Source organism: Helicobacter pylori (assembly GCF_001998165.1).
In the GTDB taxonomy this organism is placed as follows: domain Bacteria; phylum Campylobacterota; class Campylobacteria; order Campylobacterales; family Helicobacteraceae; genus Helicobacter; species Helicobacter pylori_DL.
This window is the reverse complement of sequence record NZ_MTWR01000004.1, coordinates 1-41092: the sequence shown is the minus strand read 5'-3', so window position 1 is coordinate 41092 and position 41092 is coordinate 1. Positions and strand designations below refer to the sequence as shown.

The following is a 41092-nucleotide window of genomic DNA, read 5'->3' as shown; positions in this document are numbered from 1 at the left end:
CCAAGCGCGATATAAAGCTTTTTTTTATTGCGTGAAAGCTGTTTGAAAAACTCTTTAGAGCTTTTGATTTTACTAATCGTCTGCTCTAAAGCCTGCTTCAAAGAGGGGATTTTAGAATGAATGCCCTTTAGGGGGGTTTCTTTTTCGTTCTTATTTTCGCCCCCTTTTTCTTCTAATGAATTTTGCTCTTCATTCAGCACAAACTAGCCTTAAAGGTATTTTTCTAACGCCTTAGGAATATGGATGCTCCCATCCGCTTGCTGGTGGTTTTCCATTAAAGCGACCATCGTCCTTCCTACCGCTAAAGAAGAGCCGTTTAAAGTGTGCACTAACTGGTTTTTTTGATTTTCTTTGAAGCGGATTTTGGCGCGCCTAGCCTGAAAGTCCCTCGTGTTAGACACGGAGCTGATTTCTCTGTAACAATTTTGCCCAGGCAGCCACACTTCAATGTCTATCGTGTTGCTCGCGCTAAAGCCTAAATCCCCACTGCACAATTGCACGAACCGGTGCGGTAATTCCAAAGCCTTTAAAATTTCGCCCGCGCTCTCTAGCATATATTCTTGCATCGCATCGCTTTCTTTGGGGTGCGTGATAGCCACAAGCTCTACTTTATCAAACTGGTGCTGTCTTATCATCCCCCTTGTATCCTTTCCGGCGCTCCCTGCTTCGCTCCTGAAACAAGGCGTGTGCGCGGTCATTTTAATGGGGAGGCTTTCAACGCTAATAATGGTGTCGTTGTATAAATTGGTGAGCGTTACTTCAGCGGTGGGGATCAGATACAAATTTTCATTTTCTATTTTAAAAACATCTTCTTTGAATTTGGGTAATTGCCCGGTCCCAAAAAGCATTTTTTCATTCACTAACGCCGGCGTGTAGATGATTTCAAAGCCGTTTTTTTCATTAAAATCTAACATTAAATGGATGAGCGCGCGATAAATTTTCGCCCCAAAACCCCTAATGACCGAAAAACGGCTTTTGGCGAGTTTCACGCCGCTTTCAAAATCAATCCAGCCGTTTTGTTGGGCGAGTTCAAAATGCTCTTTGGGTTTGAAAGTAAAAACCCTTGGGGTTAAGATTTTTTTAATCTCTATGTTGTCTTCTTCATTCGCGCCTAAAGGGGTTTTTTCATCCACTAAATTAGGGATTATGGAAAGCTTTAAATCCATTTCTTGTTCTGCTTCGCCCACGCTTTTGGAAAGCTCGTTCAATTTGATTTTATTGTTTTCTAGCTCTTTTTTGAGATCGCTTGTATCCATTTTTTGAGCCATTTTAATACCAAATTCTTTAGAAACCTTGTTTTGAAAGGCCTGCAAGCCTTCTAATTCAATGAGTTGCTTTTTATAATGCGTGATGGCTTCGTGCAAACGCTCTAATTCATCGCCCATCGCATGGTTACGCTTTTTTAAAGAAAGAGCCACCTTGTCAAAATCTTGCAACAAAAGTTTTTTATCAATCATTCAACCCTCTTTAATCGTTCTAAAATGCCACAATTTAGCCCATTCGTCTATATCGTTTTTATCTATTTGAGCGCTCAAAGCCCCCATTTTACCCTCTAAAGAATATTCAATAGCGCCATTAGGCAAAGCCACAAAACTATCCCCATAAAATTTCCACAAGAATTCGTTTTTTTGATCTTCTTCTACAAGGATTTGGCGATACGCCCCGATCCTATTAGCCCTAACCACCACGCAAGAAGTGCAAAAAGCGCGCATCTGGCACAAAAGCCGCCACCTTTCATTGGATTCAAAGGTGGCCACGCTGCTTAAAAGCACCACATCCACGCCCTGATTTTTAACCTGAACCCATATTTCATCAAAATGCGCTTCAAAGCCAAACAAAGGGGCGATTCTTAAGCCGTCTCTTTCAAAGACGAACAATTCTTTAAAAGCGCTTTTCTCATTGTCAAAAAAGCTCTCTTCATCCCAGTGAGGATAGGGGATTAGGCGTTGTTGCGTGTAATACTTCACGCTTTCTTTAGAAATGAGGGCGATTTTTTTATAGATTTTAGAACGTTCTTCTAAAAGCACTGGGGCTGAAACGATCAAATCTGATTCTTCGCATTTTTGCGACAAAAACTCCATCGCTCGCGCAGACTGCGCGTTAATTTCATCCAAATCCAATCCCATGTTATGGTGGAAAAAGGGGTTGATCACGTATTCAGGCAACACCACCACGCTTTTCTTGGGTACGGAGTTGAATAGGGATTGCATGAGATTTTCTTCAAAAGACTCTAATTGCAAAGCAAACACTCGCATGCTTTAAGCCTTTTTATCTAGCGTTTGGAGTTTTTCATGCTCTGAATAAGCGTTTTCTAAAAGCTTTTGAGCCAAAAACAACTCTTGCATAGCCATTTTATACAAATCCATCCCGTCTTTTAAAGACAAATTAGGATCATTCAAGCGATCTATGGCTCGCTCTAGGGCATAAACATGCTCTTCAAAGCTTTTTTTAGGGGTATTTTTAGTGTTTTTAGCGTTTTTAGCGTTTTTAGTGTTTTTAGTGTTTTTTGGGGGGGCTTTTTCGGTTTCAAATAATTCATCTTGCATGACATTCCTTTAGCTTTTTCTAACAAGCATGGTCGTTGAAATTTGAGCGATAGAATCTTCAGTCCTTACAATCTCAAACCCTGCGTTTTTTAATTCAAATTTCAAACCCTCCAAACTCAAAAACCCCTCAATGGACTGCGGTAAATAAGAATAAGCACCATAATTTTTACTGATAGCCCCTCCCACTAAAGGCAAAACCTTATTCGTGTAAAACCCTGAGATTTTATCCAGCCATGTGAGGTTGTCTTTTTTTAAAAATTCTAAAATCACTAAAACGCCCCTAGGCTTTAACACCCTAAAAAACTCTTTTAAAGCTTCTTGTCTTTCCACGATGTTACGCAAGCCATACGCAATGGAAAGGATATCCACGCTGTTATTTTCAACGCCTTTCAAATCTTTGGCTTGAGCTTGGATGAAAGAAGCTTTGTTTTCAAGCTCTTCACATTTTTTAATGGCTAATTCAAGCATGTTATTAGAGGGGTCAATCCCCAAACATTCCTTAAACTCTATGCCGCAATTTAAAGCGCTTTTTTGCCAAGCCACAAGCATATCCCCCGTCCCGCATGCCACATCCACAAGCCTTAACGCTTTTTTATTCTCCAAAAACAAAAACGCATGCTCGCAAGCCCTTTGGCGCCATTTAACGTCTAATCCAAAACTCATCAAGCGGTTGGCTTGATCGTAAGAGCTGGCTATATCATCAAACATGTTGATGATTTTTTCTTGCTTGAGGTGCTTTTCTTTTTTCATGACTTTTCTTTTTTCATGGCTTGTCTTTAAAAAGGCTTGACAACCACTAAGATCACAATGAGAATCATTAAAATCGTGGGTATTTCATTAAACACGCGATAAAACCTTGCGTTTCTTCTTGTAGGGTCTTTTTCTAGCTCGCGCATGCATTTCTTGCAATAAAAATGATAGGCTAAAAGTAAGATCACTAAAGCCAATTTAGCATGCAACCAACCCCCACTTTTAAAGAGTGCAGGCTCTATCAACAACATTAAAATCCCTGTGATAAGCGTAAAGCCCATAGCCGGCGAAGCGATAAAGGAATAAAGCTTTTTTTCTTGGATTTGAACCACTCCCACAAACTCTTTTTTATGGGCGTTTTCTGCATGATAGACAAAAAGGCGCGGCAAATAAAATAGTGCCGCCATCCACGAAATGACCGCTATCGCATGGAAAGCCTTAACCCATAAAAAATACCCGCTCAAAAATTCCATACCACTCTCCCTAATTTATCTTATTTTGTTGCAAAAACGCTTGCAAATTTTCTCTTTCGCCGCTGATTTCCACTTCCACGCTTTGGTTTGAAAAATTCTTTTTGCTTAATTGTAAGCTAAATTTCTTAATTTCACGCTGAAGAGCGTCTAATTCTTTGTAAGAATAATGAGCGCTTAAAGTTTCTAACTCCACAAAATCCTTAAAAGCGTTTTCTCTTTGAGCGTTTTCTACGCACAATAATGCGCTCTTAGCATAAGCTTTCATCAAGCCCCCAACCCCTAAAAGCGTGCCTCCAAAATAACGCACGCTCACTAATCCTATATTGATCAAATCCTCTCGCCTTAAAACGCTAAGCACAGGCATGCCTGAACTCCCTTTAGGCTCGCCATCATCGCTAAAACCCTCCGTGATTTTGCCCTCTAAAGAATAGCGGAACGCCGTTACAAAATGCGCAGCTCTAAAATGCTCTTTTTTCAATTGCAAAAGGGTTTTTTCAAAATCATCAAAAGGCATAAGATACCCTAAAAAACGAGACGCTTTAGTTTGGTGCTTGGAGGTGATGAGGTTTTTAAGCGTTTTCACAAGCTTTCTTTAAAGAGCTGATTTTGAACACGCACCCTATAAAACTCACGATAAAAATCGCAATAAGCGCGTAAAAATGGATGGACACATCTATAAATTCCGCATGCATTTGATTCAATCGCCCTAACAAACTGATCCCATGATAAGCAGGCACTATTTGAACGAAAACCTGTAAATAAGAGGGCAAGGATTCAAAAGGCCACACAAAACCCATCATAAAAATCAAGGGCAAAGAAGAAATCAAAACGATTTGAGTGGTGTGGGCTTCATTTTTAATCCATGCGCCTAAAAACGACCCCAAACTCAAGGCCGCAAGCATGAAAATCAAGCTATTCAAAAACACCATTAAAGCGCTCCCATGCCGTTCGATCCCATAAAAAGAAAACAGCGCCCCAAAATACCATAAAATAAAAACGCTAAACGCCCCCATGAACACCAAGAGTCTTGCGCACAGCCTTAAAGCGATTTGTTTCTTGTCTAAAAGGGCTAATTCCAAACGCCTGGAGCTAGTAAACATGCTGCTTGCAATGAGCATCACCTGGTGCAAGATGAAAATAAACACGCTAGAGAGTGCGTAATTCAAATACCCCTCACTAGGGTTATACAAAGCGATAGGCTTAATCTTAATCCCGTCTGTCCCTAATTCAGCTTCTTCTATTTGGGCGTTGCGTTTGAACCTTATTTTATCATTTAAGGCGTTGATGCTCTCCACCACCGCATTCGCTAAGGCGCCATAAATCAAAAAGTAATTGGCGTTCGCATAAAAATCTATCGTTACAGGCACTTGTTTATAAATATTGGCTTCAAAATGAGAGGGAATGTGTAAGATCCCATAAATTTTTTCTTCTTTTAAAAGCTTTTTAGCTTCCAGCATAGAGGGGCTAAAAAAAGCGATTTCTAACTCGTTGGAGCTTTGCGCCATGAAGGCTAATTGCCTAGAAAGAAATGAATTGTCTTCATCGACAAGGGCGATTTTTTGCTGCGTTACGATGTCTTTCAAATAAGGCAAGGGATAAAGCAAGCCATAGATTAAAGGAGCGCCTATAAGGATCAATAAAACGCCCTTATGAGAAACAATGGCTCTTAACTCCATTAAAAGGATTTTAAAAAAATTCATGCACTAGCCTTGTCTTTTTTAAAAGAAAAATAAAAAACCAAAAGCCCTAAGGCTAAAAAGATTAAAAAGAACAAAAGGGGCATTAAAGAATTTAAAGATTCTGTTAAATCCGTCTTATAATAGGCCTCTTGTAAAAAGAATCTCATAAAATGGCTAATGGGCAAGCAATGGCTCCAAAAACTCCCAAAAATTTCCATGTTGTTTTGCGGGTAAGTCACCCCAGCAAACGCAAAGCTTGGAGCGGTATAGACCCCAATCGCACCAGCGGTTTCAATAGCGCTTTTTGAAACGCCATAAACCAACACCACAAACCCGCTCATAATGAGCGTCATCAAGACTACCGCTAAAAAGACCAATGACAAGTGTGCATAATGCCCCTCCATGCCAATGAGATTAAAATAAAACGCCATGCCCATCCCCCAAAAGCTAAACACGCACGCATTCGCTAAAATACTGATTAAAAGCTCTCGCATGTTAGAGATTTTTTGAATGAAATTGAGCATGCCAATCGCAATAAAAATGAGCCACATGCAAGGCAGCATCACGCTTAAAAGGTATTGCGTGTAATTGTTTTCTTCATTGTATAGGGCATGCAATTTCAAAACAATAGGCATTGCTTGGGCTTTAGCGGAAATCAAATTGGAATCTCGCACTAAAGCTTTGGTGGCTAAGGTTTTAGCGTCTAAGGTCAAAGCGGTTTGCAAAAAGGCGTTTTTGAGCGTTTTGCCCACTAAAACGTACTCAGCGTTATAATAAAAGGGCAAATCCACCTTTCGCCCCATTTTGATTTTTTTCTCTAAATCTCTAGGCAAAACTAACGCCCCATACGCTTCAGCGGAATTTAAAAAGCGTTTGGCTTCTGAAAGGCTAGTAACCTGGTATTTGATTTGAAGCGCGCTCGTTGCGCCTAATTCAAACGCCACTTGATGGCTTGTAGTGGTCTTATCCAAATCCACCACCACGATAGGGAGCTGTCTTGGGGTTTCTTGTTTAAAGATTTGCGTGCCTAAAACCCCTAAACAAAAAGGCAATATAAAACACACGATAAACAAGAACTTGTCTTGTAAAACCCATGCGCTTATCAATCTGAACAAAACAATCCTTTTTAAGGTTTAATGGTAACCAACACGCTCATCCCCACCCTAAAGTTTTCCAACTCTTCTAAGGGTATGGCTTCCACTTCATAGCTTTTCATGTCGTAAGTGTTGGAATTATTCGTCGCTTTCCAGGTCGCAAAATCCCCCATCACGCTCAAATATTTGACCCTGAATTTCGCGCTTCTTTTCAACGCTGGGATATAGCCTTCAAATTCCTTACCCACTTTAAACTCGTTCAAATACTTTTCAGGCACGCTGATTTTTAACCAACTATCCTTTAAATCTATCATGAGCACCACAGGAAAGCCCTTAGGGCTAAGCTCGCCACCGCTTAAAAGCACGTTACTCACTTCCCCGTCAATTGGGGCTAGGGCTTTGACATCTTTTAAATAAGACTCCACTTCATTCACTTGCCCTAAAGCCGCGCTCTCTTTAGCCTTAGCGGCAATCTTACTTTCAGAACTAGCCCCCCCTAAAGCCATTTTATACTTTTGGTAAGCCGCGCTCTCGTTGTATTTGGTGCTTTCATAGGCCGCATAGGCTTCATCGCGTTTTTGCAAACTCGCCACGCCGTTATCATACAAATCTTGAACGCGTTTATAAGTCTCTTTAGCCAAGTTCGCTTGGGATTTTGCCGCTTGCCAAATGTCCCTCGCAGAATTGATCGTTTCATCTCTTGAGCCTCTTTTCACTTCATCGCTAAGCGCTTTAGCGGCTTTATGCCCGGCTTCAGCTTGAGCGAGCTTGGCTTCTAATTCAGGGCTAGAAATGCTAAAAACCAAATCGCCCTTTTTAATGTGATCGCCTTTTTTAACAAACACCTTTTCAATGCGCCCAGGGACTTTGGAACTCACGCTGTATTCTCTGGCTTCCAAAAACCCTTGCAACACTTCAGCCTTAGGGCGATAAGCTAAATAAAAAAGCACGATTAGCCCTAATAATAAAGCCCCACCCCCTGTAAGAATCGCTTTATTTTTATCCAACATGCTATTTGACATGATTTTTTCCTTTAATAAACAAATTCATAAAATAAATCAATATGATCGCTTAACGCCATTAAATTCGCTAATGAAACGATGTATTTATAAGCCACGCTTTTTTGCTCCACGATGATAGAAGAAAGCGTGTTCCTCGCATCAATGACTTGAGCGTTCGTGCTTAAGCCTTGCAAAAAAGCCTGCTCTTGGAGTTTTAAATTTTCCTTGGCTAATTCCACGCTAGAAAGCAAGCTTTTGTATTCTTTCAAATAAGAAAGCGTCTCTTTATAAGTCTTATTCACTAATAATTCCATGTTTTTTTTAGCCTGGATTTGCTCGCTACTCACTTGCAACTCCGCTAATTTGCTCGCTTGGTATTTTTGGATACGCCCTGTGGGAGAAAGAATAGGCATGCGCCCGGCCACGCCCACAAACCAACTAGGGATCATGTCTTCAAACACCGAATTGTTTTGCTTCATAATATAAGAGCCAAAAAAACTCACTTGGGGCAAGAATTTAGCGATCTGTAGTTTCGTGTTTTCTTTAGAAATTTGAACCTGATTTTCTAAAGTCTTTAAAACCGGGTAAGAATTGAGCGTGGAAGCAACAAAAAAGCTCAGATCGGGCAGATTTTTCTCGGTGTGGATCTCTAATTTGCTTGAAGGCGCTAAATCGTCCTTGCTAGATAAAATGGAATTGAACGAGAGCTGCGAAACTTCTAACACGTCTTTAGCCTTAACGCTAGCGATATGGGCCTTATCATAAGCCACTTGAGCGCCTAAGGTTTCTACCCTAGCGATTTGCCCTACTTTTTGCATTTTTAAAGCGTTTTGGAAATGCTTATAATGGCCTTTTTCTACCTCTTCTAAAGTTTCAGCCACTTCTGCGTTTAACACCATGCCATAATACACGCTCACAAGCTCTTGAAAAGTGGAGAGCTTTTTCAAGCGATACACTTCGTTAGCGTCTTTTTGCATCAAATCCGCAATGCGCACCATCGTGAATCTTGCCCCACCCATATAAAGGGGATAAATAATGCTCAAAGCCCCAAGCACCACATTTTGATTAGAAAACAATAAGGGGGCTTCTAAAGTGCTGCTCAAAGCCCCAAAACCTTGCATCACCCCTTGCATGCCCGCTTGGATTTGAGGGGTTAATACTTGAGGGGGGATATTTTGCTGGATGTTTTGCAAGCCTTGATGGATCTGGTTGGTGGCTTTTTGCACGCCCGGTTGTTTTTGGCTGGCAAAATCCATTTTAATGGGGTTAGAGAGGTACACGTAAAAAGCGCTCAAATCAATTTGAGGCAAAAAAGAAAGTTTAGCCGCTAATTTCATTTTACTCGCTCTTTTAATGGCGTATTCTTGTGCATGCAAGCCTTCATGGTTAGACAATACCCTATTCCATGCGTTTTTTAAAGAGAGTTTTTGGGCGTTAGGGTGGTTCAAAGGTAGGCTGTCTTCAGCCAACTTCAAAGAAGAAGGCTCGGTTTGAGAAATCCCATCAACAGCGCTTAAAGAGCTATTGAACAATAAGCCCAATACAAAGAGGGTTGTTTTTTTCATGCTTCATTTTCTCCCTGATCTTGTTTAACCGCTTTCAAGCGTTTTATCCTAGCCCCATCCACGCTTAAGACTTCAAAAGCATACCCATGCGAAACGATTGTATCCCCCTCCATAGGCATGCGCTCTAACAAGCTGAAAACATACCCTCCAAGCGTTACCTGCTCGCATTCTTTGTCAAATTGGATATGAAGCACTTCTTCTACGCTCTCTAAATCTAGCATGCCCTCTAATTCAAACACGCCCTCTTCAAGCTTGTTCACGCCCTCTTGTTTCAAGTCGTATTCGTCGCTAATCTCTCCCATGATTTCTTCAATAATATCTTCCATAGTGAGCAACCCGGCCGTGCCGCCGTATTCATCAATCACCAAAGCGGTATGGATTTGCTCTTTTTTCATTTTGATAAGGATTTGAGAAATAGACGCGCTTTCAGGGACGATGATCATTTTCCTAACGATTTGCTTGAAATCATGCATTTTGGGGGTAAAAATAGAGCGAGAAAGCAAGTCCCTAATATGCACCATGCCAATAATATTATCCTTAGAACCCTTACAATAAGGGTAGCGCGTGAAGTGGCTTTTTAAAACAATGTCTATATTTTCTTCATAGCTGTTTTCTTCGTCCAAACACACCATGTCTTTTCGTGGGGTCATGATTTCTTTAGCGCTCGTGTCAGAAAAATCCACCGCGTTTTTAATGATTTCCCCCTCCACTGAATCAATAATGCCCTCTCTTAAACTCTCGCCCACAATGATTTTTAACTCTTCTTCAGAATGCATGCCCTCATGCTCTTTAGGATTGACGCCCATCTTTTTCAAAAAAAAATGAGCGATCACATCAAACAAACGCACCACCGGATAAAACACCACCCAAAACACATGCAAAGGGCGCGCGGCAAAAAGGGTGGCTTTTTCAGATTTGGCGATCGCTAAAGACTTTGGCACAATCTCGCCCAACACGACATGAAAAAAAGTGATGCTCAAAAACGCTATAACCACGCTCATTGAATGGATGAAAATAGAATTATCCTTTAAATCCATAGACTCTAATAGCGCGGCTAACAGCCTTGCGATAGCGGGCTCACCCACCCAACCTAAAGCTAATGAAGAAAGGGTGATGCCTAACTGCGTCGCGCTCAAATAAGTGTCCAATCTTTGACTCATCTCTAAAGCGAGTTTAGCGTTGGAATTACCGATTTTAACCAGCTCTTCTAAGCGGGTTTTACGCACTTTCACAAGGGCAAACTCTGAAAGCACAAAAAAAGCGTTCAACAACACCAACAAAAAAGCAACCATCAACATCAAAATCGATTCAGACGGGTCCAAATAAGCTCCTTGACTCCTCCCCATGACTTTAAACCTAAAACCTAACGATCAATATAAAATAAAGATAAAATCCTAAAATTTTAACATAAAAGATTAAGCCTAACTTTAAATATTTTTAGCGTTTAATCCAGCAAATATTTAAAAAATCAAGCCTTTAAAAACCCTAGAAATACTTTTCTATAAAACCAAGAGCCACAAAAAGAAGTGCCCCTAAAAGCGCAGAAACCGGCACGGTTACCAACCAAGCGGTAACAATCTTTTTCAAAATGGAGCGTTTGATCACTTCTTCTTTATACACTTTTTTAAGCGACTTTTTTTCTTTCTTTTTCAATTCCAAAGCGATGGCGGTGTTCTTGCTTTTTTTCAAGCTCTCTAGCATGAGCGATTTTTCTTTCAAATTGGCTTTATCAAAGCGTTCTAAAAAGCCTTCAATTTCTTCTAAATCTTCCCCAAAGTGCGCCGCTACAATGTTGTCTCTGATTCTAGCAAAACGCCTTCTGGATTGCTCCCTTAAGCGCTCTCTTAAAAAGCCCACCCCAAACACCGCGCCCACCACAATATGCGTAGAGCTTACCGGTAAGCCTAATTGAGAGGCTAAAAGCACGGTAATGACCGCTGAAAGCGCGATGCAAAAAGCTTGCATTTTGTCTAATTCTGTGATTTCAGACCCCACCGTTTTAATGAGCTTTGGCCCATACAAGCTCAAGCCTAAAGCGATCCCAGCTGCCCCTACTACCATAATCCACAACGGCACAGAGTTTAAAGTACTCCCCATAGGGCTGCTCGCATCTTCTAAAGTTTGACTGATAGCGGCTAGTGGGCCAATAGCGTTAGCCACATCATTAGCCCCATGGGCAAAGCTTAAAAGCGCAGCAGCAAAAATCAAAGGGACATTAAAAAGCTCATTAACGCTTTCATGACTATTTTCTAATTGCGGGGCTTTTTTTAACACAAATCTTTTAAAAAGGATAAAAATCAAAAGCGCAAGAATACAACCGCAAGCGAGCTGGATTTCAAAACCCACCGCATAGAGGCGTTTTAAAACCTTCACGATCAAATACCAGCTAAAGGCTAAGCTCATCAACGCCACTAAATAAGGCACGACCTTTAAAGCCGCGCTCTTTTTATCTTCTTTATAAGCGATAGTCTTTTTAATGAGCATTAAAAAAAACATGGCTATCAAAGCCCCCATTAAAGGCGAGATTACCCAACTGGCCACAATGCCGGATAAAAAATGCCAATTGACAGCAGACATTCCAGCCGCTGCCATTCCAGCCCCCATAATCCCCCCCACTACAGAGTGTGAAGTGGAAACGGGAGCGCCTATTAAAGTCGCTACATGCAACCACAACGCCCCACTCAAAAGGCTAGCCAACATGACATTAATGAAAATGTGCGCATCGTTAATAAATTCAGGCGAAACGATACGGCCCTTAATCGTAGAAACCACTTCCCCCCCAGCAATGATCGCTCCTAGCATTTCACAAACCGCAGCGATCAAAATCGCCCCGCCCATGCTAATGGCTTTAGAGCCTACGGCAGGGCCGACATTATTAGACACATCGTTCGCACCAATATTCATCGCCATATAGCCCCCAATCACGGCCGCAAAAATAAGCAACAATCCCTTAGAATTAGCCTGCCCAAAAATGAGAGCGAGCAAAGCGGCGCCAATGAGGAACAAAAGAGCGAGAGCGATCTTTAAAGTGTCTTTTTGGAGTTTTTTGGAAGCTTTTTCAAACTCTTTGATGTTTTTAATTTCCATATCGTCACAAAAACCTTATCCTAATAGTGGCTTCATTCTATCCAATTAGCCCTTGAGCCACTCTTAAAAAGAGTCGTTTGATAAAAATGGCTCATTATATGGTATCTTAAAGTAAAATTTTAAAAATAAGGTTTTTAAAAATGATAGAATTTAGCGATGAAGATTTACAAAAACCGGTGCGTATTGTGATAGAAAAGATCCGCCCTTACTTGCTCAAAGATGGCGGTAATATTGAAGTGCTTGGGGTGAAAAGCATGAAAATTTATGTGGCTTTAGAGGGAGCGTGTAAGACTTGTTCTAGCAGTAAAATCACTCTAAAAAATGTCATTGAAAGGCAGCTTAAAATGGACATTCACCCTAATTTAGAAGTGGTGTGTTTAGAAAACGCTAAGGAGTTTGATAAGCTTTAAGGATGATTAGGCATGCAAAAGTTTGATTATGAATTTAAAAAGCGAGCGTTGATTAAAGAGGGATTTTTAGCGTTCAAGCAAGCCCATTACGCTGAAGCGTTGCGCCTTTTTTCTGAAGTTTTGTTTTTGGATAAAGACAACCAAAAAGCCAAAGTGGGGGCGTTATTAAGCGACATCGCTAAGGATTTCCCTAAAGAAGCCCATAGCTTTTATGAATTGTATCAAAGCCTGATCGCTATGCAAAAACGAAGCTTAAAAAACCAGGCTGAAGAGCAAATCATCAATTTAATCGCTTCTTTTGATGAGGGGTTAAACCAAATGGCTGAAAAGATTGATGCGCAAATTTCTCAAAAAGGCGAGGAATTGAATGGCATTTTGTATGCGGATTTCAAACGCTTGAGCTTGGAGCGCGGCTTTAAGGAAGCGTTTGAAGATTTGATGTTCAGCTCTAGGGTGATTTTTGACAATAAAGAGGATTTTTATGAATTTTTGAAAGAATTGAACCATTATGGCTATTATGAATTAGCAATAAATTACATTGAAAACATGCATGAAGATTCTTTTATTTATGATGAATTTTTGCGTTCTCTTTTAGAAGACGCCCTCAAATCCAATAAGGCTTAAAAAATGAAGCTTAAAAAAACCCTGACTTATCAAAACCGCGCCTATTCTTTTTTAAGCGATAACACGAATGAAGTTTTAGAAAACCCTGAAGAAATCCTTTTTGTCAAAACGCCTTTAAACGAAAAATACGCCCCTTTAATCGCAGAAAAAAACCTGGCTATTTTGGATTTTAACGAGCTTAAAAACTACTTTGATTTTAAGATTAAAATTGTAGGGATTACAGGCACTAATGGTAAAACGACCACAGCGAGCTTGATGTATTCCTTGCTCTTAGATTTGAATAAAAAGACCGCTCTTTTAGGCACAAGAGGGTTTTTTATCAACGATGAACGCATCAAAGAAAAGGGCTTGACCACGCCCACTCTTTTAGAGCTTTATAGCGATTTAGAAGAAGCGATTCGTTTGGGGTGTGAATACTTTATCATGGAAGTGAGCTCCCATGCGATTGCCCAAAAGCGCATCGCCGGGCTTGATTTCGCTCTTAAAATTCTCACTAATATCACAAGCGATCATTTAGATTTCCATCAAAATATAGAAAATTACAGGGACGCTAAAAACAGCTTTTTTAAAGATGAGGGCTTGAAAGTGATTAACAGAGATGAAACAAACGCCCTTTTTAACCCCATTAACGCGCGCACTTACGCGCTGGATAAAAGAGCGCATTTGAATGTTCAAGCCTTTTCGCTCAACCCCTCCATTAGCGCGTCTTTATGCTACCAACACGATTTAAGAGATCCTAATCTTAAAGAAACCGCCCTGATACATTCCCCCCTTTTAGGGCGTTACAACCTTTATAATATTTTAGCGGGCGTTTTGGGGGTCAAACTACTCACTCAATTGCCTTTAGAAACGATCGCACCGCTATTGGAAAACTTTTATGGGGTTAAGGGGCGTTTGGAAATTGTGCATCCTAAACCTTTAGTGGTCGTGGATTTTGCCCACACAACAGACGGCATGCAACAAGTCTTTGAAAGCTTTAAAAACCAAAAAATCACCGCTCTTTTTGGGGCAGGGGGCGATAGGGATAAAACCAAGCGCCCTAAAATGGGAGCGATAGCGAGTTGTTATGCGCATCAAATCATCTTAACTTCAGACAATCCTAGAAGCGAAAACGAAGAAGACATCATTAAGGATATTTTAAAAGGCATCAATAATTCTTCTAAAGTCATTGTAGAAAAAGACCGAAAAAAAGCCATTTTAAACGCTTTAGAAAATTTAAAAGACGATGAGGTGTTGTTGATTTTAGGCAAGGGCGATGAAAATATTCAAATCTTTAAAGACAAAACGATTTTTTTTAGCGACCAAGAAGTCGTTAAAGATTATTATCTCAATTTAAAACAAGGATAAACATGCAAGAATTCAGTTTGTGGTGCGATTTTATAGAAAGGGATTTTTTAGAAAACGATTTTTTAAAGCTCATCAATAAGGGGGCTATTTGCGGGGCGACGAGTAACCCTAGTTTGTTTTGTGAAGCGATCACAAAAAGCGCGTTTTATCAAGATGAAATCGCTAAACTCAAAGGCCAAAAAGCTAAAGAAATTTATGAAACTCTGGCGCTAAAGGATATTTTACAAGCTTCTAGCGCGTTAATGCCTTTGTATGAAAAAGACCCTAATAATGGCTACATTAGCCTAGAAATTGACCCCTTTTTAGAAGATGATGTCATTAAAAGCATTGATGAAGCCAAGCGGTTATTCAAAGCATTAAACCGCCCTAATGTGATGATTAAAGTCCCGGCGAGTGAGAGCGGTCTTGAAGTCATTAGCGCTCTGGCTCAAGCCTCTATCCCCATTAATGTAACTTTAGTCTTTTCGCCTAAAATTGCCGGCGAAATCGCTCAAATCTTAGCCAAAGAGGCGCGAAAAAGAGCGGTTATTAGCGTGTTTGTCTCACGATTTGACAAAGAAATAGACCCACTAGTGCCAAAAAACTTGCAAGCTCAAAGCGGGATCATTAACGCTACCGAGTGCTATCACCAAATCAACCAGCATGCCAATAAACTAATAAGCACCCTTTTTGCATCCACCGGCGTTAAATCCAACGCTTTAGCTAAAGATTACTATATTAAAGCGCTGTGTTTTAAAAACTCTATCAACACAGCCCCCCTAGAGGCTTTAAACGCTTATTTGCTTGACCCAAATACCGAGTGTCAAACCCCTTTAAAGGTTACAGAAATTGAAGCGTTCAAAAAAGAATTGAAAGCGCAAAACATTGATTTAGAAAACACCGCCCAAAAACTCCTTAAAGAAGGCTTGATAGCGTTCAAGCAATCCTTTGAAAAGCTTTTAAGCAGTTTTTGATTTTTAAGGGTTTTTTGGATAGAATAAACCCTTATTTTATTTTAAAGGATTGACATGTTAGAAGGCGTTATTAGAGAGAGTATTACTAAAGCTAACGCTAAAGCTTTAAAAAAAGATGGCTATCTAATCGCAAACGTTTATGGAAAGGGTGTTGAAAACGTGAATGGCGCGTTCAAATTAAACCCTTTCATTAAATACCTTAAGGAAAAAAAACATTTGATTTTCCCGGTGAAATTAGGGGATAAGACTTTTGAAGTCGTGGTTCAAGAATACCAAAAAAACCCTGTTACTAACGAGCTTATCCATGTGGATTTGCTCGCTGTTACTAGAGGCGTGAAGTCTAAGTTTAAAGTCCCCGTTAAACACCAAGGCACTCCAGTGGGCTTGAAGAATAAAGGGATTTTGATGCTCTCTAAAAAGCGTATTAGCGTGGAATGCGCTCCAGAGCATTTGCCCGATCACTATTTAGTGGATGTAGCCCCTTTAGATGTGAATGAGTCTATTTTGGTACGCGATTTAGAAAAACATGAGAATGTTAAGATCTTAGATCATGATTCTATCGCTGTGATCGGTGTGATTAAAGCGAAGTGATTTCAGGCTATGACGCTTTTAGTAGGTTTAGGCAACCCTACTTTGCGTTACGCTCACACCAGACACAACGCTGGTTTTGATATTTTAGATTCACTCGTTAGCGAATTGGATCTTTCTTTCGCTTTTTCTCCCAAACACAACGCTTGTTTGTGCGTTTATAAGGATTTTATCTTACTCAAGCCCCAAACTTACATGAATTTAAGCGGCGAGAGCGTTTTAAGCGTTAAAAATTTTTACAAAACTGAAGAGCTTTTAATTGTCCATGACGACTTGGATCTACCTTTGGGCGTTGTGAGATTTAAAAAGGGTGGGGGGAATGGAGGGCATAATGGCTTAAAATCCATTGATTTGTTGTGTTCTAATTCTTATTACCGCTTGAGGGTGGGGATTTCTAAAGGAATTGGTGTAATTGAGCATGTGCTTTCAAAATTCCACAACAACGAAGAGCCTTTAAAAAACGTTGCGTTTGAACATGCCAAAAACGCCCTAAAATTTTTTATAGAAAGCCATGATTTTAACGCCATGCAAAATCGTTTCACGCTCAAAAAACCTTTAAAAATAGAAAGTTAGGGGTTTAAAGTGCGTTTGTTTAGATTTGTAGGGTGGTATTATTTCAAATACTTTTTAATCGTACTTTTAGCTTTAGAATTGTTCTTTGTGGGCATTGACAGCCTGAAATACGCCGATAAAATGCCCGATTCTGCGAACATGATCATTTTATTTTTCACCTATGACATTTTATTCGCGCTCAATTACACCTTGCCCATTTCCTTGCTTTTGGCGATGGTTTTATTTTATATCGCCTTCATTAAATCCAACCAATACACCGCCCTGCTCTCCATTGGCTTTTCCAAACGCCAGATTTTAAACCCTATTTTTTTGATTAGCTTGTTTTTCACGGCTATTTATGTGGGGTTGAACGCGACTCCTTTTGTGTATATGGAAGAAAAAACGCAAAATTTGATCTACAAAGACAATTCTTTGAGCGTTTCAGAGCATTTGTTAGTGAAATATAACGATGATTACGTGTATTTTGATAAGATTAATCCCTTATTGCAAAAAGCCCAAAATATCAAGGTGTTTCGCTTAAAAGACAGGACTTTAGAATCTTATGCTGAAGCTAAAGAAGCTTTTTTTGAAGACAAGTATTGGATCTTGCATGACACTACTATCTATGAAATGCCCTTGAGTTTTGAACTGGGCAACAACGCTTTAAACACCACGCGTTTAAAAACCTTTAAAACGCTCAAAAATTTCCGCCCTAAAGTTTTGGACACCATTTATCAAAACAAGCCTGCGGTTTCTATCACAGACGCTCTTTTATCCTTGCATGCTTTAGTGCGCCAAAACGCGGACACGAAAAAAGTGCGCTCGTTTTTGTATGTGTTTGCGATCTTGCCCTTTTTTGTGCCGTTTTTAAGCGTTTTAATCGCTTATTTTTCGCCCAGTCTCGCCCGCTATGAAAACCTGGCTCTTTTAGGGCTAAAGTTTATCATTATCACGCTCGTTGTTTGGGGGCTATTCTTTGCTTTAGGGAAGTTCAGCATTTCAGGGATACTCATTCCTGAAATAGGCGTGCTATCGCCCTTTTTCGTATTCTTAGCCCTCAGTCTTTGGTATTTTAAAAAGCTTAATAAGAGGTTGTAGGATTTATAAACCTATAGCAACTCAAGCTCTCATTAGAGATCTAAATTAAAAGACCTACAATGCAACATTAACTTAAGACTTGTAAAATAGCCTAAAAAATTATTAAGGTTTTTGGTGAGTTCTGTTCAAATCCTATCTAATCTCAATTATCCCAAAGTGATTACTGAAGGGCTGAGAAATTCTTTAGACACTCACATTGCAGTTGCTTTTTTAAAATACAGTGGGGTTGAAGTGATTCAAGATGCTTTGATTGATTCTTTAAAAAAGGGGGCAGAATTTGAGATTATTGTAGGACTTGATTTTAAAACAACCGACTCAAAATCCATACGATTTTTGCTAGACTTAAATAAAACTTATAAAAAATTAAGATTTTATTGCTACGGCGACAAAGAAAATAACAAAACAGATATTGTATTCCACCCTAAAATTTATATGTTTGACAACGGAAAAGAAAAAACTTCCATTATAGGCAGCACCAACTTAACCAAAGGGGGGTTGGAGAATAATTTTGAAGTCAATACCATTTTTACAGAAAAGAAACCACTATATTACTCACAACTAAACGCTATCTACAATTCTATAAAATATGCAGATAGTCTGTTCACTCCTAATGAAGAGTATTTAGAAAGCTATGATGAAGTTTTTAGTGCCATTATTAAAAATGAACAAAAAGTCTCAAAAGATAAAAGCATTCAAGAAAAGATTAAAGAGATTGAAAAACAAGAAAAATTGCTTCCTGGAACTATCCCCTCTATTAAGGCAATGATAGTGGAATTTATTTTTTCCTGTGAGGAAAAAGGCGTTAAACAAGTAGCATTACAAGATATTTATCAAGCATTAGAAGAGCGAATAAAAAAAGAAGAGTGGGGATACAAATACAAAAGCGATACTTTTAGGAACACTATCAGGGGCGAACTCAACCACCATCAAAAAGATAGCCATTCAAAACAAGGTTTAGGACTCTTTGAGAGATTGCAAAAAGGTTTTTATGCTCTAACACCAAAAGGGCGTTCGTATAAAGGACGCTAGAGGTATTTATTTTGCGAGACTATCTCTATCAATCAAAATAAAGAATTGAAAGAAAAATTTGACTCCAATGAATATATCTTTAGCGATGAAGAATTAGAACGCATTATAGAAATATCACCACAACAGCATAAGGACTCATTGGCAGTAATGATGATTTTATCAAAAAAGTAGAAAACAGTGCAGAATTATTGCAACTCAATGACGATTTGAAAGCTTAAAGCGTCAAGCTTTCATATCTAAGCCTTGCCTAAAACCCTACCAAACTTAAAAAGTATAAACATAACGCAAATACATAGAATACTGACGGCGTAAGGTTTGGGTTAAGCTGAAATTGGTTTCTGCTCCTGTGATAGTAGTCGGGTTCCCATTCTCTAGCGGGCCTTGTTTTTTCGCTCTTATAGTAGTAGAGCCTTTAAAAAAGTGATTAGGGAGCGTGGGGATTTTGATACCAAACTCAATGCCATGGTGTTCAAAAATATTAGTCCTAATGCCCACATTCACTAAAAACTGGAAAATCGTGTTATTCACTTTAGCGTTTAATTTTCCTGTGGTATAGACGCTATTAGGGTTAATCCCCACATTGCAACTCGCCGGCGTCGTGTCCCCGCAAGTGATTGTGCCATCAGCGTTAGTCATGTAAGCGTCAGCGTCCGTATTGACGCCATAAACATACCCGTCCTTAAAATACCCCACACGATTGTTAGTCCAAGTGTTACCCGCAAAATTCACGCCTAGAAAAAACCCAACCGTGGCTTTAGGCTTGTCTATAATGTTAAAAAGCATGTCTGTGCCAAAACCATAAGTATACATGTCCGCTTTTTGATCGCTCAAATAAAAAGGCGATATAGCGTTAGCGGCTCTGGAGTTAGAGAAATTGGTATGCCCATAATCAAAAAAGCCATAATAACGCAACCCAAACCACCTTTTTTTACCCACAAAATGCTTATACCCTGTCATCACGCCTAGCCCATACATCGGCTGGTTACGGCCAGGAATGTCCTTATTGGTGCTAAGCATGGTGCGCGAAGTCCAATTGACCACGCAGTTAGCTTTAGTATAGCCTGGCGTTCCTGGCGTCCCTGAAGCTGGCTGACAGCCACCAGTCTGCCCGTCAGGGACTTTACCATTATCATTGGCTGAAACATCGCCAAAAGGCACTTGAAATAACTCGCCGTTTTTATAAGCGTTGGTCTTTTGATCAGCCCTACCCACTTCCAGGCTAATCCCCACAAACGCGCCATTCTTTTCATGGGCATTTAAGGGGTTTGTCAGCCATAACGAACTCAAAAGAGCGCCTAAAATTACCGAGCCTTTTTTAGAAATATCTAAAGATTGAGCTATCAAAACAGATTCCTTACGATTAAAATTTTTACAAACCATTTTGCAACCTTGCATTCTATTTTTCTTCTTTGTCATAAAATTGAGCATCACTCTCTAGGGTCTCCGCTTAAGTGTTACTTTTTTAATTATTTTATTATAGCTAATTGCAATCTTAAAAGTCAAACAAAAACCACCCCTAAAATTCCCATAATAGTGGGATACTTGACAATAAAATCCTTTTATAGTAGATTAAAAACTCTTTAATTTTCCCATGAATAAAGGATTTTAAATGGATGCGATTTATCCTTATGTGTTGGTTGTTCATTTATTGTGCGCCATTATTTTTATTGGCTACTTGTTTTTTGATGAGGTAATTTTCCCCAATGTGAAGAAAATGTTTGGCGAAGAGTTTGCCAATAAAGCGAATACAGGAATCACTCAAAGAGCGATCAAAATCATGCCCTTATGCGTTTTAGGGCTTGTTTTAACAGGGGGCATGATGCTTAGTCAATACATGGGGGGCGATAAAGGCTGGTGTGAAACCCCTTTTCAAAAGATACTCATGCTTAAAGTGATCTTAGCGTTAAGCATTTTTCTTTTGGTGCTTTTTTCTTTATTATGTAAGTTTTTGGGCAAGAAAAACCCTATTGGTAAATATATCCACCCTATCGCTCTAACTTTTGGCTTTTTAATCGCCATTTTAGCCAAAACGATGTGGTTTGTTTAAGTTCGCTTCAACCTCAAAGAATTTAAAACCACCAAGAGCGAGCTACCACTCATGCTCAAACTCGCTATTAAAGGGTTGATGTATCCTAGCATAGCGACCGGGATTAAAACAGCGTTATAAATCAAGCTCAAAACAATGTTTTGCAGCACCACTTGATAGACTTTTTGAGCGTTATGAAACGCTTTTTCTAGCAAACTCAAATCCTCTTCTAAAAGCAAAATATCGCATGCGCTTTTACTCAAAGCGCTTTTTTCAAACCCCAAAGAAACGCTCGCTTGTTTTAAGGCTAGCGCGTCATTATTGCCATCGCCTATCATTGCGCACACGCCCTTATAAGAGCTGATGATTTGAGCCTTATCTTCAGGGGTCAAATTAGCATGATACTTAGAAATCCCTAATTTTTTCGCGCACTCCTTAACCGAGCTTTCATTATCCCCGCTTAAAATTTCTAATTCTAATCCTTGATTTTGTAAAGCCTGAATGACTTCTTTAGCGTTAGCTTTCAAACGCTCTTCTAAAATGAATAACGCGCATAAGGTCTTGTTTTTCGCAAAACCTACCATGATATTAGCGCCCTCTTTGACCTTTAAATCAACCCCCATAGCGTTTAAAAATTTCAAACTCCCCACTAGCAAAGTTTCGTTTTGATAGCTCGCTTTTAAGCCATGAGCGAAAAACTCTATCTTTTCTAAATTAACCTCATCGCCATCTAATGATTTAAGAATCGCGCTATGGGCTAAATGCTCCCTGTTTTTTAAAAGGCTCTTCAAAAGCCTTCCATCAAATTCTTCATAAATGATTTTTTCTTTTAAAAGGACTTCTTTTTGCGTGAGGGTGCCGGTTTTGTCTATAAAGATTTTTTTCACTTTAGCCAGAGTTTCTAAAAATAACGCTTCCTTAAACACGATCAAAGGGTTTTTAAACACCCCTATCACTAACGCAATGGGTGTGGCCAAGGCGAATGCGCAAGGGCAGCTGATGACTAACACGCTAATACACACCATTAAGGCTTTTTCAAAATTACCCCCCAAACCAAATTGCCATAATAAAAAGCTTACAAAGGCTAAAAACAACACCGCTTTAGAAAAAATATCCGCAATTTGATTCGCGCTGCTCTCAATTAAGGGCTTTTCTAAAAAACTCTTTTTTAAAGTTTCTAGCAAACTAGAAAGGCGTGAGTTTTGGAAATTAGCGCTCACTTGATAGATAAAAGGCACGCCCACATTCACATAACCCCCTAAAATTGGATCATTAACCCCCAATTCCAAAGGCTTAAACTCCCCACTGATCAAAGACGCATCCACGCTCGCATTACTTAAAAGCACGCCATCTAAAGCGATTTTAGCTCCGCTTGGCACCCAAACAACAGAGCCTATCGCCACATCTTTAGGGTGTTTTTCTATCTGTTTGCCATTTTCTACAACAATCACGCTATGGATTTCATGCGATTCTAGGGCCAAACATTTTTCATTCGCAAACAGCCTGGCTTTTAATTCCAAAAACTTAGAGCCAAAAACAAGCGTTAAAATCGTGCTGCTCGCTTCAAAATAAGTCTCTTGAGACACCAACATCGCATAAATGGAATAAACAAACGCCGATAACGCCCCAAAAGACACGCTCAAATCCATGCCCAAAACGCCATTTTTTAGCCCATAAAACGCCCCCTTAATGAAAAAACGCCCCACCACCACTAACACCAACAAGCTTAAAAAGAGCGATACGAGATCCAAATTCCTTTGCATGAGCTTATCCATACCACCGCCATAACTCGCACCGCCATAACTCGCGCTACCATAACTTGCGTATTTGGCAATGGCAATAAACATCAAATTCATGGTGGCAAAAAACCCCACGCTTAAAGTGAGCAAGTAGGAGCGTTGCTCTTTTTGGGCTTTCAGGGTGTAATTTTTTGCGTTATAAATTTTAGCCCCATAGCCCAAACTCTCAATTTTTTGAATAATCTCTTTAGGGTTTAAGGACTTGTCAAACACGATTTGCAAATGGTGGGTGGTGAAATTCACGCTCACTTTTTTAACCCCCTTTAAGCGCTCTAAAACCTTTTGATTGAGCCACAAGCAAGCGTTACAATGCGTTTTTTCTAGCAAAAGATTAAGGATTAATTCGCCCTTATTGTTTTCTTCAAGGGCCTGTTCTAATTCTAAAATATTCATTGAATCTTGGGGCGTTACGGGGGCTAAAGTGGAATCGTTTAATTTGTCATAAAAGCTCTCTAAATTCAAATCCAATAATAACGCATACACCCTAGCGCACCCCGTGCAGCAAAAATACAATTCTTTATGATTGATCACCTCTTTAAAAAGCTCACTTTCTTTAAACTCCAACTGGCAATGCGAACATTTCATTTTTGAATCCTTAATTTAGAGGCGCTAATTCAGAAGCGCTTTGATAGAATAAGTGTTACAGATTTGATAGATGCTTAAAACTTCTTTGGTGTTGTCGCTTTGGTTTTTGGAATGGTGCGTGATTAAAGGGGGCAAGACTTTTAGGGCGCTTTTGGAATTATTCCTAGCCGCTCCAAGCATCAAATGAGCGTTTTTGTCTTTAAAACTTTGGACAAACCTTAAAGTTTCTAGCGTGAGTTTAGCGCTTTTTAAACTCTCTATGACCAAGCAAAGCGACAAGGCTTCATAGCAAAAAATAAAATACCCTTTAGGTTTTAGGCATTTTTTCACTTTAGCCACTAAAGAAGCGAAGTCTAATTCGCTCTGGTGCCTCGCATGCCCTTTAATTTGAGATTTAATAGATCCTAAGGCATAAAAAGGAGGGTTACACACAATCGCATCATACAAAATTGGAGGGTTGAAATCTAAAAAATCGCCCTCAAACACTTGAGCGTTAGGGAATTTAAGGGCGTTTTTTTGGGAGCAAAACGCCATTTTGCTATCCTTTTCCACTAAATGAACGCTCGCTAGCGGGTTGTCTCTAGCGCAGAGCAAGCCTAGAACCCCACACCCTGAGCCTATGTCTAAAATCGCGCCGCTATTTTTGATAAAAGGGCGTGAAAAATCGTATAAAAAAAGCGAATCGCTGTTGTAAGAATAAGCGTTTAAGGGCTGGTATAATCTTAAGAGTTTTCTATCCATAAAAGGGCTTCATTTTCTAAGATTTGCGCATGCAACAACCGCCCTTTAAAAGGGGTTTTTAAAGCGAATGCACTAAACGCTTCGTTAATCATAGACGCATGCGAATGCAAAAGCAACGCATCAATTTTGTCCCTCAAGCTCTCAAACAATCCCCACCCCCCTTCAATGAAATTAAACCCTTTCTCTAGGGGTAAATCTTTAGGGTTGTTGAAAATATTAACCAAACGATTGGGTGCAAAAAAAACTTTTGAATGGGGATCAATTGAGTGCTTGGATAAAATAGCGATATTGGGGTTTTTATTGTGATAAAAGCTATCGCAAAAGCGAGCGTCTAATAAGGGGTTGTCCGTTCTTATGGTTTTCCCAGAAATGATGAGCGTGTCGCATACCGCTCGCTGGTTGTGCGTGAAAATAACGCTTTTTTGCCCGGTGATCTTGCCATGGTAATAATCCCCATTCATCCTTAAAGCGAGTTTGAACAAATTAAAACGCCCCTTTTGTTCCATTACCCTAAAAGGCAAGAGCAAGTCCTTAGCCTTGTTTTCTAAATTATGACAAATCATTGTTTCAATATGAGCCTTTTGTAGCCTTGCTAAGCCCCCTTTTTTAGCTTCGTTTTCTTCTGCGGCAATGACCACTCTTTTAGGCTTTAAAATTTCTAACAATCCGCTGCATGCCGGGGTTTTACCATAAGAATTGCATGGCTCTAGGGTGATTAAAAAAACGCAGTCTTTAAAGGCGTTATCGTGGTGTGTTTTTAAAAAATCGCTTAAAATTTTAGGGTCTTCTAATTTTTCTAAATCGCTTTTTAAATGGGGGCGTAAAATCTTTAACGCTGATTGGGCGGCCAAGACTTCTGCATGCGGGGTTTTGGCTTTTTTATGGGTTTCTAAACTCAAGATCTCATGGTTTTTATCTAGCACCATGCAGGCCACGCTTGGGTTTTCTAAGGCTAGGGTTTGATATTCCCACGCCTTATTCAAGCACATTTCTAATAAACTTTCATAAAGTCTCATGGTTTAACTAGGGAAAAAAGGCAAAAGCAAAAAGCCTTTAATCGCTAAAGCATTAATAATATCAACAAAAAACGCTCCCACTAAAGGCACGACAATAAACGCTACATGCGATGGCCCGTAGTGGTTGGTGATGGTTTGCATATTCACCATAGCCGTTGGAGTCGCTCCAAGCCCAAAACCGCAATGCCCCGCGCACAACACCGCCGCATCATAATCCTTCCCGCATACCCTAAAGGTTACAAGCACCACATAAAAGATCATAAATACCACTTGAACGCTCAAAATAACCGCTAAAGGCACAGCGAGTTTTAACAATTCTAACAAATTCACGCTCATTAAAGCGTAGGCTAAAAACAGGCTCAAGCTCACGTTCCCTATAACTGAAACCTCTCTGTCAAACACGCTATGGATTTTAAAAAACGACAAGGCATTTCTTAAAATAACCCCCACAAACAAGCACCACACGAAAGTCGGTAAAGTGAAACTTTTAGGCATCAGATGCGATAAAAAAGTCCCCACTAATAAAGCTATTGCAATGAGAGCTAAGGTTTCTACAAAACTGGATGCGGTGATTAGGCGCTGCTCTTTAGGGGTTTCAAAACCTTTAGACACCACGCCCTCTAAAGTGTCTTTTTCTTTAGTGTCTTTAGGCTCTAGTTTGTATCTTGAAATCAAATATTTAGCGACAGGCCCTCCAATAATCCCCCCACTCACCAAGCCAAAAGTCGCGCACACCATACCCACTTCCAAGCTAGAGCTAAAATTATAAGGTGGTTGGGTGAAAAAATTAGCCCATGCCGCGCTAGTGCCATGCCCCCCCACTAAAGCGATCGATCCCCCTAAAAGCCCCATTAAAGGATTGACCCCTAAAAGGCTAGCGATAGAAATCCCCACTGCATTTTGACACACCACAAACCCCGCCACAGCCAGCAAAAAAACCGCAAGCATTTTGCCGCCTTTTTGTAAAGATTTGAAATCCGCGCTCAAACCAATGGTGATAAAAAAAGTCAGCATTAAAGGATCTTTTAAAGAAGAATCAAACTGCAAACCAAAATTGTAAAACTGACGCGCTAACATGATAAAAAAAGCGACTAAAACCCCGCCCACAACAGGCTCTGGAATATCATAATCTCTTAAAAACTTGACTTTAGAAATCACATAACGCCCCAAGAGTAACACTAAAACCATGCACACCAAAGTGGCATAAATATCCAACTTAATTTCTTGCAAGCCTGCATCCTTATTAATCAAATTTATCTTATTATAATATAATACCCCCCTAAAAGAACGAGATTAGTTAGAAAGTAGGTGTTCCTTGCATACAGTATTACAAATTGGAGCTGGTGGCGTAGGCAGTGTGGTAGCGCACAAAATGGGCATGAACAGAGATGTGTTTAAAAATATCATTTTAGCGAGCAGGAGCTTAGACAAATGCCATGCAATTAAAGAAAGCATGCTCAAAAAGGGTTTGGGGGAAATTGGCGTTGAGCAAGTGGATGCCGATGATACGCAAGCCTTAGTCGCTTTAATCCAAAAACACAAGCCTAAAGTCGTTGTTAATGTGGCTTTACCCTATCAAGATTTAACGATCATGCAAGCATGTTTAGAGACTAAAACGCATTACATTGATACCGCCAATTACGAACACCCGGATTTAGCGAAGTTTGAATACAAAGAGCAATGGGCGTTTGACAAGGCTTATAAAGAAGCAAGGATTTTAGGGGTTTTAGGGGCTGGGTTTGATCCGGGCGTTACGAACGCTTATGTCGCTCACGCTCAAAAACACCATTTTGACACTATCCACACTTTAGATATTTTAGATTGCAACGCTGGGGATCACAAACGCCCTTTTGCCACGAATTTTAACCCTGAAATCAATTTGAGAGAAGTCAGCTCTAAAGGGCGTTATTATGAAAATGGCAAATGGATTGAAACTAAGCCTTTAGAAATCAAGCAAGTGTGGGCTTACCCGCAAATTGGCGAAATGGATTCGTATCTTTTATACCATGAAGAATTGGAATCGTTAGTCAAAAACATTAAGGGCTTGAGGAGGGCGAGATTTTTTATGACTTTCTCTCAAAATTATTTAACCCACATGAAATGCTTGGAAAATGTCGGCATGCTAGGCATTAAAGAAATAGAGCATCAAGGCGTAAAAATCGTGCCGATACAATTTTTAAAAACCTTGCTTCCGGACCCGGCCACTCTAGCCAAAGACACCACCGGTAAAACCAACATCGGGTGCTACATGACCGGCATTAAAAACAACCAAGACAAAACGCTCTACATTTACAACGTGTGCGATCACAAAAAATGCTATGAAGAAGTGGGTTCGCAAGCCATAAGCTACACCACCGGCGTGCCAGCGATGTGCGCGGCTAAAATGATTTGCAACGACACTTGGAGCGTGGAGCATTTTAAAGCCGGGGTGTTCAACATAGAAGAATTAAACACCGATCCTTTCATGGAAGAATTGATCAAACAAGGCTTGCCTTATGAAGTGATTGAGCGCTAATTTTAGGCTTCAATCTTCACTGGGCGCAATAAACACCGATTCCCTTTCTATCGTAATATTCTTATCGTCTGCACTATAAGCTTGTATGGTAATAGGGATTAGAGCGTCTTTAGCGCGTTTGTATTCTGTGGCGTTACTTTTTAGGGGTTTTCTTAAAATCACTACCGCTTTGATCTTTTGTCCGGCTTTAATGGCGATAGGGTTTAAAGGCTTTTTGATGTGGATGTCTTTTTGCCCTAAAATTTTGAAATAAAACTCATGGTCTTTATTGTCCGTGTTGTGGAATAAAAACACGTAATCGTTATCCACATACCCACTAGATCGCAATTCATACAGATCGCTGTTGCGGTTAATGTCTAAGAGCATGCGTTCTTTTTTAAACGAAGTGATGGCTAAAAGGGCTATCACAATAGCGATAACCCCCATGTAAGCGATCGTTTTTAAACGCACTAGGCGCACTTTTTGGCGCGTATTAATGGCGTTAGTTGAAGACCATTGGATGAGTGAAGGGCGGTTGTATTTAGCCATGGTAATCGTGCATGCATCCACGCACTCTAAGCAATTGATGCATTCTAATTGCAAGCCTTTCCTAATATCAATATGCGTGGGGCAAACCTGCACGCAATGCAAACAATTCACGCATTCGTTTTCCGCACTGCGTTTTTTGGGGGGTAAGGGAAAAAGGCGGCCCTGATTGTCATAAAGTACTCCGCCGCGCTTTTCATCATAAATAGGGTTTAAGGTGTCATTGTCATACAACACCGATTGCACCCTAGCGTAAGGGCATAAATAAATGCAAAAACGCTCCGCAACCACCACTATATCAAATAGCACCACAGCCGTGCTAAAAAGCCAAAAACCCATAGCAATAGGGTGATCGCTAGGGTTTTTAAGATACATAAAAAAATCTTCTGGGGCGATGAAATAAAAGAAAAACAACATCATTAGCCCCGCAACAACAGGAGCGAACAACAAAACGCTCAATACTTTACGCGCCTTGTAGCTTGGGGTGTTTTTAGGGCTTTCTTGTTTGTTGCTGATCTTTTTATGGAGTTTGAAAATCTTGGTTTCAATCACATCTCTATAAAGCACCCTTAAAAAGGTTTGCGGGCAAGCCCACCCGCACCACACACGCCCAAGGCTAGTGGTGATGAAAAAAATCCCTATAAAAAGCAAAATAACCATAAAAGGCATGACTTGCAATTCTTCAGCGCTAAAGATCTTGCCTAAAAAATGCAATTGCTTATGTTCAAAGGAGATCAAAAACAAATGCGCCCCATCAATGCGAACAAAGGGCGTGATCAGTAGCGCTAAAGAAATCAATAAAAACCCTATATAACGCTTCAAGCGGAACGATTTTAAAAAATGGCTAGAAGTTTCAAGCATTCTCAATATCCTAAAATTTTTAAGCCACTATACCCTAACAACTTAACGCTTTCACTTAAAAAGCAACATGTTATAATGATCGCTATTTTATTTGAAAGGGTATTTATGGAAAGCGTTTTAAATTTCCTAACCAATATCAATGTGATTTTCACCCTTTTGGGTTATTTGATTGGGGGGATTCCTTTTGGCTATGCGTTAATGAAAATCTTTTATGGCATGGATATTACTAAAATCGGATCGGGCGGTATTGGCGCGACGAATGTCTTACGCGCTTTACAAAGTAAGGGCGTGAGCAACGCTAAACAAATGGCCTTATTAGTCTTAATCTTGGATCTATTCAAAGGCATGTTCGCGGTTTTTTTAAGCAAATTGTTTGGGTTGGATTATAGTTTGCAATGGATGGTCGCTATCGCTAGCATTTTAGGGCATTGTTATTCGCCTTTTTTGAATTTCAATGGAGGTAAGGGCGTTTCTACAATCATGGGCTCTGTGGTTTTGCTCATCCCTATTGAAAGCCTCATCGGTTTAACGGTGTGGTTTTTTGTGGGTAAGGTGCTTAAAATCTCTTCACTCGCTAGCATTCTAGGGGTAGGCACAGCGACTGTTCTTATCTTTTTTATCCCTTATATGCATATCCCAGATAGCGTCAATATCCTTAAAGAAGTCGGCACGCAAACGCCGATGGTGCTTATTTTTATTTTTACCCTTATCAAGCATGCAGGCAATATTTTTAATTTATTAGCCGGCAAGGAAAAGAAAGTCTTATGAAAACTAAACAAGGCGTTCATATCCATAACTTGGTGTTTGAGGCGATTTTGGGGATTTTAGAATTTGAACGCTTAAAACCCCAAAAAATAAGCGTGGATTTGGATCTTTTCTACACGCAATTACCCAATAAAGCTTATTTAGACTACATGGAAATCCAAGAGCTTATTCAAAAGATGATGCAAGAAAAACAATACTTACTCATTGAAGACGCCCTAAAAGATTTAAGCCAAATTTTAAAAACGCGCTACAAGGAGATCTCTGAGCTTTATTTAAAAATCAGCAAGTTAGAAATTTCTCCCAATTCTCAAGTGGGGGCGAGCGTGAAAATTTACTATGAAACCAATCTTTAGCCTCTTTTTTCTCCTTATTACTTTAAAAGCGCACCCCATAAACCCTTTATTAGAGCCGTTATATTTCCCGAATTACGCGCAATTTTTAGATTTAGAACCTCATTTTGTCATTAAAAAAAAGCGCGCTTATAGACCCTTTCAATGGGGGAATACCATTATCATCAAACGCCATGATTTAGAAGAACGCCAAAGCAACCAGCCAAGCGATATTTTCCGCCAGAACGCTGAAATCAATGTGTCTTCTCAAACTTTTTTAAGAGGGATCAGCAGCGCTTCTTCACGCATAGTGATCGATTCGGCCGCTCAGTAATCAGCCGCTCAATAAAATGCTAAAACTTTTTTAATCACATTTTTCTTGGTATTTTCTTAATCCTAAAACAAATTTAAGGTATTATTAAATAGAATAATGTAATAATAACCTTAGGTTTAAAACTTGACTAATTTTTTTAGAAAAAAGTAAATAGAAAGGCTAAAAGAAATGCTTAGAAATCAATTTCGTATCGTGTTTGTCTCTTGTATTGTCGCTAGCAGTTTGCAAGCTCAAGAAAATACCCACACTTTGGGTAAGGTAACCACTAAGGGTGAAAGGACTTTTGAATACAACAACAAAATGTATATTGAAAGGAAAGAGCTCCAACAGCGCCAAAGTAACCAAATCCGTGATATTTTTAGGACTCGAGCGGATGTGAATGTGGCAAGTGGGGGCTTGATGGCGCAAAAAATCTATGTTAGGGGGATTGAGAGCCGTCTCTTAAGGGTAACGATAGATGGCGTCGCTCAAAATGGTAACATTTTCCACCATGACGCTAACACCGTGATCGATCCTAATATGATTAAAGAAGTGGAAGTGATTAAGGGGGCGGCGAACGCTTCAGCAGGACCAGGTGCGGTTGCGGGTAAATTGTCTTTCACCACGATTGACGCTAACGACTTCTTAAGAAAGAATCAAACTTATGGGGCTAAAGCGGAAGCGGGCTTTTATACCAACTTTGGGTATCGCATGAACGCCACTGCGGCTTACCGGGGTAAAAATTGGGACATACTCGCTTATTACAACCATCAAAATATTTTTTATTACAGAGACGGGAACAACGCTTTTAGGGATCTCTTCCACCCTACTTTTGACTTGCAAGATCCGAGCAATAGCGACATTGGCGTAGGGACTCCGAGTGAAGTCAATAGCGTTTTAGGTAAAGTCAATGGCTATATCAACGACACGGATACCATCAGCTTAAGCTACAACATGACAAGGGAAAATTCCACCAGGCTTTTACGCCCTAACACCACTTCAGCCCTCTCCAAAGCCAATGACCCAGGAAGCCAGCCAGCGCCTTTTGTGATTGACTTTGGGAAAGAATTAGCCCATACGATCAACTTCAACCACAATTTGAGCCTGAAATACAAGCATGATGGAGGCACTAGTTTTAGTCAGCCGCGCGTTGAATCCACTGCCTTTTTAGGGGTAAGGGGGGGCGATTATAACCCTGTGGTGAATCCTTTCGCTTACAATTCTAATGAGCCGGCTAATCCGGATTATATCCCTGAAGTGAAAGAGTGGTGTAATAACCCGGACAATATCAGCCAGTGCACGCAAGGAGCTATCAGACCCTCTGATGGAGGCTATCAAATAGGCTATGGGCAGCCGGGATCGATCAATTGGCAAGGCGCTTCTGCAATTTCCACAGGATCTAATATTTACCATGGGCTTGTCCCTAAAAATCCTGATTATGACATGACCCCCCCTAACGCTCAAAACCCTAGCGCGAACGATTGGACTTTAGGGAATGCGGACGCTGAGGGGACTTTAGCCAGAAGGATTTTTTTAATCAACTCAGGCGTTAATTTTAAAGTTACCCACCCCATTAGTGAAGATTATGGGAATGTGTTTGAATACGGCATGATTTATCAAAACCTGAGCGTTTTCTCTGGATTGGATAAAGGCAAAAACGGCTATTATAAAAACAACATTGATCCTAACGACCCTAATGGGCCGGGCTTGCCTTACCGCCATTACTACACCGATCAAAGCTCTCAATACCCTCAAAATCTAAACGCACCTAACCCGCTCTATCGTAACATGCCTCAAAATTCGCATGCGATCGGTAATATCATCGGAGGGTTTATGCAAGCGAACTACAATCTCTTGAAAAATCTCATCGTGGGTGCGGGAACTCGTTATGATATTTACACCTTGCTAGACAAAAACGGTCGCACGCATGTAACTTCTGGTTTCTCGCCTTCTGCAACCGTGCTTTATAACCCCATTGAAAGCATTGGCTTGAAAGTGAGCTATGCGTATGTAACTAAGGGGGCCTTGCCTGGCGATGGCGTTTTGATGCGCGATCCCACGGTGATTTATCAAAGGAATTTACGCCCTGCGATCGGTCAAAATGTGGAATTTAATGTGGATTACAACAGCAAGTATTTCAATGTGCGCGGGGCAGCGTTCTATCAGGTCATCAATAACTTCCTCAACAGCTACGGGCAAGACACTTCTAAAAATGGCGGGGGTAACGCGACCGCAAAAAACATGTCAGGGAATTTACCCGAAACCATTAATATCTATGGTTATGAAGTTTCAGGGAATGTGCAATATAAAAATTTCGTAGGGACTTTCTCAGTGGCTCGCTCTTGGCCGACAGCTAGGGGGCATTTATTAGCGGACACTTACGCTTTAGCTGCAACGACTGGGAATGTGTTTATCCTAAAAGCCGATTACAATATCCACAAATGGGGGCTTACTTTAACTTGGCTCTCACGCTTTGTAACCAACATGTTCTATGAAGGCTATTCTATCTACTACCCTCAATACGGCTTGATGAAAATCCATAAGCCTGGGTATGGCGTGCATAATGTCTTTATCAACTGGACCCCCACTTCTAAAAAATGGCAGGGTTTAAGGATTTCAGCCGTGTTTAACAATATCTTAAACAAGCAATATGTCAGCCAGGCTTCCGTGTGGCAAGCGAGCGCGGACGCTCCAGCAAGCGATATGATCCCTAAAAATAAACGCATGGCGCTCCCGGCTCCTGGATTTAACGCGCGTTTTGAGGTATCCTATCAATTCTAAAGTTAAAGAAATCTTAGGATTTCTTTTTGAATTTTAAACATGGAAACAAACATGAAAAAGCCCTATAGAAACCGCCAAACTCTATGGAAAAAGTTCCGCTCACTCAATCAGCTCATTAAGACGCTCTTAAGGATTTTAAAAAAGTAGTTTTATCAAAAATTTAGCGGGTTTAGATTAAGATAACGCTTTATTTTAACTCAAAAAAAGGAATCAAACGCGCTTCACCATGGCTAAAGAAACGCTTGAAATAACCCCAAATCTTTTGAAAAGCCCTTATCAAAAAATCATCAATGCGAGCGCGAGCGTTTTTGATGAAAAGCATGGGCGATCGTTTTTTAGCCCACAATTTTATGAAAAAATTGAACCTTATTTAAAAGAAGTTTTAACCCAACCCATTGATTTAGAATGCAATCTCAACACCGCTAAAAAAAAGAACCGCTTAACCCCTTTAAAACAGCTTTTTAAGGCGTGTTTTAACACCGAAGAAATTTTGATTGTCAATAACAACACCAGCGCGATTTTCCTCATCGCTAACGCTTTAGCGCAACAAAAAGAAATCGTTGTTTCTTATGGGGAATTAGTGGGGGGGAATTTTAACCTTAAAGATATTTTATTGAGTAGTGGGGCTAGGCTGCATTTAGTGGGGAATGTCAATCGCGCTTATTTAAGGGATTACCGCTTAGCCTTGAATGAAAACAGCAAAATGCTCTTTAAAACCCACAACCCTACTTTTAAAAAAGACACGCCCTTTAAAAATTTACAAGCCCTAGCCAAAGAGCATGATTTGATTGATTATTACAATTTAGGGGATGTGGATTTATTGGATAAAACGGCTTTAGAAGAGGTTTTAGCCCTAAAACCATCGCTTTTAAGCTTTAGCGCGGATAAATCCTTTAACAGCGTTCAAGCCGGTATTATTATGGGGCAAAAAGAATGGGTTGAAATGTTAAAAAACCACCCCCTTTATAGAGCCTTGAGAGCGGATAAAATCACGCTCACCTTGCTTTTTTGCAGCCTAAAAACATGGGTCAATCATCAAGAAGAAATCACCATTCATGCGTTACTAAACCAAACTAAAGACGCCTTATTACAAAAAGCCCTCAAACTCTACGCCCTTTTAAAGCCTTTAGAATTGAACGTGAGCATAGCCTCTAGCTTTTCTAAAATAGGGGATTTGCCCGATAGGGAATTGGAATCCTTTTGCGTGAAAGTCCAGCCCAAAAACACCCGCACTCTAAATTGTGAGAAACTTTATTTAAAGCTTTTCCAAAAAGGCGTTATTACAAGAATTTCATGCGCATTTGTGTGCTTTGAAGTCTTTAGCCTGAATGAAGAAGATTTGGAAAAAATCGCTCTGGTTTTAAAAGAAATCCTTAATAAGGCTTAAAAATTCGCTATAATAAAATTTCTTTCAAAAACGCCATCTCCCCCATAAAATGACAGAGAATGATAGAACATCAATTTAAAGGAACTTAAGAATGGAAAAAATCAGCGATCTTATAGAATGCATTGCGTATGAAAAAAATTTGCCTAAAGAGATGATTTCAAAAGTGATTCAAGGCTGTTTGTTAAAAATGGCGCAAAATGAGTTAGACCCCCTAGCGCGCTACTTGGTGGTTGAAGAAAACAAACAGCTCCAGCTTATCCAGTTGGTGGAAGTTTTAGAAGATGATGATGAAAGGTTAATTAACGATCCTTCTAAATACATCAGCTTGTCTAAAGCCAAAGAAATGGATCCAAGCGTTAAAATTAAAGACGAATTGTCTTACAGCTTGAGTTTGGAGAGCATGAAGCAAGGAGCGATCAACCGCCTTTTTAAAGATTTGCAATACCAGTTAGAAAAGGCGTTAGAAGACAGCCACTTTGAAGCGTTCCAAAAGCGCCTTAACAGCGTTTTAATGGGGCAAGTGATTTTAGTGGATCACAATCAAAACACTTTTATTGAAATCGAGCAGCAATTTCAGGGCGTTCTTTCCATGCGCCATCGCATCAAGGGCGAGAGTTTTAAAGTAGGCGATAGCATCAAGGCGGTTTTAACGCAAGTCAAACGCACGAAAAAGGGCTTACTACTAGAGCTGAGCCGCACCACCCCTAAAATGCTTGAAGCTTTGTTGGAATTAGAAGTCCCTGAAATTAAAGATAAGGAAATTGAAATCATCCATTGCGCGCGAATCCCAGGCAACAGAGCGAAAGTGAGCTTTTTTTCCCATAACTCTAGGATTGATCCCATAGGCGCGGCTGTGGGGGTTAAGGGCGTGCGCATCAATGCGATCAGTAACGAATTGAATAAAGAAAACATTGATTGCATAGAGTATTCTAATGTGCCTGAAATTTATATCACTCTCGCACTCGCTCCAGCCAAAATTTTAAGCGTTGAGGTTAAAAAAATCCCTATAGAAGAATTGAATGCTGAAGAAAAAGAATCCATTCAAGAGCGTTTTATTGTCAATAACCATTTGCAAAAGGCTAAAGTGCGTTTATTAGACATTGAAAAATCTAAGGCTATCGGTAAAGGCGGAGTGAATGTGTGCTTAGCGTCCATGCTTACAGGCTATCACATAGAGTTTGAAACCATTCCTAGCGTCAAAGAAAACGCAGAAAATGAAAACGAAAAAGAAACGCCAAAAGTAGGGGTAGAAGCTTTAGAGTCTTTGTTTAAGAATTGAAATGATTTCTGTGAAACTTATTGAGTTCTTAATCAAAAGAACTTTAAGAAAATACTATGCAAGATTTACAAGATTTCAAGAATGATATTACGCTCATTCTGTCTAAAGACAGATTAGATACTTATGACAGCCTAGAGCAATACAAAGAAAATTTAAAACTCATTGCTTCTATCACGCCTAAAATCTCTAATTTAGAGATTTATTTACGCAACGCTTTAGATCATTGTTTAACCCAAATTAAGGGGAGTGAATGGGTGTTTAATGAAAGCGCTTTAACAGATTTAATCAAAGAATTAAAAGAAAAAAGAAATCACGCATTCTTTAATCTTATCTAAAATGTCTTTAGGGGCAGTGATCAGGCTTATTTTTTGTTATAAGTTAGAGGGAGTAATATTAGATTTGAGAGCGTATCGTTTTAGAGCTTATTATCACGAAAATAAAGATACTTTGCTTATTAAAGGCAAAAAACGCCTTCTTTACAATTATATTAAAGCCCATATTGTTTTAAACTTGCTGTGGACGATTAGAAATCGCGCGTATCATTGGGAAAATTTACTCAAAATCCAACCGAACAACCGCCCACGAATAGCCACACCATTCAATGGAAAAACAGAAAACATTCCAATGGACAGAATTTTAGTGATTGGTATTGAACCTAACAAAATCACTCTATTTTTAGATGATTTGATTAAAAGCATTGAGAATAAAGATTTTGAAGATTTAAGTAGTTTGTAAAAAGTGGGCTACTGAAGCCCTTATAATGTAGAAGCATTATAACTCAAAAATTAGAACAAATCAAGATTTCTTAAAAGCTTACTCGCTTTTTTCATCTTTTAACAATCCTTTTAGCACAAGAGCCATTTTTTATAACCAAAATAAGTCTTTTTTCCACTATATAGATTTAAAAGCAATTTTATGGTATTTTTTAGTTTTTAAGGCGTTTGCTTTAAACATCACGATCCCTACTATTTATGGTTTTAGTCCAAAGCCATGCGTTAGAAAAAGCTTTTTAATCTTTAAATCGCATTTGATTGTTTTTGCTTGTTTTAAGGGTTAGGATAAAATAACGCTAACCCCCTAGTTTTTTGCTAGAGATTAGGGGATAAATCACCTTCAAAGGATTACTATGTCCAAAAAACATGGTAAAAAGCCCTTGTATTATACTTAAAAATACCTTTTTTTTAAGTATAGGGTTAAAATCGTTGTTAAAAAAACCCCTTAAAACCAAAGGTTTCCCCTATTTAAGGGGTTTCCTTTAAGGTGAATCGTTTTTATTTCTTGTGAAGTTTTTTAATATGATTTTAAATTAGTGATTTGTAGCTTTTATAAAAATCGTTTTTGTGAGATTAGGATAAAATAACGCTCACCCCCTAGTTTTTCGCTAGAGATTAGGGGGTAAAGTTTGTCTAGGAGACTTCTATGAGAAAAAATCATAGTAAATACTCAAACATTATACCTAAAAATCAGTTTTTTAGGGTTTTGTTTGGAATTAAAAATCAAACGATAGTTTTTCAAGAGTCCCCCTTTTTTAAAGGGGGGGTGTTTCTTAGACAAAGAACAAGCGCTTTTTATTTGTTCTGTTGCCAATATACAGATTTAAAAGCAATTTTATGGTATTTTTTTATAGCTCTTAAAACATACGGTTTGACAATATAATCACTTTCTGTCGGTTCAAAAAAATCTCTCGACTTAAAAAAACCTATTAAATCAAGATGACCTATTAAATCATCAAGTTCTTTCGTTCTAAGAATTTTATTTTGTTTTTTAGAATAACATTTATAAAGTTCTTTTTGTATCTTATAGTGGCATTCATGAATTTTAAGAGCAATTTCTTTGTCTTTTTGATCTATTAGATATTGTTCGTATTTTTTAGCTTCATTTTTAGCTCTATACCAAAGCAATACTTTATTAATAATTTTACCAACAATAAAGAAATTAGCGTAAAAGAAAAGGAAAATAAAGAAAAAGGAAAAAAGAAGAGAAAGGATTTTGTTTTGAGTGTATTGGAAAACAAACTCAAAAATCAATTGAAAAACCCCTTTTAGATTAAAAATAGAAACAAGAAACGAAACAACAAAAGCAAATGAGAAAGAAATTCTCGATCTCATTTCATGCAATATATTTTCAAATAACTTTTCCATTCACTGCCCGTCTTCAATGATTTTAATTTCTTCATCGGTGAGGTGGTAGAGCCGATAGACTAAAGCGTCAATTTCTTTTTCTAATCTTTGAGTGTTGGCTTTAGGGTCTTTTGCTTTTGTTTGTAGGATTTGCTCTGCGTAATTGGTGATTTTATCGGCTAATTCTTGGTTTTTTTCGGTGATTTTAGGAATGGGTAGCCGTTCTATAAAAGCCTTTTTATAGCGATAGCCACTCTCGCCTAGTCCTCCGCCAGCATAGAAAGTTTTGAAAGCAAAAGTGATCAATTTAGAATGTAACATTCCTAAAAGATAGCGCAAATGTTCTCCTGTGAGAATGAAGCTCGTGGCTTCTGCATAAAAACCCCCTAATTCGCATTCTCCATTATCTAAATAAAATCGTGGCTCTTGCACGATCTCGCCATACACAATTTTCTCTTTTTCAAAATCTTGCAAATAATTTGCCGCCCATCTTTGCAAACAATACCATTCGTATCTTTTTCCGGTTTCATCTTTATTGCGTTTTAAAAGTTTATCTTTATGTGAAAGCAAGTGAGCATAGATAATAGGATAATGGATAGAAAAATCTTGTTCATTTTCTTCCATGTTTTTTGGACTACCGGTATTTGGAAAATGCCAAGGTATAAAAATCACCCACAAATGCGCCCACTCATAAGAATACCTTTTAATGTCTTTCCCTCTTAAAATAGGCTTAATAAGCTCTTTTGTTCTTTCTCTTTCGCTCATTCCCCTTTCATCTTTTTGCGTATCATCGCAGTTTTTTAAGATTGCGTCTCTTTTTTCAGTGGTAATGATAAAGGCTTCGTTAGCGCCGGTTTTTATCCCGTAATTGATTTGAATACCCCAATCTTTAAGCGGGGTGCCAACACTCTCTATTTTGTCCCTCAAATCCAAAAGCGTGGCGTTGGCAAAAATAAAGCTTTCTGTTGAAAGCGCGTTCTGCCTCATCAAAAGGGAAGGGGTGTTTTTCAAATCGTCTTTATCGTTTTCGGTAGGTTCGTAATACTTAAAAACGCTCTCTTTAAGGGGCGCTTGTTTGATGAAATTCATGATGCTGGTATCCACTGCAGCACTCTCAAAGACTTTTAAGGCGTTTAATTCCATGTAGCTGACAAGGGTGGTTTTTTTGAGCAGCAATTCTCTTAATTTAGCACCGTATTTGGCTCGCGCGTATTTGTTGGAAGTGATGAAAGCGTTAAACCCCTTTTCTTTTAAAAGGTGGTAAGATAGGGCAAAAAAGTAGGTGTAAATGTCAGCGGTGCTGTTGTAGAAATTTTGGTATTGCTTTTCTAATAAAGGCTTTATGTCTTTGATTTGTTCTTGGCGGATATAAGGCGGGTTGCCAATGATGCAATTAAAGCCTAAAAAATCCCCCTCATCGTTCAACACTTCAGGGAATTCAAAGTGCCATTCAAAAGCTTTGGAATTTTTTAGATTTTCTAGCGTTTCATAGCATTCTTTGATTTTAATGAGCAGTCTATTCGCTTCAACGCCTATGGGGCTTGGTTGCTTTTTTGTCAGTGTAGGATTAAATCTATAGTTATTTTCCTTGAGCCTTGCGATCTTTAGCATTTCCATGCCAAAAGCTGTGCCAATATCAAAAATCCCATCGCCGTATTCACTTATAAAAGCCTTGAGCGATTCTTTAAGGTGTTTTTTTGCTTGGTGTTGCTCGATAAAATAGTTGATAATAAGGGATTTGAGTTTAGCGATATTTTGTAAGATTTTAGTTTTTTCTCCTAAACCTTCTTTATAGAGCATTACAGAATTTTTGTATTCTTTGATTTCAGCTTTGAGATTTTTAGAAAACTCTAGTGTCTGTCCTATGGTGAGCTTAGAATTTAAGGGGAAGTTAAAGATCAAGCTGTTAGCGCACTTAATGTTAATATCAATGTTGGGGAGGGTTTCAAGATTGTTAGTGTTCTTGCCCTTTTCAAAAATGTAATAGCTGTATTTTAAAAGCTCTATCCACAGCCTGAGCTTAGTGATTTCGCAAGAATTGGGGTTAATATCCACGCCAAAAAGGCAGTTTTCAATGATGTCTTTTTTAAGATTAAAAAGTTCTTTTTGGATTTGGTGGTGGGGGTCGTTTTCGTTATGCGGTATGGTGTAGTTAAAGATTTCACCCGTTTGCTTGTGGTGAATGATGATTTCATCGTTTTCTAATCTAAGCTCGTGGCGATACAAGGAAGCAATAAGCCCTAGCTTATAAGCAATTAACACCATTTCATTGAGTGCAGAGACTAGAAAATGCCCGCTCCCCACCGCCGGATCGCAAATGCGTAGAGTGAGAAGGAGTTGCAAGTATTCTTTAGCTTTTTCATTTGAAAAATTTCTGTCTATTTTTTCTCGCAACGCTTCTAGATTTTCGCAGTCCCACTGATAAATGGCGTTGAATTTATCCAACACGATGGGCGTGATACTCTCTTTGCACATGTAGCTCGTGATGAAGCTTGGGGTATAAAAGCTCCCCTCTTTATAGCCGTTGAGTTTTTCAAAAACAAGCCCTAAAACGCTAGGGTTAATCAAACGGCTTTCGCTGGTATCGGTATTATCTTTAATGTCTTTAGGGGTGGTGGTGAATTTATAAAGACGCAAAAATTCAAAAAAGTATTCCAGCAAGGATAAATCTTTATCTTTTTGATAATCATGTTTTTTGAGAACGGAATTTTTATAGATTTCTAGCTTTTTATTGTCTAAAAGCTTGATTTCATGCCCCTTTAATTCTAAAGGCGTTTTATCAAACAAACTGGAATTCAAATAAGGGATTTTTTGTAAAATCTTGTCTTCTTTAATTTCTGGTAAACGCTCGCTGTTTTTCTTGGCTAGGACTTCAAAAAAGAGGGTGTTTAGGGTGTTGAAATCTTTAAAGTTTTCTGTGGTTAAGAAAGGTTTTTCAAAATGCTTGAAAGAAATTAAAAGGCTTTCTAAAAGCCGTAAAAATAAAATGCGGTTATTCCAAGCAATGAGTAACGCCATGACTTCTTCATCGTCTAAATTTTTGTATTGCTTTTTTAAGGCATAACTTAGGGAATTTTCGGTGCGGCTGGGCTTGATTAAAGTTTTCCCCTTTTCATTTTGCTCTTCTAACCCTAAAATGTAGAGCAATTCTTCATAAAAATCTTTGTTAAGCGTGTTAGCGTCAAGGGTTTTCTTTTGTTTTAAAAGGACTTCTTGGCTTAAAACCTGATAAATCAAAGGGAGCATCTAACTAA

At 39.2% G+C, this 41092-nt stretch carries 35 protein-coding genes and 4 pseudogenes (1 of these 39 cut by a window edge); 18 read left to right on the top strand and 21 right to left on the bottom strand.

Annotated elements, in window-relative coordinates; all coding sequences use genetic code 11:
* From BZK24_RS00830 to BZK24_RS00770, 13 genes and pseudogenes are all read right to left on the bottom strand, one after another.
* A pseudogene (locus BZK24_RS00830) lies at positions 1 to 200 on the bottom strand (tetratricopeptide repeat protein); it reaches 2349 nt to the left of the window's first position.
* 9 nt (positions 201 to 209) lie between these two features.
* Complete coding sequence (gene serS / locus BZK24_RS00825; protein ID WP_077656278.1) at positions 210 to 1457, bottom strand: serine--tRNA ligase; 1248 nt, start codon at positions 1455 to 1457, stop codon at positions 210 to 212.
* Positions 1458 to 2255 (bottom strand): carbon-nitrogen hydrolase family protein, encoded by a 798-nt coding sequence (locus BZK24_RS00820; RefSeq protein ID WP_077656277.1) that lies wholly within the window; start codon positions 2253 to 2255, stop codon positions 1458 to 1460.
* A 3-nt stretch (positions 2256 to 2258) separates the two neighbouring features.
* Positions 2259 to 2546: an exodeoxyribonuclease VII small subunit gene (locus BZK24_RS00815; RefSeq protein WP_077656276.1), complete on the bottom strand. Its 288-nt coding sequence runs from the start codon at positions 2544 to 2546 to the stop codon at positions 2259 to 2261.
* Positions 2547 to 2555: 9 nt separating this feature from the next.
* Positions 2556 to 3296, bottom strand: a complete 741-nt coding sequence (gene ubiE / locus BZK24_RS00810; RefSeq protein ID WP_077656275.1) for a bifunctional demethylmenaquinone methyltransferase/2-methoxy-6-polyprenyl-1,4-benzoquinol methylase UbiE — start codon at positions 3294 to 3296, stop codon at positions 2556 to 2558.
* Between the two features lie 26 nt (positions 3297 to 3322).
* Positions 3323 to 3769 carry a protoporphyrinogen oxidase HemJ gene (gene hemJ, locus BZK24_RS00805; RefSeq protein WP_077656274.1) on the bottom strand — a complete coding sequence of 149 codons (447 nt, stop codon included), beginning with the start codon at positions 3767 to 3769 and terminating at the stop codon, positions 3323 to 3325.
* 10 nt (positions 3770 to 3779) lie between these two features.
* On the bottom strand, positions 3780 to 4352 hold the full coding sequence (locus BZK24_RS00800; RefSeq protein ID WP_077656273.1) for a YigZ family protein: 573 nt from the start codon (positions 4350 to 4352) through the stop codon (positions 3780 to 3782).
* Positions 4339 to 5469 carry an ABC transporter permease gene (locus BZK24_RS00795; RefSeq protein WP_077656272.1) on the bottom strand — a complete coding sequence of 377 codons (1131 nt, stop codon included), beginning with the start codon at positions 5467 to 5469 and terminating at the stop codon, positions 4339 to 4341. Before BZK24_RS00795 ends, BZK24_RS00800 begins: the two co-directional genes overlap by 14 nt.
* Positions 5466 to 6554, bottom strand: coding sequence for an ABC transporter permease (locus tag BZK24_RS00790; protein ID WP_171972360.1), 1089 nt, complete (start codon positions 6552 to 6554; stop codon positions 5466 to 5468). The genes BZK24_RS00795 and BZK24_RS00790 overlap by 4 nt, the downstream gene beginning before the upstream one ends.
* A gap of 20 nt (positions 6555 to 6574) precedes the next feature.
* Positions 6575 to 7564 (bottom strand): HlyD family secretion protein, encoded by a 990-nt coding sequence (locus tag BZK24_RS00785; RefSeq protein WP_000071798.1) that lies wholly within the window; start codon positions 7562 to 7564, stop codon positions 6575 to 6577.
* Between the two features lie 11 nt (positions 7565 to 7575).
* Positions 7576 to 9108, bottom strand: coding sequence for a TolC family protein (locus BZK24_RS00780; RefSeq protein ID WP_077656270.1), 1533 nt, complete (start codon positions 9106 to 9108; stop codon positions 7576 to 7578).
* A complete protein-coding gene (locus tag BZK24_RS00775) occupies positions 9105 to 10454 on the bottom strand; it encodes a hemolysin family protein (RefSeq protein ID WP_000533778.1) in 1350 nt (449 codons plus the stop codon). Before BZK24_RS00775 ends, BZK24_RS00780 begins: the two co-directional genes overlap by 4 nt.
* 139 nt (positions 10455 to 10593) lie before the next feature.
* Positions 10594 to 12195 (bottom strand): inorganic phosphate transporter, encoded by a 1602-nt coding sequence (locus BZK24_RS00770; protein ID WP_077656269.1) that lies wholly within the window; start codon positions 12193 to 12195, stop codon positions 10594 to 10596.
* A 140-nt stretch (positions 12196 to 12335) separates the two neighbouring features.
* Here BZK24_RS00770 and BZK24_RS00765 point away from each other — a divergent pair, with 140 nt between their 5' ends.
* The 9 genes and pseudogenes from BZK24_RS00765 to BZK24_RS09825 form a co-directional block, all read left to right on the top strand.
* On the top strand, positions 12336 to 12605 hold the full coding sequence (locus BZK24_RS00765) for a NifU family protein (RefSeq protein ID WP_000569296.1): 270 nt from the start codon (positions 12336 to 12338) through the stop codon (positions 12603 to 12605).
* Between the two features lie 12 nt (positions 12606 to 12617).
* Positions 12618 to 13229, top strand: a complete 612-nt coding sequence (locus BZK24_RS00760) for a hypothetical protein (protein WP_001168620.1) — start codon at positions 12618 to 12620, stop codon at positions 13227 to 13229.
* Between the two features lie 3 nt (positions 13230 to 13232).
* Entirely contained in the window at positions 13233 to 14576 is a 1344-nt protein-coding gene (locus BZK24_RS00755; protein ID WP_077656268.1) for a UDP-N-acetylmuramoyl-L-alanyl-D-glutamate--2,6-diaminopimelate ligase, read from the top strand.
* Between the two features lie 2 nt (positions 14577 to 14578).
* Positions 14579 to 15529: a transaldolase gene (gene tal / locus BZK24_RS00750; protein WP_077656267.1), complete on the top strand. Its 951-nt coding sequence runs from the start codon at positions 14579 to 14581 to the stop codon at positions 15527 to 15529.
* 54 nt (positions 15530 to 15583) lie between these two features.
* Entirely contained in the window at positions 15584 to 16120 is a 537-nt protein-coding gene (locus BZK24_RS00745) for a 50S ribosomal protein L25/general stress protein Ctc (RefSeq protein WP_077656266.1), read from the top strand.
* A gap of 9 nt (positions 16121 to 16129) precedes the next feature.
* Positions 16130 to 16690 carry an aminoacyl-tRNA hydrolase gene (gene pth / locus BZK24_RS00740; RefSeq protein WP_077656265.1) on the top strand — a complete coding sequence of 187 codons (561 nt, stop codon included), beginning with the start codon at positions 16130 to 16132 and terminating at the stop codon, positions 16688 to 16690.
* 9 nt (positions 16691 to 16699) lie between these two features.
* Positions 16700 to 17767 carry an LptF/LptG family permease gene (locus BZK24_RS00735; protein WP_077656264.1) on the top strand — a complete coding sequence of 356 codons (1068 nt, stop codon included), beginning with the start codon at positions 16700 to 16702 and terminating at the stop codon, positions 17765 to 17767.
* A gap of 114 nt (positions 17768 to 17881) precedes the next feature.
* Positions 17882 to 18796, top strand: a complete 915-nt coding sequence (locus tag BZK24_RS00730) for a phospholipase D-like domain-containing protein (RefSeq protein WP_171972353.1) — start codon at positions 17882 to 17884, stop codon at positions 18794 to 18796.
* Between the two features lie 24 nt (positions 18797 to 18820).
* Positions 18821 to 18931 (top strand): annotated as a pseudogene (locus BZK24_RS09825) (restriction endonuclease); the annotation flags it as partial.
* A gap of 129 nt (positions 18932 to 19060) precedes the next feature.
* Here BZK24_RS09825 and BZK24_RS00725 read toward each other — a convergent pair.
* Positions 19061 to 20224, bottom strand: a complete 1164-nt coding sequence (locus tag BZK24_RS00725) for an outer membrane protein (RefSeq protein WP_171972359.1) — start codon at positions 20222 to 20224, stop codon at positions 19061 to 19063.
* Between the two features lie 181 nt (positions 20225 to 20405).
* Here BZK24_RS00725 and BZK24_RS00720 point away from each other — a divergent pair, with 181 nt between their 5' ends.
* Positions 20406 to 20843, top strand: a complete 438-nt coding sequence (locus BZK24_RS00720; RefSeq protein WP_077656262.1) for a CopD family copper resistance protein — start codon at positions 20406 to 20408, stop codon at positions 20841 to 20843.
* Here BZK24_RS00720 and BZK24_RS00715 read toward each other — a convergent pair.
* From BZK24_RS00715 to gltS, 4 genes are read right to left on the bottom strand one after another with little or no spacing between them, the layout of a single operon-like run.
* Positions 20840 to 23206 (bottom strand): heavy metal translocating P-type ATPase, encoded by a 2367-nt coding sequence (locus BZK24_RS00715; protein ID WP_077656261.1) that lies wholly within the window; start codon positions 23204 to 23206, stop codon positions 20840 to 20842. The two genes, BZK24_RS00720 and BZK24_RS00715, sit on opposite strands and share 4 nt — an antisense overlap.
* A 24-nt stretch (positions 23207 to 23230) precedes the next feature.
* A complete protein-coding gene (locus BZK24_RS00710; RefSeq protein ID WP_077656260.1) occupies positions 23231 to 23947 on the bottom strand; it encodes a tRNA1(Val) (adenine(37)-N6)-methyltransferase in 717 nt (238 codons plus the stop codon).
* On the bottom strand, positions 23929 to 24963 hold the full coding sequence (locus BZK24_RS00705; protein ID WP_077656259.1) for a dihydrofolate reductase family protein: 1035 nt from the start codon (positions 24961 to 24963) through the stop codon (positions 23929 to 23931). The genes BZK24_RS00710 and BZK24_RS00705 overlap by 19 nt, the downstream gene beginning before the upstream one ends.
* Before the next feature lie 3 nt (positions 24964 to 24966).
* Complete coding sequence (gene gltS / locus BZK24_RS00700; protein ID WP_077656258.1) at positions 24967 to 26193, bottom strand: sodium/glutamate symporter; 1227 nt, start codon at positions 26191 to 26193, stop codon at positions 24967 to 24969.
* Positions 26194 to 26278: 85 nt separating this feature from the next.
* Here gltS and BZK24_RS00695 point away from each other — a divergent pair, with 85 nt between their 5' ends.
* Positions 26279 to 27478, top strand: coding sequence for a saccharopine dehydrogenase family protein (locus tag BZK24_RS00695; protein WP_077656257.1), 1200 nt, complete (start codon positions 26279 to 26281; stop codon positions 27476 to 27478).
* Between the two features lie 9 nt (positions 27479 to 27487).
* On the opposite strand, the gene ccoG is transcribed toward BZK24_RS00695, so the two are convergent.
* Positions 27488 to 28864, bottom strand: coding sequence for a cytochrome c oxidase accessory protein CcoG (gene ccoG / locus BZK24_RS00690; protein ID WP_077656256.1), 1377 nt, complete (start codon positions 28862 to 28864; stop codon positions 27488 to 27490).
* 105 nt (positions 28865 to 28969) lie between these two features.
* Between ccoG and plsY the strand changes: the two genes are divergently transcribed.
* The 7 genes and pseudogenes from plsY to BZK24_RS09315 all read left to right on the top strand — a co-directional run bounded on the left by plsY (position 28970) and on the right by BZK24_RS09315 (position 36453).
* Positions 28970 to 29632 (top strand): glycerol-3-phosphate 1-O-acyltransferase PlsY, encoded by a 663-nt coding sequence (gene plsY, locus BZK24_RS00685; protein ID WP_001875223.1) that lies wholly within the window; start codon positions 28970 to 28972, stop codon positions 29630 to 29632.
* Entirely contained in the window at positions 29629 to 29982 is a 354-nt protein-coding gene (locus BZK24_RS00680) for a dihydroneopterin aldolase (protein WP_077656255.1), read from the top strand. Before plsY ends, BZK24_RS00680 begins: the two co-directional genes overlap by 4 nt.
* Positions 29966 to 30292, top strand: coding sequence for an iron-regulated protein (locus tag BZK24_RS00675; protein WP_077656254.1), 327 nt, complete (start codon positions 29966 to 29968; stop codon positions 30290 to 30292). The genes BZK24_RS00680 and BZK24_RS00675 overlap by 17 nt, the downstream gene beginning before the upstream one ends.
* A 168-nt stretch (positions 30293 to 30460) precedes the next feature.
* Positions 30461 to 33052, top strand: coding sequence for a TonB-dependent receptor (locus BZK24_RS00670; protein ID WP_077656253.1), 2592 nt, complete (start codon positions 30461 to 30463; stop codon positions 33050 to 33052).
* Between the two features lie 226 nt (positions 33053 to 33278).
* On the top strand, positions 33279 to 34439 hold the full coding sequence (locus BZK24_RS00665) for an L-seryl-tRNA(Sec) selenium transferase (protein WP_077656252.1): 1161 nt from the start codon (positions 33279 to 33281) through the stop codon (positions 34437 to 34439).
* A gap of 91 nt (positions 34440 to 34530) precedes the next feature.
* Complete coding sequence (nusA, locus tag BZK24_RS00660; RefSeq protein WP_077656251.1) at positions 34531 to 35718, top strand: transcription termination factor NusA; 1188 nt, start codon at positions 34531 to 34533, stop codon at positions 35716 to 35718.
* Between the two features lie 56 nt (positions 35719 to 35774).
* Positions 35775 to 36453: pseudogene (locus BZK24_RS09315) on the top strand (CAAX protease).
* Positions 36454 to 37286: 833 nt separating this feature from the next.
* Here the strand turns inward: BZK24_RS09315 and BZK24_RS00645 are convergent.
* Positions 37287 to 37859, bottom strand: a complete 573-nt coding sequence (locus tag BZK24_RS00645; protein ID WP_077656248.1) for a PHP domain-containing protein — start codon at positions 37857 to 37859, stop codon at positions 37287 to 37289.
* Positions 37860 to 41075: pseudogene (locus BZK24_RS00640) on the bottom strand (type IIG restriction enzyme/methyltransferase); the annotation flags it as partial.
* Positions 41076 to 41092 lie beyond the last annotated feature (17 nt).

What these genes read in the sequence shown, in the direction of transcription:
- BZK24_RS00680 (WP_077656255.1), top strand. Translation starts at nt 29,629, where the DNA reads ATGAAAACTAAACAAGGCGTTCATATCCATAACTTGGTGTTTGAGGCG.
- BZK24_RS00820 (WP_077656277.1), bottom strand. Translation starts at nt 2,255, where the DNA reads ATGCGAGTGTTTGCTTTGCAATTAGAGTCTTTTGAAGAAAATCTCATG.
- BZK24_RS00815 (WP_077656276.1), bottom strand. Translation starts at nt 2,546, where the DNA reads ATGCAAGATGAATTATTTGAAACCGAAAAAGCCCCCCCAAAAAACACT.
- BZK24_RS00725 (WP_171972359.1), bottom strand. Translation starts at nt 20,224, where the DNA reads ATGCTCAATTTTATGACAAAGAAGAAAAATAGAATGCAAGGTTGCAAA.
- BZK24_RS00760 (WP_001168620.1), top strand. Translation starts at nt 12,618, where the DNA reads ATGCAAAAGTTTGATTATGAATTTAAAAAGCGAGCGTTGATTAAAGAG.
- BZK24_RS00670 (WP_077656253.1), top strand. Translation starts at nt 30,461, where the DNA reads ATGCTTAGAAATCAATTTCGTATCGTGTTTGTCTCTTGTATTGTCGCT.
- hemJ (WP_077656274.1), bottom strand. Translation starts at nt 3,769, where the DNA reads ATGGAATTTTTGAGCGGGTATTTTTTATGGGTTAAGGCTTTCCATGCG.
- BZK24_RS00720 (WP_077656262.1), top strand. Translation starts at nt 20,406, where the DNA reads ATGGATGCGATTTATCCTTATGTGTTGGTTGTTCATTTATTGTGCGCC.
- BZK24_RS00665 (WP_077656252.1), top strand. Translation starts at nt 33,279, where the DNA reads ATGGCTAAAGAAACGCTTGAAATAACCCCAAATCTTTTGAAAAGCCCT.
- tal (WP_077656267.1), top strand. Translation starts at nt 14,579, where the DNA reads ATGCAAGAATTCAGTTTGTGGTGCGATTTTATAGAAAGGGATTTTTTA.
- BZK24_RS00780 (WP_077656270.1), bottom strand. Translation starts at nt 9,108, where the DNA reads ATGAAAAAAACAACCCTCTTTGTATTGGGCTTATTGTTCAATAGCTCT.
- BZK24_RS00715 (WP_077656261.1), bottom strand. Translation starts at nt 23,206, where the DNA reads ATGAAATGTTCGCATTGCCAGTTGGAGTTTAAAGAAAGTGAGCTTTTT.
- serS (WP_077656278.1), bottom strand. Translation starts at nt 1,457, where the DNA reads ATGATTGATAAAAAACTTTTGTTGCAAGATTTTGACAAGGTGGCTCTT.
- BZK24_RS00785 (WP_000071798.1), bottom strand. Translation starts at nt 7,564, where the DNA reads ATGTCAAATAGCATGTTGGATAAAAATAAAGCGATTCTTACAGGGGGT.
- BZK24_RS00710 (WP_077656260.1), bottom strand. Translation starts at nt 23,947, where the DNA reads ATGGATAGAAAACTCTTAAGATTATACCAGCCCTTAAACGCTTATTCT.
- ccoG (WP_077656256.1), bottom strand. Translation starts at nt 28,864, where the DNA reads ATGCTTGAAACTTCTAGCCATTTTTTAAAATCGTTCCGCTTGAAGCGT.
- BZK24_RS00765 (WP_000569296.1), top strand. Translation starts at nt 12,336, where the DNA reads ATGATAGAATTTAGCGATGAAGATTTACAAAAACCGGTGCGTATTGTG.
- BZK24_RS00755 (WP_077656268.1), top strand. Translation starts at nt 13,233, where the DNA reads ATGAAGCTTAAAAAAACCCTGACTTATCAAAACCGCGCCTATTCTTTT.
- plsY (WP_001875223.1), top strand. Translation starts at nt 28,970, where the DNA reads ATGGAAAGCGTTTTAAATTTCCTAACCAATATCAATGTGATTTTCACC.
- pth (WP_077656265.1), top strand. Translation starts at nt 16,130, where the DNA reads ATGACGCTTTTAGTAGGTTTAGGCAACCCTACTTTGCGTTACGCTCAC.
- BZK24_RS00705 (WP_077656259.1), bottom strand. Translation starts at nt 24,963, where the DNA reads ATGAGACTTTATGAAAGTTTATTAGAAATGTGCTTGAATAAGGCGTGG.
- BZK24_RS00675 (WP_077656254.1), top strand. Translation starts at nt 29,966, where the DNA reads ATGAAACCAATCTTTAGCCTCTTTTTTCTCCTTATTACTTTAAAAGCG.
- nusA (WP_077656251.1), top strand. Translation starts at nt 34,531, where the DNA reads ATGGAAAAAATCAGCGATCTTATAGAATGCATTGCGTATGAAAAAAAT.
- ubiE (WP_077656275.1), bottom strand. Translation starts at nt 3,296, where the DNA reads ATGAAAAAAGAAAAGCACCTCAAGCAAGAAAAAATCATCAACATGTTT.
- BZK24_RS00775 (WP_000533778.1), bottom strand. Translation starts at nt 10,454, where the DNA reads ATGGGGAGGAGTCAAGGAGCTTATTTGGACCCGTCTGAATCGATTTTG.
- BZK24_RS00770 (WP_077656269.1), bottom strand. Translation starts at nt 12,195, where the DNA reads ATGGAAATTAAAAACATCAAAGAGTTTGAAAAAGCTTCCAAAAAACTC.
- BZK24_RS00745 (WP_077656266.1), top strand. Translation starts at nt 15,584, where the DNA reads ATGTTAGAAGGCGTTATTAGAGAGAGTATTACTAAAGCTAACGCTAAA.
- BZK24_RS00795 (WP_077656272.1), bottom strand. Translation starts at nt 5,469, where the DNA reads ATGAATTTTTTTAAAATCCTTTTAATGGAGTTAAGAGCCATTGTTTCT.
- BZK24_RS00645 (WP_077656248.1), bottom strand. Translation starts at nt 37,859, where the DNA reads ATGGAAAAGTTATTTGAAAATATATTGCATGAAATGAGATCGAGAATT.